General features: G+C 54.7%; 40 protein-coding genes. 21 read left to right on the top strand and 19 right to left on the bottom strand.

The annotated features are described in order from the left end of the window. The first annotated feature begins 323 nt into the window (after positions 1–323). Together FRY97_RS06655 and FRY97_RS06650 are read left to right on the top strand one after the other, a co-directional pair. A complete protein-coding gene (locus tag FRY97_RS06655; protein WP_147166667.1) occupies positions 324–1712 on the top strand; it encodes a dipeptidase in 1389 nt (462 codons plus the stop codon). A gap of 407 nt (positions 1713–2119) precedes the next feature. Beyond that, positions 2120–3007 (top strand): pepsin/retropepsin-like aspartic protease family protein, encoded by an 888-nt coding sequence (locus FRY97_RS06650; RefSeq protein ID WP_147166666.1) that lies wholly within the window; start codon positions 2120–2122, stop codon positions 3005–3007. A 52-nt stretch (positions 3008–3059) separates the two neighbouring features. Here the strand turns inward: FRY97_RS06650 and FRY97_RS06645 are convergent, their stop codons facing one another. Further along, complete coding sequence (locus FRY97_RS06645; RefSeq protein ID WP_246141607.1) at positions 3060–4412, bottom strand: DNA recombination protein RmuC; 1353 nt, start codon at positions 4410–4412, stop codon at positions 3060–3062. Positions 4413–4855: 443 nt separating this feature from the next. Next, complete coding sequence (proC, locus tag FRY97_RS06640; RefSeq protein WP_147166665.1) at positions 4856–5665, bottom strand: pyrroline-5-carboxylate reductase; 810 nt, start codon at positions 5663–5665, stop codon at positions 4856–4858. Positions 5666–5886: 221 nt separating this feature from the next. On the opposite strand from proC, the gene FRY97_RS06635 reads away from it, so the two are divergent. The 5 genes from FRY97_RS06635 to FRY97_RS06615 all read left to right on the top strand — a co-directional run bounded on the left by FRY97_RS06635 (position 5887) and on the right by FRY97_RS06615 (position 10876). Beyond that, positions 5887–6501, top strand: coding sequence for a YceI family protein (locus FRY97_RS06635; protein WP_147166664.1), 615 nt, complete (start codon positions 5887–5889; stop codon positions 6499–6501). Positions 6502–6990: 489 nt separating this feature from the next. Further along, positions 6991–7335 (top strand): hypothetical protein, encoded by a 345-nt coding sequence (locus FRY97_RS06630; protein ID WP_147166663.1) that lies wholly within the window; start codon positions 6991–6993, stop codon positions 7333–7335. A gap of 114 nt (positions 7336–7449) precedes the next feature. Next, a complete protein-coding gene (locus FRY97_RS06625; RefSeq protein WP_170254530.1) occupies positions 7450–7689 on the top strand; it encodes a FeoA family protein in 240 nt (79 codons plus the stop codon). Between the two features lie 130 nt (positions 7690–7819). Further along, on the top strand, positions 7820–9940 hold the full coding sequence (gene feoB, locus FRY97_RS06620) for a ferrous iron transport protein B (protein WP_147166661.1): 2121 nt from the start codon (positions 7820–7822) through the stop codon (positions 9938–9940). A gap of 171 nt (positions 9941–10111) precedes the next feature. Beyond that, positions 10112–10876: a hypothetical protein gene (locus FRY97_RS06615; protein WP_147166660.1), complete on the top strand. Its 765-nt coding sequence runs from the start codon at positions 10112–10114 to the stop codon at positions 10874–10876. A gap of 317 nt (positions 10877–11193) precedes the next feature. Here FRY97_RS06615 and FRY97_RS06610 read toward each other — a convergent pair whose 3' ends face one another. Both FRY97_RS06610 and FRY97_RS06605 read right to left on the bottom strand, forming a co-directional pair. Continuing rightward, positions 11194–11571, bottom strand: a complete 378-nt coding sequence (locus FRY97_RS06610; RefSeq protein ID WP_147166659.1) for a hypothetical protein — start codon at positions 11569–11571, stop codon at positions 11194–11196. A 286-nt stretch (positions 11572–11857) separates the two neighbouring features. After that, on the bottom strand, positions 11858–13315 hold the full coding sequence (locus tag FRY97_RS06605) for a pyridoxal phosphate-dependent decarboxylase family protein (RefSeq protein WP_147166658.1): 1458 nt from the start codon (positions 13313–13315) through the stop codon (positions 11858–11860). A 329-nt stretch (positions 13316–13644) separates the two neighbouring features. Between FRY97_RS06605 and FRY97_RS06600 the strand changes: the two genes are divergently transcribed. From FRY97_RS06600 to FRY97_RS06585, 4 genes are all read left to right on the top strand, one after another. Continuing rightward, positions 13645–15579: a DUF294 nucleotidyltransferase-like domain-containing protein gene (locus tag FRY97_RS06600; RefSeq protein ID WP_147166657.1), complete on the top strand. Its 1935-nt coding sequence runs from the start codon at positions 13645–13647 to the stop codon at positions 15577–15579. A gap of 15 nt (positions 15580–15594) precedes the next feature. Next, positions 15595–16272 carry a 3'-5' exonuclease gene (locus FRY97_RS06595; protein ID WP_147166656.1) on the top strand — a complete coding sequence of 226 codons (678 nt, stop codon included), beginning with the start codon at positions 15595–15597 and terminating at the stop codon, positions 16270–16272. 105 nt (positions 16273–16377) lie between these two features. Beyond that, positions 16378–17208 carry a DUF3298 and DUF4163 domain-containing protein gene (locus tag FRY97_RS06590; RefSeq protein WP_147166655.1) on the top strand — a complete coding sequence of 277 codons (831 nt, stop codon included), beginning with the start codon at positions 16378–16380 and terminating at the stop codon, positions 17206–17208. Between the two features lie 80 nt (positions 17209–17288). After that, positions 17289–17819 carry an META domain-containing protein gene (locus FRY97_RS06585; RefSeq protein WP_170254529.1) on the top strand — a complete coding sequence of 177 codons (531 nt, stop codon included), beginning with the start codon at positions 17289–17291 and terminating at the stop codon, positions 17817–17819. A 93-nt stretch (positions 17820–17912) separates the two neighbouring features. Here the strand turns inward: FRY97_RS06585 and FRY97_RS06580 are convergent, their stop codons facing one another. Then, positions 17913–18725 carry an MOSC domain-containing protein gene (locus tag FRY97_RS06580; protein WP_147166653.1) on the bottom strand — a complete coding sequence of 271 codons (813 nt, stop codon included), beginning with the start codon at positions 18723–18725 and terminating at the stop codon, positions 17913–17915. Between the two features lie 295 nt (positions 18726–19020). Here FRY97_RS06580 and FRY97_RS06575 point away from each other — a divergent pair, with 295 nt between their 5' ends. The 3 genes from FRY97_RS06575 (at position 19021) to FRY97_RS06565 (ending at position 26128) form a co-directional block, all read left to right on the top strand. Then, a complete protein-coding gene (locus FRY97_RS06575; protein ID WP_147166652.1) occupies positions 19021–21306 on the top strand; it encodes an OmpA family protein in 2286 nt (761 codons plus the stop codon). 77 nt (positions 21307–21383) lie between these two features. After that, positions 21384–22631 (top strand): GNAT family N-acetyltransferase, encoded by a 1248-nt coding sequence (locus tag FRY97_RS06570; RefSeq protein ID WP_147166651.1) that lies wholly within the window; start codon positions 21384–21386, stop codon positions 22629–22631. 359 nt (positions 22632–22990) lie between these two features. Beyond that, positions 22991–26128, top strand: coding sequence for a WD40/YVTN/BNR-like repeat-containing protein (locus FRY97_RS06565; protein ID WP_147166650.1), 3138 nt, complete (start codon positions 22991–22993; stop codon positions 26126–26128). Between the two features lie 99 nt (positions 26129–26227). On the opposite strand, the gene FRY97_RS06560 is transcribed toward FRY97_RS06565, so the two are convergent. The 3 genes from FRY97_RS06560 to FRY97_RS06550 form a co-directional block, all read right to left on the bottom strand. Further along, positions 26228–26914: a DUF4332 domain-containing protein gene (locus FRY97_RS06560; protein ID WP_211356823.1), complete on the bottom strand. Its 687-nt coding sequence runs from the start codon at positions 26912–26914 to the stop codon at positions 26228–26230. A 297-nt stretch (positions 26915–27211) separates the two neighbouring features. Beyond that, positions 27212–27847, bottom strand: coding sequence for a CatA-like O-acetyltransferase (locus tag FRY97_RS06555; protein ID WP_147166649.1), 636 nt, complete (start codon positions 27845–27847; stop codon positions 27212–27214). Between the two features lie 64 nt (positions 27848–27911). Then, the gene (locus tag FRY97_RS06550; RefSeq protein WP_147166648.1) at positions 27912–30182 is read right to left on the bottom strand and encodes a choice-of-anchor B family protein; all 2271 of its coding nucleotides are present in this window, start codon (positions 30180–30182) and stop codon (positions 27912–27914) included. Positions 30183–30841: 659 nt separating this feature from the next. Between FRY97_RS06550 and FRY97_RS06545 the strand changes: the two genes are divergently transcribed. Beyond that, positions 30842–32614, top strand: coding sequence for an ABC transporter ATP-binding protein (locus FRY97_RS06545; RefSeq protein WP_147166647.1), 1773 nt, complete (start codon positions 30842–30844; stop codon positions 32612–32614). A 70-nt stretch (positions 32615–32684) separates the two neighbouring features. Here the strand turns inward: FRY97_RS06545 and FRY97_RS06540 are convergent, their stop codons facing one another. From FRY97_RS06540 to FRY97_RS06525, 4 genes are all read right to left on the bottom strand, one after another. Continuing rightward, complete coding sequence (locus tag FRY97_RS06540) at positions 32685–34106, bottom strand: S8 family serine peptidase (RefSeq protein WP_147166646.1); 1422 nt, start codon at positions 34104–34106, stop codon at positions 32685–32687. Continuing rightward, positions 34103–37324: an AAA family ATPase gene (locus tag FRY97_RS06535; protein ID WP_147166645.1), complete on the bottom strand. Its 3222-nt coding sequence runs from the start codon at positions 37322–37324 to the stop codon at positions 34103–34105. The genes FRY97_RS06540 and FRY97_RS06535 overlap by 4 nt, the downstream gene beginning before the upstream one ends. 320 nt (positions 37325–37644) lie before the next feature. Further along, entirely contained in the window at positions 37645–38223 is a 579-nt protein-coding gene (locus tag FRY97_RS06530) for a DUF429 domain-containing protein (protein WP_147166644.1), read from the bottom strand. A gap of 10 nt (positions 38224–38233) precedes the next feature. After that, positions 38234–38758: a shikimate kinase gene (locus FRY97_RS06525; RefSeq protein WP_147166643.1), complete on the bottom strand. Its 525-nt coding sequence runs from the start codon at positions 38756–38758 to the stop codon at positions 38234–38236. An 81-nt stretch (positions 38759–38839) separates the two neighbouring features. Here FRY97_RS06525 and FRY97_RS06520 point away from each other — a divergent pair, with 81 nt between their 5' ends. Further along, positions 38840–39760 (top strand): hydroxypyruvate isomerase family protein, encoded by a 921-nt coding sequence (locus FRY97_RS06520; RefSeq protein ID WP_147166642.1) that lies wholly within the window; start codon positions 38840–38842, stop codon positions 39758–39760. A 2-nt stretch (positions 39761–39762) separates the two neighbouring features. On the opposite strand, the gene FRY97_RS06515 is transcribed toward FRY97_RS06520, so the two are convergent. From FRY97_RS06515 to FRY97_RS06500, 4 genes are all read right to left on the bottom strand, one after another. Next, positions 39763–40446, bottom strand: a complete 684-nt coding sequence (locus FRY97_RS06515; RefSeq protein WP_147166641.1) for a class I SAM-dependent methyltransferase — start codon at positions 40444–40446, stop codon at positions 39763–39765. Continuing rightward, a complete protein-coding gene (locus FRY97_RS06510) occupies positions 40439–41899 on the bottom strand; it encodes a sodium:solute symporter (RefSeq protein WP_147166640.1) in 1461 nt (486 codons plus the stop codon). The genes FRY97_RS06515 and FRY97_RS06510 overlap by 8 nt, the downstream gene beginning before the upstream one ends. 123 nt (positions 41900–42022) lie before the next feature. Further along, the gene (locus FRY97_RS06505; RefSeq protein WP_147166639.1) at positions 42023–43342 is read right to left on the bottom strand and encodes a RagB/SusD family nutrient uptake outer membrane protein; all 1320 of its coding nucleotides are present in this window, start codon (positions 43340–43342) and stop codon (positions 42023–42025) included. A 27-nt stretch (positions 43343–43369) separates the two neighbouring features. Beyond that, positions 43370–46462, bottom strand: a complete 3093-nt coding sequence (locus FRY97_RS06500) for a SusC/RagA family TonB-linked outer membrane protein (RefSeq protein WP_246141604.1) — start codon at positions 46460–46462, stop codon at positions 43370–43372. A 412-nt stretch (positions 46463–46874) separates the two neighbouring features. On the opposite strand from FRY97_RS06500, the gene FRY97_RS06495 reads away from it, so the two are divergent. The 3 genes from FRY97_RS06495 to FRY97_RS06485 all read left to right on the top strand — a co-directional run bounded on the left by FRY97_RS06495 (position 46875) and on the right by FRY97_RS06485 (position 49707). Continuing rightward, positions 46875–47624 (top strand): DeoR/GlpR family DNA-binding transcription regulator, encoded by a 750-nt coding sequence (locus tag FRY97_RS06495; RefSeq protein WP_147166638.1) that lies wholly within the window; start codon positions 46875–46877, stop codon positions 47622–47624. Between the two features lie 65 nt (positions 47625–47689). After that, positions 47690–48523: an N-acetylmuramic acid 6-phosphate etherase gene (gene murQ / locus FRY97_RS06490; RefSeq protein WP_147166637.1), complete on the top strand. Its 834-nt coding sequence runs from the start codon at positions 47690–47692 to the stop codon at positions 48521–48523. Further along, positions 48523–49707: an exo-beta-N-acetylmuramidase NamZ family protein gene (locus FRY97_RS06485; protein ID WP_147166636.1), complete on the top strand. Its 1185-nt coding sequence runs from the start codon at positions 48523–48525 to the stop codon at positions 49705–49707. The genes murQ and FRY97_RS06485 overlap by 1 nt, the downstream gene beginning before the upstream one ends. Before the next feature lie 326 nt (positions 49708–50033). Here FRY97_RS06485 and FRY97_RS06480 read toward each other — a convergent pair whose 3' ends face one another. Further along, complete coding sequence (locus tag FRY97_RS06480) at positions 50034–51896, bottom strand: T9SS type A sorting domain-containing protein (RefSeq protein WP_147166635.1); 1863 nt, start codon at positions 51894–51896, stop codon at positions 50034–50036. Between the two features lie 316 nt (positions 51897–52212). Next, complete coding sequence (locus FRY97_RS06475) at positions 52213–52569, bottom strand: HesB/IscA family protein (RefSeq protein ID WP_147166634.1); 357 nt, start codon at positions 52567–52569, stop codon at positions 52213–52215. A 237-nt stretch (positions 52570–52806) separates the two neighbouring features. Between FRY97_RS06475 and FRY97_RS06470 the strand changes: the two genes are divergently transcribed. After that, complete coding sequence (locus FRY97_RS06470; protein WP_147166633.1) at positions 52807–53328, top strand: DUF7935 family protein; 522 nt, start codon at positions 52807–52809, stop codon at positions 53326–53328. Positions 53329–53889: 561 nt separating this feature from the next. Continuing rightward, positions 53890–54111 carry a hypothetical protein gene (locus tag FRY97_RS06465; RefSeq protein ID WP_147166632.1) on the top strand — a complete coding sequence of 74 codons (222 nt, stop codon included), beginning with the start codon at positions 53890–53892 and terminating at the stop codon, positions 54109–54111. A gap of 16 nt (positions 54112–54127) precedes the next feature. Here the strand turns inward: FRY97_RS06465 and FRY97_RS06460 are convergent, their stop codons facing one another. Continuing rightward, positions 54128–57424, bottom strand: coding sequence for an AAA family ATPase (locus FRY97_RS06460; RefSeq protein ID WP_147166631.1), 3297 nt, complete (start codon positions 57422–57424; stop codon positions 54128–54130). Between the last annotated feature and the right edge of the window lie 247 nt (positions 57425–57671).

Genomic DNA, 57671 nt, shown 5'->3' with positions numbered 1-57671 from the left:
GCAGCCAAATTTTGCCCTGATCGAGGCGTTTTATATTCAAGAATGGGATAAAAGGGCCCCATTCTTGAATCCAATAGCCTAGCTACGTGACCGAAAAACAACGAAGAGCAGGACAAAATTTGGCAAGAGCAGCCCGAAGGGTAAAATCCGAACAGCTCTTAAACCCCTCCGCAGCGCTAGCCCGCTGCCCTGCCCAAACAGCTGCTGGGCTAGCCTCTTGCCGGTGCTCCGGGCAGTATGGGGGCAGCCTACTTTGTCTGCAACGATGCGGCAAAAAGACAGCTTTTCCGTACTTTAGGCGCTTTCAAAACCAAATAAGTACCATGCAAAGCGTACAGCAATATATTGAAGCCCACAAGGATCGGTTCTTGGAAGAGCTGCTCGAGCTACTTCGTATCCCTTCCGTGAGCGCTGACCCTGCCTACAAGGCCGATGTCCTGCGCACGGCAGATTTTGTGGCCGAGCGCCTTAGGGATGCCGGTGCAGATCATGTGGAAATCTGCCCGACTGCGGGTTACCCTATCGTCTATGCGGAGAAAATCGTGGACCCGGCCAAGCCAACAGTGCTCGTCTATGGGCACTATGATGTGCAGCCGCCCGACCCGCTAGAGCTGTGGGAGTCCCCACCGTTTGAGCCTGTAGTGAAGCCAACGGCCAAACACCCTGATGGCGCTATTTTTGCTCGGGGGGCGTGCGACGACAAAGGGCAGTTTTACATGCATGTCAAGGCTTTCGAGGCCATGGCCGCTACCGGCAGCCTGCCCTGCAACGTGAAGTTTATGATAGAAGGGGAGGAAGAGGTCGGCTCGGCCAACCTGGGCATCTTCTGCCGGGAGAACCAGGAAAAACTGTCTTGTGATACCATCCTGATCTCAGATACCTCTATCATCGACAATGAAGTGCCTTCCATCACGGTAGGCCTCAGGGGGATGAGCTACCTGGAGGTAGAAGTCGTAGGCCCCAACCGCGACCTCCACTCCGGGGTATACGGCGGTGGCGTAGCCAACCCTATCAATGTCCTTTGCGATATGATCAGCAGCCTGATGGATGCAGACAAGCACATCACCATCCCAGGCTTCTACGATGAGGTGGTAGAGCTGACGGCGGCAGAGCGCGAGAAGCTCAATGAAGCGCCGTTCAGCCTTGACCAGTACAAGGAAGACCTCGATATCGGCGATGTGCAGGGGGAAAAAGGCTACAGCACGCTTGAGCGGGTCTCTATCCGCCCCACCCTTGATGTCAATGGGATATGGGGCGGTTATATAGGGGAAGGCGCAAAGACGGTACTGCCGAGCAAAGCCAGTGCCAAAATCAGTATGCGCCTGGTGCCCAATCAGCGGCCAGAAGTCATTACCCGGCTTTTCCAGGAACATTTTGAGCGCATTGCCCCGGCTTCCGTTAAGGTGAAGGTGAAGCCCCACCACGGCGGCGAGCCGGCGGTCACCCCTACAGATACCCCCGAGTACATGGCCGCCTCCAAGGCCATGGAAAAGAGCTTCGGCAAAACGCCCATCCCTACCCGGGAAGGGGGCAGCATCCCCATCGTTGCCCTTTTCGAGGAGGTGCTGAATGCCAAGAGCGTGCTGATGGGCTTCGGGCTGAACAGCGATGCGATACATTCGCCCAACGAGCACTATGGGCTGTTCAATTATTACAAAGGGATAGAGACCATCCCTTATTTCCATGATTTCTACGCTGAGCTGAAGGGGTAAGATCCTGCCCACGCTCGCACAAGAAGCCTTGCCAACGGTATCCGCTACCGGGGCAAGGCTTTTGTTTTTTTCAGGCTACTGTGCTGAGAGGGCTGCACCGTACTGCCTTTTGGCATGCGCCACTTTTGCCCTTGAGGCCAGTAAACTTTTCCGCCTCTTATTAGGTTTATGTTAATTGAATGTTAACTTTGTATTAATTCAAAATTAACCGCCTGCGGATTGGGCGATTAAAATGAAGCGATGGAAACGCAAAGTTTAATGCCGGGCGAAACGGAGCCGGTAGGCACGGTAAGGCCCGGGGATGCGGTATTGGGGTAAAGCAGTGTATGCAACGCCCCGCGGCACCCCCGGGCTAATTGCATCACTTTAACAGCACGTAAGTTGCTGTGCCCCAATATAAGAGGAAGATGAAGAATTTGATTTCAGTTGCCCTGCTTTGGGCATTCGGGTGTAGTGTGGTTTTTGGAGCGGATGAGGTCCGCAAGGTCCCTTTTGAGCTAAGGAGCGGGCTGGTGATCGTGCAGGCAGCGATCAATGGGGATTCCGGAAGTTTTGTTTTTGACACGGGCTTCCCGCATACCGTTGTCAACCCCAAGAAAGTGGAAAACCTGAAGCGCCTCCCTCATGTGGCTATGGGGGCTGCCCTGAAAGGCCTTCCCGTGGAGGTTGGGCATTTTACCTGGGCGGGCATAGAACGGCGGAACCTGACCGCCGTGGCCATGGATGTGCGTACGCTGGAGCGCACTTCCGCTACGGAGCTGATGGGCGTCATTGGCTTGGATGTGCTTGAGCAGCACGAAGTGCTTTTCGATATGGCCAACCAAGTACTGATGCTCTACGATGCGGATGAGGATTGGCTACACTTGCAGCGCACACCGGTTCACGAGTTCCGGTTCCGGCTGAAAGCCGGGCTGCCGGTCATCAAGGCCAAGGTGGGCAAAAAACGCCTTTCGATCGGTGTAGATGTTGGGGGCAGCCGCAACTTGATGTCGGAGGAGATGCTCACTGTATTTTCAGCTGCCCATCTTGGGGAGCGGTCAAGGAAATGGATGCGGGGGCTGAATCAGGAAGAAGCCTATATGACTATCGCGCCGGTCTGCGGGCTGCAGTTGGACAGATCTGCCTTTGAAAGGGTAACCTTTGTCTTTGGCGACCTTGGCCGTGCAGACTCATTTGGCATACAAGGTTTGCTGGGGCTCCCTTTCCTGGGTAAGTACCGTTTTTCTATCAACTACAAGACTAAACGGATTTACCTTTGGCCGCATGCCGCAGAAGCGAATTACAGGCGGATATAGGAGGAGTGCAGCGGGCGTTCAGTTTGCTCGCTTTTCCCAGCTTAGGCAAAGGTTAGGGGGCGTCATCTTCTTCAGGCAGCCGCTCCTGCAAGAGCTCTTCCGGGAGCTGTTTGCTGGCTTTCGCCCCCAATATGCGGATGCGCTCTGCCCGGCCGACCAAGGTGTCGCCAAACTTTTTGCTGTCCGAAAGCTTGTTGAGGGCACCGTGGTAAGCGCCCTGTGCTTGATCCAACCGCTGCCCGATTTCTTTAAGGTCTTCGGCAAAGGCACAAAACTTATCGTACAGCAGCCCGCTCTGCCGGGCAATCTCTAGCACGTTGCGCTTCTGTTTTTCCTGCTGCCAGATGTAGCTCACCGTGCGCATAGTAGCGAGCAGGGTAGAATTGCTGACGAGCACGACATTAGCTTCCAATGCTTCGGTGAACAGCTGTGGGGCTTCCTGAAGCGCTAGGGAAAGCGCTGGCTCAATCGGGACATAGAGCAGCAGATAGTCAGGGGTGTGGATTTGGTATAAGCCTGTATAGTTTTTCCCGCTCAGCCCACGGATGTGCTGCCGCAGGCTTTCGATGTGGGCTTTCAGGGCCTGATCCCGTTTATGGCCATCATCGGTATTGTGGTACTTTTCATAGGCTACCAGAGAGACTTTTGAATCGACGATGAGCGTCTTTTTTTCTGGCAGGTGGATGATGAAGTCGGGTTGTTTGAGCCGCCCATCCTCATCACGGAAAGAAGGCTGAGCAGAAAAGTGGTAATTCTTTTGGAGCCCTGCAGCTTCGAGCAGGCGCTGCAGCTGCATCTCTCCCCAGTTGCCTTGGATTTTGTTGTCGCCTTTCAGGGCTGCCACGAGGCTGTTGGCATCTGCGCTCAGCTGCTGATTCAGCTTTTGGAGCTGTTCGATTTCTTTGCGGAGCCCTGCACGGTCACGGGTCTCTTCAATAAAGCGCCGGGCTACGCCTTCCTCAAAGCGCTGTATATGCTCTTGCAAGGGGCTCAGCAGTTGTTGGAGCTGCTGTTGGTTCTGTTGGGTGAACCGGGAAGCCTTTTCTTCCAGTATATCGTTGGCCAGTTTTTCGAACTGCAGCTGCAAGCGCTCCCCCTGTTGCCGGGCCTCCTGCATTTGTTGTTCCATCTGCCCGGACATATTGAGGATCACCTGCTCCTGCTTGGCGATCCGGCTTTCCATCAAGCGGATTTCGGCCTCTTTTTCATGGTTGTCCTCCTTCGCCAGGTCAGCTTGCCGCTCCAATTGGTCATAAACAGGCTTAGGGACGTACTGCTGGGCGATCTCTTCGGGGCTGAGGGCGCGCGCGCGCCGTGCTTTGCCAATCAACCAACCGATAAGCCCTCCTGTCAGCAGCCCAGTCAGTAGGGTAAGGAAGGGGAGCAGTGTCTCTTCGGCCATCATAAACGCATTCGTATTATTGGATAGCTGATAAAGTTACACTTTTTTGGTAATGTTTTGAAGCTAAATCAGCCTGGGCGTAAACTAAAATGTCGCTTGCATTGATGCTTTCCGGGCTCTAGTGCCTCAAGCCATAAATCCTTGCCACCCCAAGTTTCGTTCTTTTCCGCCTACTCTTCGTTAAAGAACCGCTCCTTTAGCTCGGGCTAAAGTCGCGAACCTTCGCCTTGATTAGCCGGCAAATAACTTCAACTTAAGTATCAGAGATTTATGGCTTAAGGCACTAGCCTGGCATTGGCCTAGCGCTGCGAAGGGGTGGCAAGCCCGACAGGGCCGAGCGGACAGCGAGCCCCGTAGCATAGCGGCACCTGCCCGATGGCAGGGGCAGGCCCCCCACATTGTGCAGGGCAGGCGCCTCAGAAAAACGACAATTGGGTTTGTGCCTATCAGCCTTGCCCTTTGCCGAGTTCCACTGCCCGGTCAAAAGCAGCTTGGGCGCCCGAAACGATATCGTCCCCTACTTTGTCTTTGCGGTAAGAAGCGAGCGCAGCTTCCGTAGTCCCGCCTTTAGAACAGACCTTTTCGATCCACTCCTCGCAGGTGAAATCCGTTTTGTTGAACAGCTCTATAGCCCCTCTGAAGGTCTGACTGACGAGCAGCTCGGCCTCCGAGTGGCTGAAGCCCATGCCTCTTGCCGCATCCATCATCGACTTCATGAAATACCATACATAGGCAGGGCCGCTCCCGCTGATGGCCGTGGCAGCGTCTATTGCAGATTCTTCCTCCACGTATACGGTCTTTCCTGTAGTATTCAGCAGGTTTTGCACCATGACGAGCTCGATACGGGTTACGGCATCGGAAGAGGTGAACGCGGTCATGCCCATGCCGATTTGTGCCGGCAGGTTGGGCATAGCCCTAATGACCTTGCCCGCTCCAAGCGCTGATTGGATGGTCTGTATTTTTACGCCGGCCATTATGGACAGGAACACCTGCTGTGGGTCGATCAGGGGCTGCAGGCTGGCAAACAGCGCGCCGCAATCCTGCGGCTTTACGGCCAAAATGACCAAGTCTGAGTCGAGCATGCAGTCTTCTGCTCTGCCATAAACGGTGCCAATATCCCGTTTGGCCAGCTCTGCCGCTTTTTCCGGAGATTTTTCGAGGATCATCATATCCTCTTTGGTGGCGATATGGGAGCGGAGGAAACTTTGGGCGTAGGTCAGGCCCATATTGCCGCCGCCGATGATGAGGATTTTCATGGATACGGTTTAGTGGTTAACCGCGCTTAGGGGGCAGAACGGGCCCGCAGCACGCAGGGTTTTATTGGCAGGGGGGGTAAATCTACGAAAGGGAGGAGAGAAAAAAAATAAATTCGATGTTGCAACTTTGAATTAAGCCCATTACCTTTGCATCGTTGTTTAAACATTATTGGCGCTTTTGGCGTTATTATCCGGAATTCACAAAAAATCAAATTCAACTTATGAAAAAGGTATCAATCTTCACCATGATGCTGGCTGCTATGGCCACGCTGAGCATGAGCTTTACCAACCCATCAAACAACGGGCAGCCCGAGCGCCGCAGCGTTTCTGTTTCGGAAAGTACCATCGTGTGGAACGGGTACAAGGTGACTGGCTCTCATACCGGCAACATTCAGCTGAAATCAGGCGAGCTGGAATACGATGGCAAAGGCATGCTGACTGGCGGCTCTTTTGAAATCGACATGACCACCATCACTTGCAACGACTTGCAGGGCGAGTACAACCAAAAATTGGTAGGCCACCTGAAGTCAGACGATTTCTTCGGCGTTGCCAACCACCCGACAGCTACTTTTGAGATCACACAGGTAGTACACCGTGGCACACCGGGCGATTACAAAATCGTAGGGGACCTCACCATCAAGGGGATCAAGAAAGAGATCAAGTTCATGGCCAACGTGAAAGAAGACGGCAACAATAACGTAGCGACAGCGGAGGTTGTGGTTGACCGCTCTGAGTACAATGTCCGCTACGGCTCTGGCAGCTTTTTCGACAACCTCGGCGACAAGACCATCTACGATGAGTTTGACCTGCAGGTGACCCTCGTGACAGCGAAGTAACCCAGCACCGCCCTGCCTCTAGCTGTGGGGCACAACATATAGTTTTCCAAGGCAGGATTCTGCTCCTCGTCTATTACGTGGTGTGCAAAGTTGGCACAGGTGATTTTTCGCTCGCAAGGCAAAAAGCGCAGTATAGCCTACACAAAGCGTGGGGGAAAGAGCCCCCACGGTGGAGTCGGCTAAGCTTTTCAACTTGCCTGCAGTGCGCAAGCAGGCGCAGCGAGCGGAAAAGAGAGCAAGTCAAAATGCATGAATTTCGCCATGGAGAACGATAAACCACCCAACAACAGGGGGGGCGCTCGATTGTGCTCCCCCTGTTTCATTTACAGCCTGCCGAAAGTCACGGCCCGGTAAAAATTAGCGGGCTAGCCTTCTGATTTTTATCTGGACGAAGTCTAAATAAAACTTTTTAACTTTACTTTTGTCTTCCTTTTCGCTGCCTGCCAAGCAGACGGGCACAACAGCATAATCTAAGCGGAGAAAAGAACTATGGAGAAAGGGGCAGGTTACAGCCGATTGCTGGAAGCCTTTTTAAAGGGGCACTACCACGAAGAACGATTGGACGGGGCTTTGTGCTCTCAAGGTGATGAAGGGCTGTTGCCTCCGCATACCATCGTACAGACAGATGTGGTGCAAAAAGACGGCAACTATGTGGTATATCTCATGCATATTGATGTAGAAGACCCCGCCCAGTTTGTACGCCTGCCTGCACGGGTTTGCCAAGATCAGCGTACGGCCGAGATCATTGCCTCCTACAAGTGCAGGCTGTGTGCCTGCGATTTTTGCGTCCCCTTGACAACAGGAATGGAGGATTTCAATTTTTCGGACAACTGAGCGTCTCAATACCTAAGATTAGGTAAAAAGTAGGGAAAGTGAGTTGGGTTACAAAAATCAGCCCATTGCACAAGTTAACTTTAGGTAAACATTAGAAGTTAAAATCAGGATATAGTGGTAGCCACGACAAATCAAACCAAGCCTCTTGCTGCATTTAAGGAAGGAGAGGCGGGCATCATCGCAGGTTTTTCGAACGATCAGCTCGGCAGCAAATTGATTGCTATGGGCATTCTGCCCGGTGCCCGCCTTCGGTTGGTCCGCAAAGCCCCGTTTGGTGGTGCGTATTACGTAGCGTCTGGCAACTTTCGTGTGGCACTGAGAAAGAGCGAGGCAGCCGGAGTCCTTCTTTCCTGACGGCAGCCGCCCCCGCTTTTTAAGGCGCGGCTTTTATGCTTTAGGGCCAATCAAATTAGCTTAATTTTGCAGCGGGGAGCGCCTTTCGCTCCAGCTCTCTTCTACACTTAAACAGCAGGAAATCATTTCGATGGCGCATACCTATACTGTAGCTCTCCTTGGCAACCCCAATTGTGGCAAATCCTCCCTTTTCAATCAGTTGACCGGCTTGCGCCAAAAAGTCGGCAATTTCCCCGGCGTTACTGTTGACAAAAAAGTGGGCAGCCTGCCAAGAGGAGAGGGGCCGCCAATAAAGGTCATTGATTTTCCAGGCACCTACAGTTTTTACCCAACCTCTATTGATGAGCGCATTGTCGTACAGGCCCTGGCCAACCCGCAGGATGATAACTACCCGGACGCGATCATCTACGTAGCGGACGTCACCAAAATAGATAAGCATTTGCTCCTGCTCACCCAGATCCGGGATTTGGGGCTCCCCGTTGTTTTGGCCCTCAATATGATGGACGTAGCCGAGGAGCAGGGCCTCCAAGTGGATGTTGCAGGCCTTAGCGGGGCGCTAGGCGTGCCGGTTGCCCCGGTCAGCGGCCGCACCGGGGCTGGGCTTGAGCACCTCAAAGCGGCCATAAGGGCTATGGCTAATGGGGAAGCAGGGCAGGCTGCCGCCTCACCTTTTTACCGTATGCCTGAGCCGCACCTAAACCTGGCCCGTGCTGCGGCAGAGATCGTACCGGGAGCCAATACTTACCAGGGGCTGCTGATTGCCCACCACCGCGAATGGCTGCCTTTCCTGTCTGGGGCACAGCAGCAATTGCTGGGCAGCCTGGCAGAAGAAGCAGGCTTTGTGCCGCTCCGTGCACAGGTGGAGGAGACGATGCAGCGCTTCGACCGTTTCGTGCCGCTGGTCAAGAAGCATATTTCCGAGCCCAAGGCAGCGGATAGTGCGCTGACTTCAAGGCTAGACCAAGTGCTTACCCACCGTTTCTGGGGGCCTGTTGTTTTCTTTGGCCTCATGCTTTTGGTTTTCCAGGCCATTTTTGCCTGGGCTAGCTACCCTATGGACCTCATCGATGCCGGCTTTGGCATGGCAGGGGAGTGGGTCAGGGCTACTCTGCCCTCTGGCTGGGTGGCTGACCTCATTACCGACGGGCTGTTGGCGGGCCTTGGGGGCATCCTCATTTTTATCCCTCAGATCGCCATCCTGTTCTTTCTCATTGCTTTGTTGGAGGAGGTCGGCTATATGGCGAGGGCCGCTTATATGTTCGATCAGCTCATGCAGTCTTTTGGGCTGAACGGGCGGTCTATTGTTGCGCTCGTTTCCGGGGGGGCATGTGCAATCCCTGCGGTCATGAGCACCCGCACGATAGGCAATTGGAAGGAGCGGCTCATTACCATTTTGGTCACGCCGTTCATCAGTTGCTCAGCACGGATACCGGTCTACACGGTCCTTATCGGGTTTGTAGTGCCCCCACAGCAGGTTTTGGGCATTTTCAATCTGCAGGGGCTGGCCTTTATGGGCCTTTATCTGCTGGGCATTATTGCCGCCCTGGGCGCAGCCTGGGTTTTTAAGCAGATACTGCAGACTCGGGAGCACAGCTTTCTTATGCTAGAGCTGCCAGAGTACCGCGCTCCGGTCATGCGCAATGTAGGCATTACCGTTTGGGAAAAGGTGAGGGCTTTTGTTTGGGAAGCCGGCCGGATCATCTTGGCTATTTCTATTGTCTTGTGGCTATTAGCGAGCTATGGCATGCCCGGGAAGATGCAGCAGGCAGAAGTGGCAGCGGTTGTAGAGGCAGAAACATCAGGGCTGAGCGAAAAAGATGCCAATGATCTGATCGCCGCCCGCCGCATAGAAGCTTCTTTCGCAGGCCAGCTGGGCAAGTCTATCGAGCCTGTGATCGCCCCTTTAGGGTTTGACTGGAAAATGGGCATTGCCATCATTACTTCTTTCGCAGCCCGCGAAGTCTTTGTCGGCACCATGGCTACCATCTACAGTATAGGCTCTGCCGATGATGAGTTCTCTGTACGTGAGCGTATGGCACAGGAACGCGACCCGGTAACGGGCAGGCCCGTCTATGATTTGCCCACTTCATTGGCGCTGCTGCTGTTTTACGTTTTTGCTATGCAGTGCATGAGCACCGTCGCGGTTGTAAAGCGGGAGACGAAAAGTTGGAAATGGCCGCTCATTCAGTTTACCTTTATGACAGCCTTGGCTTACCTGAGCGCCCTCGGGGCATATCAGTTGCTCTCCTGATCAGTCCAGGGCTGAATTTTAGCGGTCGAGGCTGTAGAAGCCGTCAAAATCCGTAATATTGTAGGGTGCTAAGTTGAAGGTGGGCTGCAAAGCGGCACCCCTTGCTGCACCTGTCTGTGCTTGCAGGCGGAGTAGATCAACCCTTCTGTTAAACCAGGAAAAATAAAACCCATGCGTAAAACCTACCTCGCTATCCTCTTTTTGTCCTTTTCCCTTACTGCTGCACACACGGTCAGGGCACAGGTATCGGACTCTATCACTTACCCCAACATTTACAATACCTCCGGGGGAGAGTTCATTTTCTCCTTTGCCAATATTGATGCTGACGGGGAAAGCGTCAATAATGTCATGCGCTTTAGCGCGTTTTTCCACGCCGGCCAAAAGTGGCATTTCGATTTTAGCAACCACTTCGGCTTAATGACCGGCTACGGGCTGCGCAATATTGGTTTTATCACAGAAGACGACGGCATCCGGATCGCTGCTCACGAAGGGCTCATTAGCTTAGGAGATGATGTGAAGATCAAGCGGCGGACCTATGCGCTAGGGGTGCCTGCAGGCTTCAAAGTCGGAAACTTCAACCGCAATGCCTTTGTCTATGCGGGGATGGAGCTTGAGCTCTTCTTCAACTACAAGGAGAAGCTCTTCATCAACGGTGAAAAAGAGGACAAATTCAATGAATGGTTTAGCGACCGCACGGCCCTGCTTAACCCCTCAGTGTTTGGCGGGGTGCAGTTGCCTGCCGGGGTCAATCTTCAGTTCAAATATTATTTCAACAACTTCCTTCAGCAAACCTATACAGAACGAGTCAGCGGTGTCGATTTCAAGCCCTACGAAGGCTTAGATACCCGTCTGTTCTACTTCTCGCTATCTTTCAACCTCAACCGGAGCAAGGGCAACCCTTTTGGCAGGAAGCCTCCTGTGGAAGAGCGTACCTAATGGGCTAGGGGCGCAAACCAGATTGCCGTTTTTTTCCTGCCCAGCTTGCTTCGCGTGATGGGCCTGCCCCCTCCGCAAGGATAGGGGCCTGCCCCTGCCATTGGGCAGGTGCCGCTATGCTCCGGGGCTCGCTGTCCGCTCGGCCCTGTCGGGCTTAGAGCTGTTCAGATTTTGCTTTTGGAGCGAACGCAGCCCGAAGGGTAAAATCCGAACAGCTCTTAAACCCCTTCGCAGCGCTAGGCCAATGCCAGGCTAGTGCCAGGCTAAAGCCCGGAAAGCAGCGTCAACGCCTGCGGCACTTTGGTTCACCCCCTAGGCTACTCATAGCCCAAAATCTCGATCAGGTAAGCCCCAGAGTAGCCCATTTCGATGAGCTCTTGCTGCAGCTTTTCTGCCTCAGATCTTTTGCGGAAGCTCTCGCGAGACTCTACTACCCACACCTGCTCACAAGGCCGGTAGCGGGCGACAAGGCTGCGGTGGAAAGGGTAATCTTTGGGGTGGCTGAACTTGAGGATGGCTACCTGCACTTTGTATTCGGCCACCGGGGCCGTAGCAAACTTCGGCAGCGCTGGCCGGGCGGCTGATTTGTCATACATGACGGGTATGTCGTCGCAATAAGCAGGCCGGCCTTCTTGCTGTTGGGCAATGCAGGGCAGGGCCGCTAGGCTAAGGATGAGCAGTAGTGCGTTTTTCATGTCAATTTAGTTTCTCCCGGAGCTGGCTTTGTAAGTGCCAGGCCTAAGAACAATGCCAGTGCCCTAAGTGCTGGTCTGCCCGTGATCAGCCTGCGGCCGCAGGCTGATCACGGGCAGATCCTTGGCTAACAAGGGCTTGCACCTTTGGGGCTGGCCCCTCTGATGGCATTTTATTATGCTTAGACTTTATTCAACGCTTCTTGTCACAAAAGGCGGAGGCGCAGGCCTTCATTCCGCTCCCTGAAAGATAATAGGATTTGCCTTTCTTCCCCTATTTACCCTGGGATTATCTTTTTTCTTGGGCAATGGGCAAGCCTAGCTCCTTGCACAGTTGCTGCAGCTTGAGCAGGAGCGCTTCAATCTCTTGCAGGTGGGTCCTGAAGCTCAGCACCGCCAGGCGTATCCAATACTCCCCACCGATTTGGGTGGAGGAAAGGAAAAATTGGCCGTCTTCCCAAATTTTGCGGATTAGCGCGGGGTTGGCTTGCTCAGCAGGCAGTTGCTCGCTGCCGGGGTGCCTGAAAATCATAATGGAAAGTGCGGGTTCCGGCCCGGTCTCAAAGCCCATCTCTTGTGCCCGGTGGAAGAAATATCGGCAAAGCAGGGCTTTCTCCTCTATGGCGGCCTTAAAAGGGCGGGCCCCAAGCAGTTGCAGGGGCAGCCACATGCGCAGCCCGCGGAAGTGCTTGGTGAGCTCCGGGGAAAGGTCGGCAGGGGACGGCTCCCCGCTCTCCAGGGCGGCGTCTTGCATATAATTGGCCTGGTAGTGGTAACTGCGGTATTGTGCCTTGATGTCTTTGATCAGGACTGCGCCGATGCCGTAGCTGAGGAACAGCCCTTTGTGGGGGTCCATGACGATGCTGTCGGCTTGTGCTATGCCTTGCAGCAGCGGGCGCAGTTTTTCGGAAAGCAGGAAAAAGCCCCCGTAGGCTGCATCCACATGGTACCACATCCCCTCAGCCCGAGCTATAGCGGCTAAATCCTGAAGGGGGTCGATTGCTCCAGTATCGGTTGTGCCTGCCGAGGCAACGAGCAAGAAGGGGGTGAGCCCGGCCGCTCGGTCTGTACGGATCTGCTGCTCAAGGGCATCCGGCCGTATCCTGAACTGCCTGTCCATGTCTATGTACCGTATCGGTGCTTCAGCCAGGCCTGCTATGCGCAGCGCTTTTTGTACACAATGGTGCACTTGGCGGGTCAGGTAGATCACACTTTTGCTTACTCGTTCAGCCCTTACCCCAAGGGCGTCGCGTGCGGTCGTTATGGCGATCAGGTTGGCAATTGAGCCTCCGGAAGTCAGGTTGCCCAAGCTGTTGGGCGGGAACCCGGCAAGCCTGCACATCCAGCGGATGAGCTCATTTTCCATTTTCACCGCCCCGGGGCTGGCAAAGTTGATGCCGGCATAGCGGTTTGTGGCCGCAGCTAGGTAATCCCCTAGGGCAGTAGCGTATACCCCGCCCCCGGGCACGTAGCCCAAATGCCTGCCCGAAGCCGGGTTGATACCTTGCCGGTCCACCCATTGCTCAAGCTGTGCCAACAGCTCTTCCATGGGGCGCCCTTCTTCCGGGTATACCGCAAAAAGCCCGTCTTCCACAGCAGGGGCGTCATAGGCATTTCTTTCCTGCAAGCTGTCGAGGAAGGCGTGGGAATAGGCATGCACAGCCCGGTTCCAGCCTTCCCGCTGATTAGGGGAGGGCTCGAGCTGCCTGGCAGCCTTTTCCAATGCTTTCAGTTCGTCCAAATTCATTGTATCCTATATTTTTAATGCATTAGTCCCCCCATGCCACTTGCCGCCCCGTTTGGTAATATCTTTTAATTTGGTGATCTTACAAAGGTTCAAAACCATTAGAGCGCTTGTTTGGAGCTCGTGCCTATTGCCGATCAACGCTTTATAAGCCTGGCTTCCTAACTGGATTTTCATTTAGCGGCTTCGCCAGAGCCCTGCCGCCCCTGCTGGAATAGCAGATGGGTATAAGTTGTTGATTATCAAAATGCAACTGCTCAAAGCACGCTCTTGGGCGGGAAGGTCCAGGCCATGGCCAAACGCCTGCTCTTTAAACTAGGCCCCAATAACATATGGATAACCTTATCCCCCGGCGGGTTTATGACTTTTTAAAGCAGTACCCGCCTTTCAGCCTGCTTTCAGAAGATGTCTTGCTCCCGATTGCCGAACAGGCAGCCGTGCGCTATGTCCGTCCTGGAGAAGAGCTGTTCCGGCAGGGCGAGCAGCCCGGCCAATCGGTTTTTATCGTCAGGGAAGGTGCTATACAGCTCTTTCGGGAATCCCCTTCTGGCCCTTTGCTTGTAGAACAATGCGACGAAGGCGATGTCTTCGGCATCAGGCCCCTCCTGGCATCAGAGCCGTACGCGCTCACCGCAAGGGCAGGGGAGGAGTCTCTGGTTTATGCAGTCAAAGTAGATGGGGTGCGCCAAATCTTGGATGCCCATCCGGGGGTCGCTTTATATCTGGCTCAGACTTATGCTGCAGGTGTAGGGCGAAGGTATAGCGTAGACCTCAAGCCTCAGCTTTTTTTGGGAGGGCAGCCGGCATGGGGCACAGCAGATGCCCTGCTCGAGGTGCAGCCGCTCGAGAAAAGCAAAGCCCCGGTGACTTGTGCGCCTGGGACTACCATACAGCAGGCCGCTGAGGTGATGTCGGCAGAAGAGGTCGGGTCTATCATTGTCGTTAGCCCGGAGCGCCACCCGCTTGGTATCGTTACAGACAAAGACCTGCGCAAAAAGATAGCAACTGGCCAGGTGCCCCTGGCACGGCCGGTTGAGGAGATCATGTCCTCGCCGGTCGTGACGGTACCTGCTGAGGTAACTATGGCAGATGCGCAAATTGCTATGGTCAGGCACCGGATACACCACCTTTGCCTGACGGAAGACGGCACTACGGGTAGCCCCGTCGTGGGGGTTTTGTCGGAGCATGATTTAATGGTGATGCAGGGCAATAACCCGGCCATACTCATCCGGGAGACGCGGCGCTGCAAGACGAGCGGCGAATTGAGGGAGATCAGGGAGCGGGCAGAGCAATTGCTGGAGAAGTATATTTATCAGGAAGTAGCGATCTCTTTTATCTCAACGGTGATGACGGAAATCAACGATGCCATCATTGCCCGTTGCCTTGAGCTAGCCGAAGCAGCCCTTGAGGAAGGCGGGCAAGAAGCGCCAGCTGCCGGCTACTGCTGGCTCGCCCTGGGCAGCGAGGGCAGGGGGGAGCAATTGTTGCGGACAGATCAGGACAATGCCCTGGTATTCGAAAATGTGCCGGAAGAGGATCACGAAAAAGTGAAGGCGTACTATCTGGAGCTGGCCCGGCTTACGACAACGGCTCTGAACGAGGTGGGCTTCGATTATTGCCCGGGCGAGATGATGGCCAGCAATCCCAAGTGGTGTTTGTCCCTTGCAGAGTGGGAACAGCAGTTCTCACATTGGATTTTTAAGCCGGAGCCTAAAGCGGTAATGTATTGTACTATCTTTTTTGATTTCAGGCCGGTGTACGGCATGCGCCATTTGGGGGAAGCCCTGACCGCCCATATCTTCGAGGCCCTGGACAATCAGGAGATTTTTATGGCTTTCCTAGCCAAAAATGCCTTGCAGAACCCGCCGCCCCTGACCTTTTTCAGGAATTTTGTCGTAGAGGGCAGTGGGGAGCACAAGAATGAATTCGATATCAAAGCCCGGGCTATGATGCCCTTAGCTGATGCCGCAAGGGTGTTGGCTTTGCACGCCCGTGTGCCCCATATCAATAATACTTTCCGGCGGTTTGACCATATCGCCAGCTTGGAGCAGAACAACCGGGAGCTTTACGAGCAGGCCGCCGATGCCTACGAGATCCTAATGCGATACCGGGCTTTACAGGGGCTCAGGCAGCGCAGCTCAGGCCGCTTTTTTAACCCCGCCGACTTATCCAAGATGGAGCGGATCAACTTGCGCAATGCCTTCCGCCCGATCAAGGAGCTTCAGTCATTGCTGACGACTCGGTTCCAGCTCAACCTCATGGGGTAATGAAAACTTTTGCTTATGTGGGATTGGTTGAACAAATGGAGAGCTCCCGTGCCAGAAGGCCCGCCTTTCTGGGAAGCTTATTTGAGGTCTTTAACAGCGCGCCCGGCCGCTAAGCGGCAGCCTTTATCTGAGGTGGAGTTCGTGGTGTTTGATACCGAAACGACTGGGCTGGACCCCCAAAAGGACCAGATCTTGTCCATAGGCGCTGTGCGGGCCTGCCAGTGGCAGATCGAGGTATCAGACCGGTTTGAGTATGCGCTGCAACAAGAGTATACCCCTGTGCCCGGCACCGTGGCCGTCCATGGGATTTTGCCAGGGAGGAAAATAGGCAATTTGCCGGAAGAAGCAGCACTACAGGAGTTCTTAGCATACTGTGAAGGCCGGGTCTTAGTAGCCCATCATGCAGCGTTCGACTTGGCCATGCTCGAGGCTGGGCTGAAAAAAATGGGCGGTGGCAAGCTGCAAAATCATGTCCTGGATACCGGAGTGTTAGCCCAAAGGGTCAGCCCGGGCCATAAGCCTTATGGCCTGGACGAACTGCTTAAGGTTTATGGGATTACCCCCAGCGACCGGCACACTGCCGCAGGTGATGCCTATATGACCGCCCTTTTGTTGTTTAAGCTGCTTTTCCGGCTCGAGCAGCGGGGTGTGAAAACCTTGGGCGACCTACTAAAAAAGCCACGGAAATTATAACGGCAGTGCAACTTGAGAGGAATAGCATATTCCTTTTTTGTAATTTCGCGCCCCAATGGGCAGACCGTCAATTGAGCGCCCTATGAACCCAAAAATATAATCAGCATGATTAAAATATTTGCTCGTACGATATACGTTTCCGGGCTGCTGTTGCCCTTAATTTGGGCTTGCAGCAATGAGCCTGCGGGCGATGTGCAGCAGGGCGCACTCCCCGTTGGCCAGGGCGCCGCTTTCCGCGTCGTTGCCGATTCCGTGTCTATGTCGTCTCCTTCCTGTAGTGAAGGTGGCAACCGGTGTGCCCTTTTTTCGGCAGTCTACCCCGTTGTGGAGCCGGATTCCGTCTCTGCCCACCGGCAGATCAATGATACGCTCAGCCTTTACGTCCGAAATGCCCTGTCTGGTATTTCACCAAGTGCTGCCCCATCGCAGCAAAGCTTGGAGGAAATGGGGAAGGCCTTCCTGGCAGAGTACGATACAGCAATGGCTGATATGACAGATTTCCCGCAGCAGTGGGCAGCTGAGCTGAGCTATGAGGTGATGCTGGAAGACAGTGCAGTCATTACTTTTGCACTGCAGACGTATATGTTTACAGGAGGAGCTCACCCCAACAGTTTCGCCACACTCGCTTCTTTCGATAAATTGACAGGGGAGCGGCTGAGGCTGGAGGATTTTGTCAAAGACCTTATCGCATTTACAGATATTGCTGAATCTGGGTTTAGGGAAGCCAGAGAGCTGCCCGCAGGGGCCGACTTGAATGCGGAAGGCTTCTTTTGGGGGGAAGGCTATTTCTTGCCCGAAAATATTGTACTGGTAGAAGAGGGGGTCCACCTGCACTACAATGCTTACGAGGCGGCACCCTATGCTGCCGGCCCCACAGCCTATACCATCCCTTTCGCCCAATTGTCTGGGCTGCTCAAGAAAAGGGCAAAACAATAACCAACGGGAAGGCGGTTGTCCGTCCCAAACCATAGTCAAATTTAATTCATTGGGCATCAAGCCCCACAAACGGAATGACCATGAGGATTTTACTAAGCTGTTTACTCATTGCTGGATTGCTGAGCTGCACACCGGAAACGAATGCCGATGGCGCTGCCCAAGAGGGCACAGCTGCAACAGAGGCTAGTGCTGTAGCAAACGGCAAGCAGCAACCGGCCAGTGGACCGGCCAGCAAGCCTGAAGAAAAACAGGAGGTTTACAAGCCTGCTTTCCCTGCTCTGGAGCTAAAAACCTGGGTCCTTTCCGACCTAGAGTATGATGGCCGCACCTACGAGCCAGAAAACGATCAGCGGCTGACAATGGTCATCCGTAAAAATCAGGTTAGCGGGAACAGCGGCTGTAATGATTATTCCGGCAGCATTGCACTGAAAGAGGATGGGACATTCAGCGTTTCTGGCCTGGCTTCTACCAAAAAGTTGTGCCAGCGCCGAATGACGTTCGAAATGCGCTTCCAAGAGTTGTTGAAAAATGCCGAATCCTTCAGTGTCAACCAGGCATTCCTAGAGGTCAATTGCAGCAACGGGAAGTTGTCTTTCAGTGCGCCGAATTAAGTGATGGGCTGACTGCTATCGCCAAGGAGACAGGGAGCACACGGAGGTACACAGAGAGTCTTGTCTCAGTGGCCTCCCTGTCTGCTATCGCCACTAAAGAAGGCTGATTTCATCTCCCACCCGTAGGGTGAAATCGCCCTGCTGCCCGGGAAGCAGGGTAGCGTGCAGCCCAAAATAGACAGCGTTCCCTTCTTGCCGGTATTGGCTCAGGGTTGCCAGGGGCTCCTTGTATTTGTAAGCCGTATCCTGATCGATATTGACGACTTGGCAGCGGGCACATTTGCGGATGCCCCGTAAGCTGGCATTGCGGATATGGAACTCCCCCCAATGGTCCTCTTCAAAAGCTGTACCCCCGGTAAACACAATATTTGGGCGGAAGCGGCTCATGGGGACAGGCTCAGGAAGGTGGCTGTTCAGGTCGAGCAGGGATGCTTCGCCAGCGATTAGGAGCGGGCAGCTGTCGGCAAATCCGACTTGTTCGCCGGCTTTCCCATAACGGTCCGGCAAAGGCCGTACGCTGAAATCGGGGAGGTAGGCGAGGCGGCAGAATGTGCCCAGCATATCACTGAACCAACTGTTGATGTGATCTGGGTAGGTCAGTGCACCACATACATCTTCCCATATCTTAACCGGGGCGAGCCCTTTTTCCTCCATTGCCGGCAGGGGTACGGTAAGCGGTTCGCCCTGAAATTTCCGGTGCGAGACCATTAGCCCATCCTTCGAAAAAGCCACTTGTATCAGCGCCATTCCGGGCAGTTTACGTTGGGAAAGGAAATTGCCTTTCATATCGGTAAGCATCCACCTGCGGTCATGCAGTAGCCCGCGTGGGCCCAGGGGGGCTTCCTCCAAAGAAATGCCGGCAAGGCCCTTGATGGGATAGGAATAAAGCGCTGAGATGGTTTTCATGCCAGAAAGTTAAGGTATTTTACGGGCAGTTCGGGGCCGCCTTAGCAGCTTTCAAGGCCCTTTTAGGTGGACAACATACGAAACTGATTTTTCTTTTTAGCGTAAAAATAAACCAGAAACAGCTGCTCATGCTACCGAAGCGCCCAACCGGATAAACCCATAGAAAACTAGGCCGCCTAAGCTTAAGGTGTGCTAGATCATTGGGGCTAGCCGCAACCGCTGGTTTTGGAAAAACAAATGTGCACAGCTACCTTTATGGCAAGCCGGCCGCCCAAACCGATTTAACCCTGGAACTATGAGAAATTTGACCGTAATCTTGCTATTGCTTTACAGCTGCTGCTCGCAGTCTTTCGGTCAGGCTACGAAGCTGGATAAAGCAAACGAATACTTTTCGGCGGGTAACTACCCGGCTAGCATCCCGCTATACCATGATATCCTCAAACGGGAAGACGTGCCCGCAGCCAAGATAAGATTGGCGGAAGCCTATTTCTATCAAGGGGATTACGCCAAAGCGGCCAATTGGTTTGCCCTCGTAGTAGGGCTGGAGGAAAGTACGCCTGAGCATCGCCTACAGCTTGGGCTGTCCTTGCTGCGCACGGAGCGCTGTGCTGCGGCCCAGCATTGGTTCGATGAGTTCCTTAAGCTGCGCCCATACGATCCCCGAAAGATAGATCTGGCTGATGCTTGTGCGACACAAGAACGCTTGGAGCGTGGCCGGAAAGGGGAAGTGTCCATTACCATGCTGCCGCTGAATACGGCTTACAATGATTTTGCGCCAGTTTGCCATCCGGAAGGCTTGGTCTTTTCTAGCGACCGCCAGCCTACAGAAGAGGGCCGGCCTGCAGTTAAGCTGTACCTGTCCCGGAGTGGGCAGGAAGGGGGGCTGAAGGAGGCCGCTCTTTTTTCGATAGTGCCCGGTAGCCCAGGCGATGAGGGCACGGCTGCGTTCAACGCAGCAGGGGATGAAGTTTTTTATACCCGTACCCGTTTTGTGAAAGCCAAAAGGGGGCAGGAGGCTGCCCGGGGGCTGGAAATCGCAAGCGGAAGGCTGTTGCCCCAAGGGGATTGGAGCTCTGTGGAGACGCTGCCGTTCAGCAGCGATGAGTACTCCGTCGCGCACCCGGCTGTTTCTGCCGACGGCAGCCGGCTGTATTTTTCCTCAGACAGGCCCGGCGGTTTTGGCGGCAAAGACATTTACTTGAGCGTAAGGGCTGGCGCAAAGTGGGCCGAGCCTGTCAACCTTGGGCCACAGGTCAATACGGCAGGCGATGAGCTTTACCCTTGCTTGGCTGAAGACGGGGCGCTGTTTTTTGCTTCAGACGGGCACATCGGCCTTGGCGGCCTCGATCTGTTTGAGGTGAACGAAGGGGATAATGGGCTTTGGGAACGCCCTGCAAATTTGGGGGCGCCTTTCAATTCATCTGCGGATGATTTTGGCCTCACTTGGATGCCATCTGCACAAGAAGGCTATTTTTCTTCCAACCGGGACGGCGGGGCAGGAGGCGATGATATCTATCATTTCCGGATGAGCGGGAAGTTGGCGGTTATCGATGTCCTGGACCTGAGCACTGGCTTGCCCCTTCAGGACGCAGTGGTCGTCAATGAGTCTAGCCAAGACTCCCTGTTCACTAACGCTGCGGGCAAAGTGACGGTCCGGCTGCAGGAGTGCCTTACCCTTAGAGGGGTACACCCTGGCTTTTTTGATAAAGCCCTAGAGCTTTGCCCCGAAGAGATTGAGGTAAGCGCAGATACTTTGTTTCTGGCTATGGCCCTTAAGCCTGATATCCCTCACCGCTTGAAAGGCGTTGTCTTTGACCGCTCAACCGGCCGCCCTCTTGAATCTGTTATGGTGAGGGCCAGCAGTGCAGAGTGCCGTACGCCTGCTATAGCACATACCGACCGCCGAGGGCTGTTCAGCATTGACCTGTCCTCTAATTGCTGTTATGATATTATGGCCTCTCTGGAAGGGTTTTATGAAAACCGGGCAGAAGAGCCGGTCTGTACAGGGCAGAACCCCAATGACCATTTTCTGAACCTTTTCTTACAGCCCGAAGCGGGCACGGCGGTATCTATACCGGATAAGAAAGCACCGCCTGCCCGTGCTGATCAGCCTGCACCACCTGTTTACGAGCCTCAAGCACCTGCAGAAGAAGATGTCTTCGCAGGTTTCGAGCGGAGCAAGCCCGGCAAATCAACTCCCGGAGGGGCTAATGCTTACAGGCTGAATGTTTACTACGATGTTGGCCGCTCCAGCGTCCAAAAAGCCTCTGTGCCAGAGCTGTTTAAACTGAGAGACCTGATGCTCCGCAACCCCGATATCATCATTGAGATCAGCTCCCATACCGACGCTAATGGAGAGGCTGAGGACAACCGCCGGCTCAGTCAGCGCAGGGCAGATGCCATTGTAAGGTATTTGGCAGGTGAAGGCATAGACCGGGGGCGCCTCGTGGCCACCGGTTACGGAGAGTCTCAGCTCACCAACGACTGCGAGGATGGGGTAGACTGCCCAGAGTGGATGCACCAACAAAACCGCAGGACGGAGATCCGGCTGATAGGCCGGGTAGGCGATAATGGCCAATGAGGCGGAGCGGAGGACGGCACTTCTGCCCACTCAGCATCGGGGCTCTGCAAGCGCTATAAGAGGGGTAAAAATAAAATATGATAGCAAATGAACAGATCCGCACTCTGGCTTTTGATGCGGATGACACCCTCTGGGTCAACGAGCCTATTTTCCGGCACACCGAGCAGCGCCTGAAAGACCTGCTCCTGGACTATGTAGGCGATATCGATTTCGATCAGCGCATTTATGAAGTCGAGCGCAGGAATCTATCTCTATTTGGGTATGGTGTAAAGGGGTTTACGCTATCGATGATGGAGACGGCCCTGGAGCTGGCCGGGAAAGCGCTGCCTGCCGCTGCGGTAGCATCTATCTTACAGATGGGCAAGGATATGATCAGCTACCCCATTGAAGTTTTGGATGGTGTGGAGGAGGTGCTGAAAGCGCTGCAGCCGCACTATAATCTCATCATCATTACCAAGGGCGATCTGTTCGATCAGGAGTCTAAAGTAGCCCGTTCTGGGCTAGCGGGGTACTTCACCCATGTTGAAGTGGTTTCGGAGAAAAACCGTACGGCTTATAAGGAGGTGTTTCAACGCTTGGGGATTGCTCCTGCTGAAGTGCTGATGATCGGCAACTCCGTCAAATCAGATGTCCTGCCAGTCATAGATGCCGGCGGGCAAGCGGTGCACATCCCGTTCCACACCACCTGGCAGCACGAAGAGGTCAACACGGACATCCTCATGGAGTATGCTTTTCCTGTTTTAGAGGACATCAGGCGGCTGCCCCGGTTATTGAACCCCACCGAGCGCCCCGCCTATGCGGCAGGGGCCACTATCTTATATGGCTCAAGGTTTAGGCTGCGCCCGCTCCGGCCAGGGGATGAAGAAAGCCTTAGCCGGTTGGCGAACAACCCTAAGATCGCCCGCAACCTGATGGACCGCTTTCCCCAGCCTTATACTCGGGCAGATGCAGCCCGTTTTATCACATTTGCCAGGCAGTCGGGGGAGGAAGCCGTGTTCGGGATAGAAGTAGAAGGGCAGGTCAGTGGGGTAATCAGCTTATTGTTTAAAGAAGATGTGTACCGGGCTAGCGTAGAATTGGGCTACTGGCTGGGCGAGCCCTTTTGGGGGCAAGGCATCAGTACAGAGGCTGTCAAATTGGTGACGGCCTATGCACTCGAAAAAGCAGAGGTCTCCCGTGTTTTTGCCAACGTATTCGAGTACAACCCAGCCTCCCGCAGGGTATTGGAAAAAGCCGGTTTTGAAAAAGAGGGGGTGAGCCGGCGGGCAGCCCGGAAAAATGGGCAGCTGCTTGATGTACACGTTTACGCCCGTTACAGCACTTGATGTGCCTGCTAGAGGGGGCTGAAAATGCTAAATCACTTTTTTTTACAGGGCTGCCCCAAATTCAAAGGCTTCGCATACAGCACAGGCAGGTTATATGGTTTATTTTAGGGCATAGTTAACATTAGGCGCAAGCCAGATTGTCGTTTTTTTTTGATGGGGCCTGCCCCTGCCAGCCGGCAGGTGCCGCTATGCTACGGGGCTCGCTGTCCGCTCGGCCCCTCGCCCTACAGGCCTCGGGTCTGGCCTTCGGCCACCCCTGCGCAGCGCTAGGCCAATGCCAGCCTAAAGCCTGAAAAGTACAAGTGCCCGCGACCTTTTGGTTCACGGCCGTTAGTATTGGAAAAACAAAATTGTAAACTATGCTTAAGAAAATTGGGTGGGCGGTAGCCGCTTTTGTCCTGTCGCTGTGTTCCGCCAATGCACAGCAAATCGATTTAGAACACTTCAAGGGCATGTCGCCCCGTAGCATTGGGCCAGCTGGGATGAGCGGGAGGGTGACTACAATAGATGTCATCAACAGCCAGCCTAATGTGATTTATATCGGGACCGCTTCCGGCGGGGTATGGCGGTCCAAAAGCGGCGGTATATCTTGGGAGCCCATATTCGATACCCAACCTGTACAGTCGATTGGCGCACTAGCCATCAACCAAAACAACCCTGACGAAATCTGGGTGGGCACGGGCGAAGGCAACCCTCGAAATTCGCACAATAGCGGGGAGGGGATATTCAAATCAATTGACGGTGGCAAAACCTGGTCCCGTATGGGCCTTGAAGCGACCCGTACCATCCACCGGATCATCATCCATAAAGACGACCCCAACACCGTTTATGTAGCGGCATTGGGCTCTGCATGGGGCGAAAACGAGGAGCGCGGCGTATTCCGTACGCAGGATGGAGGAGCAACCTGGGAGAAAGTCCTGTATGTTGGGCCGGGAACAGGCTGCGCTGACCTGGTGGTTGACCCTTCCAACCCGAATAAACTGATAGCTGCGATGTGGGAGTACGGCCGCCAACCTTGGTTTTTCAACTCTGGGGGCAGTAGCTCCGGCATCTATGTATCCTACGATGGCGGCGATAATTGGGAAGCACGTACAGCGGAAGATGGGCTGCCCAAGGGCGACTTGGGGCGTATTGGCCTGGCCATTGCCCCTTCCAAGACTAATATCGTTTATGCCCTCGTAGAGGCCAAAGAGAACGGGCTATATAAATCTACAGATGGGGGTTTCACCTGGAAACTGGCTGCCGATAAAAACATTGGGAACCGCCCTTTTTACTATGCTGACATCTTCGTGGACCCCCTGAACGAAAACCGCGTGTTCAACCTTTGGTCCTATATGTCCAAAAGCGAAGATGGCGGAAAAACCTTCGAGCCGTTCGGGCGCGGCACCCACCCCGACCACCATGCTTTCTGGGTACACCCTGCCAATCCAGACTATATGATCGAAGGCAATGACGGCGGGCTCAACATCAGCCACGATGGGGGCGAGAGCTGGCGGTTTGTGCAAAACCTCCCGCTGGCCCAGTTTTATCACATCAGCTACGATATGGATTACCCTTATAACGTAGCCGGCGGCATGCAGGACAATGGGTCTTGGGTAGGGCCAAGCTCCGTATGGGAACGTGGCGGCATTCAGAACACAGACTGGCAGGAGGTTTACTTTGGCGATGGGTTTGACGTGGTGTTCAAGCCAGACGACAACCGCTACGTTTATGCCATGTCGCAAGGCGGCAACGTTTCATTTATCGATAGGGAAACGGGCAAAAGCCGTTTTGTGAAGCCGGTCCACCCAGATGGGCTGCAATTGCGTTTCAATTGGAACGCTGCCATTGCACAGGACCCCTTCAGCAGTTGTGGCGTCTATTTCGGCAGCCAGTTTGTACATAAGAGCAACGACTGCGGCTTGTCCTGGGAAATCATCTCCCCTGACCTGACTACCAATGACACCACTAAACAGCGGCAGTTTGAGAGCGGTGGGCTGACCATAGATGATACCCGGGCGGAGAATTATACCACCATCCTCGCTATTGCCCCTAGCCCGGTAGATGAACAAGTCATCTGGGTAGGTACAGATGATGGCAACCTGCAGTTGACAAGGGATGGGGGCAAAACTTGGTCCAACTTGGCTGGCAAGCTCAAAGGGGCCAGGCCAGGCAGTTGGATACCACAGATTGAAGTATCTGCCGCAAACGCGGGGGAAGCCTTCGTGGTCGTCAATGATTACCGCCGCAACGATTGGCGGCCCATGGTTTTCCATACGGAGGATTTTGGGGCATCCTTTACCCGCATCGTGAGCGAGGAGCAGGTAAACGGGCATGTGTGGTCAATTGTACAAGACCCCGATGCCCCATCGCTGCTTTGGCTGGGCACGGATTACGGTTTGTATTTTAGCTTAGATAAGGGGCAGCAATGGCAAAAATGGGAGGAGGGCTTCCCGAGCACTCCTGTGGCAGACTTGAAAATCCACCCTCGGGAGAAAGACCTCATCATTGGGACTTTTGGGCGTTCAGCCTATATCCTCGATGATACCCGCCCTTTACAGGCTATAGCCCGTTCAGCGGGCAAGGTATTGGAGGACACCCTGCATGTATTTCCTGCACCGGATGCTTATCTGGCGAATTTCAAGTCTTATCAGGGCTCCCATTTCCCCGCTGATGCAGAGTTCATTGGCCAAAACCGAAGCCCAGAAGCCATGGTCTCGCTTTGGCTGAAGCCTGCAGAGGGGGAAGAGGAGACGGAAGCCAATGCAGATGAGCAGCAGCAGCCTGCCCTGTCCGATAAAATAAAGGTGGTGGTGCGCAATGAGCAGGGGGATAGTATAAGGGCCTTTACAGAAAAAGCAGAGCGCGGGCTGCAGCGCATCTCTTGGGATCTGCGCGCTAATGGTGTGGCTTATCCGAGCAGGAGGGATGCTAAAGCAGATGATGACCCGCCCCGTGGCGCGCGGGTCCCACCGGGCATTTATACCCTTTACATAACTTGTGGGGATTATTCAGGCCAGGCGGAAGTTGCGGTCAGAGCAGACCCACGGGTGGAGACCGCAGTGCAAGACCTGCAAGCAGAGGCCGCGGCCTACGAGGCTTATTACCGCATCGTAGAAGAGGCTGCAGCCGGGTTTGGAAAGCTGCGGGAAGCCCGGAAAGGGATCGGCCGGGTAAACACCCTGCTGGAAACCGCTCCGGACAGTACGCAGAAGGAGGTCAAAAAGATGGGCAAGGAGCTGATGAAATCCTTGGACCAGCTCGAAGAGCTTTATATGCTGCCGGACGATTTCAAGGGCATTCGCCGTTCTACCGATCAGCTGAACAATGCGCTCTACGGAGTACGGGGGTATTTGTACGCAGAGGATGGCCAGCTCAGCAGTATGGGGCAACTGATGCTCAATCAGGCCCGTGCTCAGACGGATAAAGTGCTGGAACAGGTGGACGCCTTCCTGCAGGGGCCCTACAAAGCCTATCAGGAACGAGTTGCGAAGCTGCCTTTGTCGTTGTTTGACTGATAAGCGCCCTTTTTTATCGCTCAAGACAAAGAAGCCCCCCTCCCAAGCTAGAGCCGGCAGGGGGGCTTCTTTATGATATGCGCATCCGTTGTGCGCTGTTTACTTCTTGCGCTTACCGCCTTTAAGCTCTTTCTGGAGAGCGGACAGCTCATCCCAAGCCCCTTTGGCAGCCAGTTTGGCCTGCTCTGTCCAGGTGGCGGAATCATGCATTTTATAGCGAGGGCCTGCAGCTTCAAGCACGGCTTTCAAGGCTGCCGGCTTAGCTTTGGCGAGGTCGGTGAAAGTCGCAAAACCTGCATCGGTGAGCAGCCCGGCAATTTTAGGGCCAATGCCTTCCAGCTTTTTCAAGTCGTCTTTGGCAGCTTTAGGCTGTGCCTTAGCTGTGGCAGCCGTGGTGCTTTTTGCTGCTGCTTTTTTAGGGGCTGCTTTTTTTGCAGGAGCCGCTTTTTGCTCGGTTGCAGGAGCCGCTACTTCGATGGGGTCGAGCACAAGAAGAGAATTATCGGTGCCACCGTAAGGAGATGGGACGTAGGCGTCAGCTTGGTAATCGTTTTTCCAGTACGCCTTGTCAATCATGTAGCGGAATTGGTACTGCTGCCCGGCTTCGAGCTCGGCAACGGCTTTGTACTCAGCTTTGGACGCCTTCATCGTCAGGCCTTCCTCCCAGCTCCAATTGTTGAAATCTCCAAGGACTTTTACTTCTTTTGCGCCTTCGGCAGCTTCTACAGGCAGGGTGAAGGTCACTTTACAAGCTGGTTTGCTTTTCAGGTACTGTTTCTTAAGCATGGTTGATTAGTTTTTAATGGGCTAGTGTACCTTTTGTTTTAGCGGTACAGTTGCACTTTGTTAGTGTTTTCCTCACACTAAGGTGCAAAGCTACAACAAAGAAAAAACATAGTCAATTGATTATCAAAGGAAAGAACATCAGATTGTAAGGCGGGCAGGAAGGCAAGAATGGGGATTTGACTTTGATTTAGAACAAATTAGCACCTTGAGCACAATTTCCGGTAGACTTAACGGCGTGGGGAGGGGATCCCGAATTTTTGACGGCTCCGCATTGTGTACATTTTTTTTCAAAAGGTGTTAAAAACTAGCTTCTTGTGCAAAGCTGGCGGCTAAAATTTCAAAAAACTGCCCCATATCCTGCCCATCTACCACCGCATGATGAGCTTGTACGGATACCGGCATGATGACTTTCCCGCTATCCTGTGCCAAGTATTTCCCCCAGGCGATGCGGGGCACAGAATCGGCAGGGCTTTGCATTGCATGCTGTATTTGAGTGAAAGCCACCCAGGGTATAGAAGAGAGGAACAGGAAGTCATCCCTGCCGGGCTCGTCTTCAAAGGAGGGGTTTTCCTGCACAGCTGCCATTTGTTGTTGTGCCCTGCGCAGGAAAGCCCGTGGGGAAGGGTGGTACTCGACTGTGCAAAAGCTGAATACAGAGGAGGCTGCTGTCTGCACCGTAAAGGATGGGCTGACCTGCTCATGTTCAACGACCGACTGCCCGCGGATCCGCCACCTGAAGGCGGGGATCTCGTTGGCAGCGCTAGCCAAGAGATAGGCCATTGCCGGGGTAAACGGCAGCCCTTGGGCCTTCAGGCTGTGCAGCCATTTTGTAATATCTAAGGGTGCGGTCAGGCTGAAGTGGGGGGAGGACATGCGGTTGAAAAAGTCGAAATGCTTCTGCCGGTGCGGATCGTCAAAACGGATGTATTTCATTTTTTTAAAAATGCGGTAGCCTGGTTTGTACTTGCTGCGTTGCGCTGTCCCCAATCGATACTCCCTAATGTTTATGCCACAGTTTCCTGACCTCCTCTCCTGACTGCAGCTTCACCCGGACGATGTAAGCCCCTTGGGCAAGCTGGGCAAGCTGCAGGGGCAGTGCAGGGCGGTCATACTGCCTGAGCAGCTGGCCGGAAAGGCTGTAAAGCGATATCTGGCCGACATGGCTCTCTGGCTGCACATACAGCAGCCCATTTGAAGGGTTGGGGTAAAGCATGAGGGCTTCCGTATTGGGCGATTCGCTAGAGGCAGCGTTGACCATTACTTCCAACGGGGCAGAAAAGCCGAGGCAGGAGAACTCGTTAAATACCCCTACCTGGTAAACCCCATTTTCGACAACAGGATAGGTAGCCTCTGCTGTTGTATCCACCCGTTCGCCATTGAAGACCCAAATGTAGTTGACCGAGCTCACGAAGGTGCAGGCCAGTACGCCATCCTGCAGCAGCAGCTCTGGAACGGGAAGAGGGGCAGGCGTTTCGCCCAGCATGAACTCGGTTTCGCACTGTCCGTTGGAAGCGCTTATCCAATACTCATCAGCGGGCAGGGCTAACAGGCCGGTGTCCAGGGCAACCGTGTCTTGCCCAAGGAAATAGCTGTAGCTCCCGCTGCCCGGGATATGGATAAGGAGGTCATCCCCTTCGCACAGGGGAGGGGTAAACGGCTGGGCTTCTGGGGCTACTGCCTCTGCTGCTACGGTGACAACGATGCTGTCCAGGTTTTGGCGGCAAGCGCCAAGGAAGGCGGTTGGGAAATAAACGCCTGGGGCAGGGAAAAGCAACGGGCTCCCTTGTAGCAGGCTGTCTGTAAAGCCAGTGGCCCCATGGGAGAGCAGCAGCAAGTCGTAGTTGCCGGAAGCGGGTGCCGTGAGGGTGTCGCCAGGGCAAAAAGCGGGTGCTGTGGGCACTACTGCTGTAGGGGCCGCTGCCAGGCTTACGTTGAGGGTGTCAGAATACACGGGGAATGTCCCTGAATTATTGGCGTAGCGGTAGCTGCCGGCAGTCGATATCCAAAGCGTATCTCCGGCGCCTTCGACCTCTTGCCCATCTTTTTCCCAGGCCCAGCCTTCTCCAGTGGAGGCCGCAAAAAGCTGAAGGCTGTCGCCAGGGCAGAGCAGGGTGTCGCCAGCAACCGAAAGCGTGGCCTGCACAACGGGGGCAGGAGGGTCAAAGCTCCAGCCCTGCGGCTCCAGAATGAAAAAACCATTAGAGATGTCGGTCGCGATAATCCGGCCTGAGGGCAGAAAGGGGTAAACGCCCCAGCAGCCGCGGAACCCCTGGTAATCGGTATTTTGCGGGTAGGTGTCGTACCATGCAAACCGCTGCACGTCATTGGGGTCAGACAAGTCAAAGACTTGTACGCCTTCGTGGTAATAAGATACCACCGCATACTGCCCCCGGATAAAAGGGTTGTGAGCAATAGAATTGGTGTGCTCCGGGGCCAGCATCTCGGACTTGAACAGATCGGTCACTTCCATCTCTTGCACATTGGCCATATCCACAGCTTTCAGGCTGCGGCCAAAGGTCTCATCGGCAAATACCAGCAGTTGATCATCTTCCGAAAGCCAGCTGGAGTGGTTGTAGCCTTGTTCGGGATAGCTGGTCAGGGTGCCAAGGGTAACCGGCTGGGCGGCATCGGACAAGTCGTATACGGCTAGCCCGGAAGTGCCATGGGAACAGTAGGCGGTATGGTTTTTGACGAAGATGTCGTGTATGTAGCCACCTGCTGGCAATACAGGGTCACCGAGGAGCACCGGGTTGGCGGGGTCTGCGTTCAAGTCGTAAATAATGACGCCGTTGGCCCGGGTGTTGGAGCCGGCGACATAGAGCCTGCCCTGGGCCTCATCCACAAAAAGGTTGTGGGCTCTGCTGAACACCTCATTGGAGGAATAGACTTGGGTTACGGTGTCTGGGAGGGCGGAAAGGTCGTAAATGATCAGCCCGGCGTTGCCCTGATCGGCTGTGCCGTAAGCATAATGCCCGAAAGTCTTGTAGTCTCTCCAGATACTGTTGAAGCCTTCATCAAAGCGGGCGACTTCCCTTATGCCTGTGGGCCCGTCGAGCTGAAGGAACAAGGTGAACCCGGCAGAGCCGACGATGCCATATTCCTGGCCTAAGCTATCGGTATAGCCCCATACGTCATTGTAGCGGATGCCGCTTGCAGCAGGCAGGGTGGGGTCTTCCCAACGGCCGGTAGCGCTTAAGTTTAGGCTGTCCTGAGCGGAGGCGGCTGGCAACAAGTAGCCTATCATCAATAGAAGGAGGAAAAGGCGCATATCTGTTTTATTTTTAGGGGATGGTACACTAGCCTTGATGTGCCGGGGGCATTGCAGGGTTGAAATGGCTCTTTGCTTGCTCCGCTACACTTTCTTCCAGGCACTCAGCTTGGGCAAAGCTCCTGAAAGATGCCGGCGCGTGGTTGAAAACAGCTTATTTTTTCCACTATATTGGCCCGATGCATCAAGGCTAGTGCAAAAGTACAAATTCAATGCAGGGAATGGTAGCGATGTGCTCTACAGCCTGCAATTCCTTGAGATGTCTTGCAGCTTGATAGGGGAAATCAGGGCAGCATGGTGCAGGGCTTTGATGGCTCTGCTCATCCGGGCGGGATCAGGGTTGGAGGAGGTGAAAATGGCAGGGAGGCATCGCCTGCCGGGGGGGCAAAAGGAGGCGAAGGAAGCACAAGCCTTTCGGCAACCGGCTAGAAGGTTTTTCCTGCTTTTTTGCTGTTGCCCGGCTTAGCGATGCGGCGGGGTGGCAAGCCCGATAGGGCCGAGCGGATAGCGAGCCCCAAAGCGTAGCGCCCCCTGCCGTGCGGCAGGGGGAAGCCCCAAAAAAAGGGCAGGGAGCTGCTGCCCTTGCCGCAAGGCTTTCCGGGGATTATGGTGTATCTTAGCCGGTATACCGAAACAGGAAAATCAACAGCACCCGTACAATGGAGGAACGATTACTTACCGTAAACCAACTGGAAACTACATTTCTGTCTGAACAGGCTGCGGTGAATGCTGTAAGAGGAGTGAGTTTTTTCCTGAACAGGGGAGAGACACTCGGCATTGTTGGGGAGTCAGGTTCTGGCAAGTCCGTTACTGCCCTTTCGCTCATGCGCCTGATCCCTCAGCCTGGGCAGATCACGGGAGGGGAGGTCCTTTACCATAAGGCAGGCCAGGAGCATCCTGTGGACTTGCTGCAGCTGCCCCGTAAGGAGATGAGGTCATACCGGGGCAAGGAGCTGGCTATGATCTTTCAGGAGCCAATGTCTTCCCTCAACCCGGTATATCGTTGTGGCGATCAGGTGATAGAGGGGATGGTGCACCACTTGGGGCTCAGCAAAGCAGAAGCGAAAACGAGGGCGATGGAGCTGTTGGAGGAAGTGCAGCTGCCTGACCCCAAACGTATTTTCAAAGCTTATCCGCACCAGCTGTCGGGCGGGCAGAAGCAGCGCGTGATGATTGCGATGGCGATGAGCTGCGGCCCCGGTGTCCTTATTGCCGATGAGCCCACCACGGCACTTGACGTGACGGTGCAAAAAGCCATCTTGGAGTTGATGCAGCGCCTGAAAGTAGCGAAAAAGGCTTCTGTGATTTTTATTTCTCACGATCTGGGGGTTGTCGCTGAAATCGCAGACCGTGTCATGGTCATGTACAAAGGGGAGATTGTGGAGCAGGGGCCTGTTGACGAGCTGTTCCGTGCCCCTAAGCACCCATATACCAAGAGTTTGCTGGCTTGCCGCCCCCCTCTGAATTACCGGGTGCGCCGCTTGCCAGTGGTTGCCGATTTCATTGGGGCACAAACCACAGCAGACGGGACGGTAGCGGTAGTCGCAAAGGATACTGATATGGGGCAGTTGCTCAAGGGGGCCCGCATCACGGCAGCGGAACAGCGCCGGCGGGAGAAGGGGCTGTCTTCCCGCCCTCCTATTTTGGAAGTGGAAGGGCTGAAGACTTGGTTCCCGGCGGGCCGTACCTTTTGGGGGCAGCCCAAATCATACATCAAAGCTGTGGATGGGGTTTCCTTTCAAGTGCGCCCAGGAGAAACCTTAGGCTTGGTGGGGGAATCGGGCTGTGGGAAGACCACGCTTGGCCGCAGCTTGCTAGGGCTGGCGCCGGTCAGGGAAGGGAGCATCAGGTACAAAGGACAGGAGCTGGTGGGCCGCCACCCCGACGACTGGAAAGCACTGCGGCAGGAAATGCAGATTATCTTTCAGGACCCCTATGCTTCCTTAAACCCGAGAATGACCATAGGGCGGGCTATAATGGAGCCCATGGAGGTGCATGGGCTTTACGGCAACAACGTGGAGCGCCGAGACCGGGCCCTGCACCTTTTGGAGACCGTCAGCCTGGAGCCATCCCATTTTCAGCGTTACCCGCATGAGTTTTCTGGAGGGCAGCGGCAGCGGATAGCCATAGCACGGGCCCTTGCTTTGAGCCCCCGGTTCATCATTTGTGATGAATCAGTTTCAGCTTTGGATGTCTCTGTACAGGCACAGGTGCTCAATTTGCTGATGGACCTGAGGGAGCGTTACAAGTTCACCTATATTTTTATCTCGCACGACCTTTCCGTTGTAAAGTTCATGAGCGACCGCATGATTGTCATGAACCAGGGGAAGATTGTAGAGGAAGGGCTGAGCGATGAGCTGTACAATGCTCCGAAAGCCGATTATACGCGGATGTTGATCAATGCCATCCCTCAGGGTATTTTGCAGGCATAGGGCAGGCAGGCTGCGCTAAAAACCCAAAACCTGCTGCCTGCTAAGGCAGCAGGTTTTGGGTCAAGTCGCATCAGGGGCGTGGCTTATCAGCTTCCTTTAGGAGGTGGTAGGCCTTTACGAAGTCAGGTATGCCATATCCGATAGAAGCGTCTGGCACATCCGCTTGGCTGCTGCTGTTCCGGACGGCATCGTAGATCTCCTCCACAGAGGCCGTAGGGAATGCCTGCCGCAGGCAGGCCACCATGCCGGCCGTAATTGGCGATGCGAAAGAGGTGCCAGAGCCCATGGTCACCTGGTAATTCCTAGCGTCTGCTAGGGTCACCCAAGCGCCAGGTGCGGAGACATCAGGCTTGATGCGGCGGTCGGCGGTGGGCCCGTAAGAGCTGAAGGAAGCCCTGCGCCCATCAAGGGTGGTTGCCCCAATAGACAGTGCGCCGGCAGCATCTGCAGGGACGCCGAGCCCACGCCAGGCGCTGCTGCCTTCGTTGCCGGCACTAGTTACGACCAGCATCCCTTTGCTGGCCGCTATATCAGCCGCTTGGCTCGCAACCGACTTCCGGCCGTTCAGGTCAGTAAGGGTATAGTTCATTTCATTTTCATCAAACTGGGTATAACCAAGGGAAGAGTTGACCACATCAGCGCCCAGGCTGTCAGCATATTCTATCCCGGCCACCCAATGGCATTCTTCTGTAAGCGTTTCGCTGCGGGTCTCTTCGGTCTTGATGCAGATATAAGTAGCCCCGGGCGCAGTGCCTACAAGCAGCCCCGGACGGTTAGCGCCCATGCAAGAGAGGACTTTGGTGCCGTGGCTGCTCGATTCCCAGGCCACATCGTCCATGTCTACAATATCTACTGCGGGCAAGAGCTGCTCGTTGGCCCTGAGGGAATCGAAGAACGGGCTTTGGTCTACTCCCGTAAAACCGCCATCGAGGACCGCCACGAGCACCCCGCTGCCGTCAAAGCCCATTTGGTGCAGGCTGTCGCCATTGATCAGCTTAATTTGCTGGGCACCGTAGCCGTAGTATTCGTCGGGTTTGATTTCGCTGCCCAGCTTGGCCATCCCTTTCAGCGGCTTGACGCCGGGGCCTTTTTGGCCGCTGTATTTCCCGACGTAGTTTACGGTTTGTACATAGTCTAGGGCCAATAGCGCCGCAGCAGTGGCAGAGTCGCAGGCCACGGTGGCAGCATTCAGCCAGCGGGAGCGGTGGTGTACCCGGGCTCCCTGAGCTTTCAGCCCTTCCAGGTAAGCGGGGTTTGGGGGGAAGTCGGCAGCGGTCACCTCAATATTAAGCCGCTCGCGTTTTTGGATGGCCCGGGGGGACAAAAACGCTTCAGGGGCATCAATGGAGTAGGGGGTGCCGGTTTTGTCTGTAAAAGAGACCCAGTAATAGTTCAGGGACGATGAGGCATTGGGCCCCTGTGCCTGAGCATAGGCAGAGCAGAAGAGGGCCAGGGTGCTGGCCAGCAAAAGTTTAGTCATCAACTTTGTCATAATAAAAAGGCTTGTATTTCCGAGGCGAAACGGGAGTCGAGCTCATCTGCGACAAGCGCTAGGAGCTGCTGCAGGTCTTGATATTCCCGGTTGATGCCAAGGTAGTTATCTTTGAATTGATTTGAGGTGGTTATGCGCTGTGGGTGGAAAGCGGTAAATAAATTGCGGCGCCCGAGCCCTTCGGGCAGCTCTGCAAAAACGGAATCTGCTGTTATGATACAGTCTTCAGGGGCATCCGGGTTGAGGCTCCAACGCTGTTTGCCGCTTTCATGGCTGAAGTAAGAGAGCACGCCATGCCCTGTAATGTGAGCCCTAAGGCCGAGGAGGCTGTCCCCTTTTTCTTCAGGCAGGATATGGGCAAAAGAGATGTCACTGGGGAGAGGCGTAGCGATGATGTCGAGCTGCCGGGCTTCCCACCTTGCCCATAGGGCCGAAAGCGTGAACGAGTACCCTTTGTACTGGAACAACGCGCGGTAAAATTCAAGTGCCTGGCTGGGGGCTTGCCCATAGATGGACATCAGGCATTGGTTTTGCTCTGGCTTGAGGGTAGCGAAAAGCCTGATTTTTTGCTGGTAGAGCTCTTGCTCCAATTCGTCAAGGTGGTCGTTCCAAGTGGGGTCGTACGGTAAAATCCCCAGGCAAGAGCGTGCAAACTTCAGCTCCACCTGTTCTAGCGCTTCCCAGAGTACTTGCACCTGAGCTTGCATATCGGTAAGCTGCCCATAGCGGTTGGCTTTTTCCGTATCCTTCCAAAAGGCTTTCCCTTTGCGCTTGCGGCCCTGTTTCATCAGGTCTATTTCGCTGAGGAGCCGGACAAAAGCATTGCCCTCCCGCAATTGGTCAACCTGCCGCCGAAGGCTGCCAGCATGGTCGGTACATGCAATTTTGGTATACTCTTCCAGCAAGAGGTCGAGCCCGAGCGGGTCTGCTTTGGCGGTGACTTTTACTTGGCCCTCTTCGAGTGAGGCACAGACTTCGAGCTGGTCGTCGGGGTCTTCTGCATTGAGCGCCCGGGCCAAGGGGATAAGCAGCTCTTGACGGAGCGTTCGCTGCAGGTGCCTTGCCCCGTATTGCCGGTGATAGCCTTTTACCGCAAGGTGTTCATAGACTTCCGGGCTGATCAGGAGGTTCATGCGCCGGTACCGGATGCCTTCTCTTTTCCGCAAGGCTTCGATCTCTCGTTCTACGACATAGCGTATGGTGAGGGGGTCGAGGGGGGCAAAGGGGACGACCTGGTCTATGCGGTTGAACAATTCTGGCCGGAAATATTTTTGCACCTCGTTGATAAAATGCGCCTTCACACTGTTGTCGTCTAGTTGTTGTTGCCAGCCGATGGGGTTGAGGTTGAGGTTACTGGCCCCAACATTGGAAGTCATGATGATGATGGTGCTACAGAAGTTGACGAGCTTGCTCTGACTGTCCGTTAGCCGGCCTTCGCTCAAGACTTGCAGCAGCAGGTCAAAGAAGGAGGCATCTGCTTTTTCGATTTCGTCAAACAGCAATAGGCCAAACGGGTTTTTGCGGACGGCAGAGGTCAGCAGCCCCTCCTGTGCAGCGCTGATGCCTGTAAGCCGTTGTACGGCATAGGGGGTCGAAAATTCGCTCATGTCGAAGCGGGTCATCCGCTCGGTATCCCCGAACATGAAGGAGGCCAGCTGTTTGGCGAGTTCGGTTTTGCCTACTCCTGTAGGCCCCACAAATAGGAGAGAGGCAATCGGCTTCCCTGTCCGGGAGAGCGCGGTCTTGACGGTGGCCAGCACGCCCGTTATCCGGTTTACGGCTTCCTCCTGCCCGAACACCTGATTGTTGAAGCGCTGCATGACCTCTTTGGGGGCCATCGGCAAAGCAGGGTCTACCATAAATTGCGGCATGCCCGTTTCTTCTACAAACTGACGGATGACAGCGGTTCGGTCTATGGCCGATGCCCCGGCTGCGGCCTTCCGCTCTGTATGCTGTGGCTGATGTAGCAAAAGCAGGTTTTCCAAGAAGCGGATAGGGCGGCCCGGGAGCCCATCGTAGGGGCTGAACCGTTGGTTGAGGCGTATAGATTCCTGTATGGCATCGGGCGCAATCTGTATAGGCTTGCCCCTGACCATCTCCTCTGCCCTTTGGCTGATGATGCGGTTGAGCGCATTGCCGGATGGTTCCTGTAGTTGTATCTGCTGAAAATGAGACAGGTAGCCCGGGCTGCGCATTTCTATGCGGGCGAGCTCCTCTGTGGTGCATTCGCCTATAATGGTGATTTCGCCTGCGCTCAGATAGGGCGTCAGGTAATCTCCAATACTGATGCTGTTCCCTTCGTATTTGCCGACCTCGAATAGATCTAGCAGGTTGCGGACAAACAGTACGTGATGTGTCCCTTTCAGCTCCTGGCACAAGAGGGAGAGGTTGTCCTGCCAGCCGGTATCGCGCATGAGCTCTTTGATCAGGCCAGAGGCAGTGGCCTCCCAGATTTCAATCTTCAGTTTGAGGGCAGCTTTGCGCCGGGCGAGCTCCCAAACCAAGGCCGTTTTGCCAGTGCCAGAAGGGCCTACGACAATCGCATTGCGCTGGAAACTGCTTTTTAAGGCACGTGCCAGTTCGCCCAGCTCTTTCTCCCGCTCATAGCAAGCGGGCAGGTTTTCGGACAGGAGGCGGGCGGCCTTTGGCAGCAGCTGATCTTCCTGCTCTTTGCTGAGTTTTTCAAGGTCTTTGGGGGCAGGGGCTTTTAGGGATACTTCCTGCCGTTGTAGCTCAGCGGAGTCGTACCAGATGGCACTGACTATTTCTTGTACGGATTGCAGGCGCCTTTTTCTGGCAAAGTCCAGTGTGATGGCTTCTCTGAGCTGTTGTTCCAGCAGTTCTGTTTTCTGGATGTACACCTGTAGGCCTATTGTTGGGACAATAGCCCAAACGGCAGCGCCCTCCTCGTTGAGGTTGTAGTAGTAGTCGAAGTCGAGGCTGAAAGCCGGGAAGCTCATTTGGTCAGCTGCTTGTGGGAAAGCAACGCTGATCTGTGCTTTAAGGAAATCCCCTTTGGGCAATGCGCTCAGCAGATCCTGCAATTGCCCTTTGTTGAGGACTTGCTTTTGGAAAGCCTCCGCATACTCCTCGGCGATCGCTGCGGCCTGCTGTTGGATGCGCGCTATGCGATGGTCTTGTAGGGGGGTCATGAGCGCCCCTCCGGTGGCGAGCCGCAGCCGGAAGGTGTAAAACGGGATGGTGATGTCTATTGCCATTCGGTATGGTTGAAGCAGTTGCCTGCTGTCAAAGCTAACGGATTTGCGCAGGACTGCAAAACGGCGGCCGCTTGCTCAGGAGGGCCAGGCCTGCAGGGCGCAAACCAGATTGTCGTTTTTTTTTTGGGATAGGGCCTGCCCCTTCCGAAAGGATGGGGGCCTGCCCCTGCCAGCGGGCAGGTGCCGCTATGCTACGGGGCTCGCTGTCCGCTCGGCCCTATCGGGCTTCGCACCCCTTCGCAGCGCTAGGCCAATGCCAGCCTAAAGCTCGGAAAGCATAAACGCCTGCGACAATTTGGTTCACGCCCGGCCAGCAGCGGTCAAACCCAAATGAACCCTTCTGCTTCCTGTCCAAATGGCTCAGCTGTGCCGTTTAATCGGCGTTGCCCAATGAGAAAAGCCAGGCCGGCGTCGAACTGATGCCAGTTTTTCGGGGGCTCCGGCATTTCAAGGCCTGTGAGCTCAGCAAGCACAAGGCTTGCGGCGGGCAGGTAGGCGTTGTCTTTTTTATAGCGCCCGGCGTCGAGGGGCAGCTGCCGGGCGAGCCCGCCAGGATAAGCTTCCCATACCTCAATACCGTTGTCCTGCAGCTGCTGTTTCATCCGCATCGCCCTTGCGGTAAGCCCGCCCAAGAACATGGGCGACATGGCATTCAGGGCTTTATCGGCTGCGCGGTAAAAATAATCGCTACATCCGGCTATGGAGGTGTAGACCCCGGGAAGGCTCAATGGCGCATCGATATAAATGTGCTTAGGGCTGTGGCCGGCTGCCCAGTCTTGAATGAACTGGTCTGCATCTTTCTTCTTCTGGCTCTGCCCGAAACGGATCTTGTGGTTTTCCGCCCAGCAAATGGCTGTAGTGCCGGCAAGTTTGCTACCGTAATCGATCCCTGCATGCATAACGTTCAATTTAATGCCCAATGATGTTCTGAAGATGGGCTGCCAGAAAAGCCGCAGGATCAGGCAAGCCTTCCTGGGCTATGACCAAGCTGGCCTTTTCATAGTCTGCCGAACGCTCGGCCAGCTTCTGAGCGATAAATGGCTCAAGCTCCCCTTCGCTGAGCCCGCTGAGCAAAGGCCGGTGGGCGGCCTCTGATTTGAGGCGGCTGGTCAGGAGCTCCGGGCTGGCTTTCAGGTAGACCGTTAGCCCGTGTTCGTTCATCCAGTCCATATTGCCATGATAACAGGGGGTGCCGCCGCCACAGGCGACAACCTGCGGGCGATGGCCGAGCGTGCGCAACGCGGCAGCTTCTATTTCGCGGAAGCGGCTTTCCCCAGCCAAGCGGAATATTTCAGCTATGGGCTGTTGTTCCTGTGCTTCCACATAATCGTCCAAATCGGTAAAGGGGAGCCCGGTCAGCTCAGACAATTGCCGGCCGGTATACGATTTGCCCGTGCCCATAAACCCTATGAGGAATATTGGTTGAGATATCATTGCTGCTGTATTGCCGGGAAAGATAAACAAGGTCTGTTAAAACTCGGGGGAATTCTTATCTTTTCGGCGAAAATCGAGAACATGGACAGGCGAAACTTCCTCTACAGTGCTGGTTTGGGCACGAGTGCTTTCCTGGCAGCCCCATTTGCTGAGCGCCCGCTATCTCCCAATGCCGCTTTCAACTTGAATTATGCCCCCCACCTCGGGATGTTCGAGTCTCTGGCCGGTGGGGACCCTATCGCTCAGATCCACTTTATGGCCGATCAGGGCTTCCGTGGGTTTGAAGACAATGAAATGAAAAAACGCCCGCTTGCCCTGCAGGAGGCCATAGCCAAAGCGCTGCTTGACCGGGGCATGCAGATGGGGGTTTTTGTAGCTCATACGATATTTTGGGATGAGCCTTGCCTGGCCAGCGCTGACAGCGCCAGGCACGAGCAGTTCCTCGCTGAGGTCAAAGAAAGCGTGGAGGTCGCTAAACGGGTCAATGCAACTTGGATGACCGTAGTGCCTGGCCACCTTGATCTTCGGCAGGACATGGGCTATCAGACTTCTAGAGTGGTTGAAACCCTGAAGCGGGCCGCTGATATCTTAGCGCCGCATGGGCTGGTGATGGTACTGGAGCCTTTAAATTTTAGGGACCACCCGGGGCAATTCCTCACCAAGGCCGCCCAAGCTTTCCAGATTTGCCAGGCCGTGGGCAGCCCTGCCTGCAAAATCCTTTTTGATGTCTATCACCAACAGATACAGGAGGGCAATATTTTGCCGAACCTGGAAGCCTGTTGGGGGGAGGTCGCGTACATACAGGTGGGCGATAACCCTGGCAGGAAAGAGCCGACGACTGGGGAAGTCAACTTCCTGAATGTCTTCAAATATCTGCATGAAAAAGGCTACGGCGGTATTATCGGCATGGAGCACGGCAGCTCTGGGGAAGGGGAAGAAGGTGAGCGGGCCGTAATTGCCGCTTATCAGCAGGTGGATGGCTTTTTGCCGAAAGAGGATTGACATTATGGGCGCTCGCCAACGTAAGCTGAAAGGATAGCAGAAATTGGCTGGGCCTGCCCTGGCAGCGCTACCGGCTGGGCATTGAAGCGGTGGAAGCCAGCTTTCAGGATCAGGGCCTGCCAGCTCTCTAAGCTCCGGAAATACCATCGGTAGCTCCCTTCAAAGGTTTCCTTCATGCCCGACCAATTTTCGGTGATCCATCGGTCAGCCCCGCTCTCCCCGTCGACAGGGTACCCGGGGTGGATAGTCTGTATAAACAGCTGCCCGCCTGGGGGCAGTACGGTTCGGACGGCTTGCAACAACTGCAGGGTAGGGTTGTCCCCGTCGAACAAGGAAAAGTTGAACACGGCTACATCGGCCTGTACACCCACGTCTAGTTTGAGGTATTGGGGGAAGGCATCAAAAGAGGTACATACGTACCGGGCTCCGCCTTTTGCCTTAGCGCGTTCAATGAGCCCGGGCGCTCCATCCACCCCGAGTACCTGATAGCCTTTGGCTGCCAATGCCCTGCAAAGCCAACCCTCCCCACATCCCATATCGAGCACAGCCTTGGGCGCAGCATTTTCAATGGCCGAACAGATGGCCTGATCGGTCCCTAGTTGCCGGGAAGGCAGGTCGCCATTTTCTACCGTCTTGGCCCAAGGCAGGGCATTCTTTTTCCAAGTGTTCAAGATAGGGTCATACATGGGGGGCGCTTGGGTTAGGAGAGGGGCTGAGGCTGATGAGCCCCAGCCCGGCTAATGTTAGTGAGCCGTTTAAAATCAAAATTTCAAAACCAAAATTATAGCCCAGCCATGCCCCGGCCAGCCAACTGATGGAGTAGGCCATTAGGGGCGAAGCCAGGCATACAAGGGGGATCCATTTGTCTTTGGGCTTCCATTGGGTAAACAGGCCACAGGCGAAAAGCCCTAGCAGGGGGCCGTAAGTATAGCCGGCAGCGGTAAATACCCCGCTGATCACACTGTCATCGTTGATGAAATGAAAAAGCAGGATGATGAGGAACAAGGCTACAGAAAAGCCTGCGTGTACTTTAAGCCGGATGGCTTTTTCATTTTCTTTTTCCCCAGGCTTTATGCCCAGGAAGTCTACGCAGAAGGTAGTCGTTAGGGAAGTAAGGGCGGAGTCTGCGCTGGAATACGCGGCGGCGGTAATGCCCAGCAGGAAGAAAATGGCTGCCGCCATAGGGAAGTGTTCCAATGCGAGGATAGGGAACAGGTCGTCTGTCCTTTCTGGCATAGGGATGCCTTCGGCCTCAGCGTACAGGTAGAGCAGGGCGCCAAGGCCAAGGAACAGGAGGTTTACGAGGACGAGGGCCCCGGTGAACCAGAGCATGTTTTTTTGAGCTTCTGCGAGGTTGCGGCAGGTCAGGTTTTTTTGCATCATATCCTGGTCCAGCCCTGTCATGACGATGGCAATGAACATGCCTGCAAAGAACTGCTTGAAGAAGTGGTTGCCGGTGTCGTCCCAAAACCAAGTTTGCGAATAAGCGCTTTCCCGCACTGCACCTGGTATTTCCCACCAAGACAGCTCTAATGCCTGAGCGGCAGCCATGACCGAGGTGCCGACCGCAGCCAAAATGAAAAAGGTCTGTAAGGTATCGGTAATGACAATGGTTTTTATGCCGCCCCGGAAGGTGTACAGCCAGATCAGCCCAATGGCTACGACCACCGTCAGTGCGAAGGGGATGCCAAGGGCATCAAAGACGGCAATCTGCAAGACGCCAGCTACCAGAAATAAGCGGAAGGCAGCACCTATGGTGCGGGAAAGGATAAAATAAAAGGACCCCATTTTGTACGCCCAGTATCCGAAGCGTTCTTCCAGATAGGTATATATGGTGATCAACTGTAGTTTGTAGTAAAGCGGGAGCAGTATAAAGATGACGGTAAGGTAGCCTGGGATATACCCCAGCACCAGCTGGAAATAAGAGAATTGGCTGTTGCCCACTTCGCCCGGGAGGGAGATAAATGTGACGCCCGATAAGGTTGCCCCTATCATCCCAAAAGCGACCAAGTACCAGGGCGATTGCCGGTTGGCAGTGTAAAAGCTTGCTGCGTCGGCTTGCCTTGATGTCAGCCAGGAGATGCCGATCAGCATGAGGAAGTACCCAAAAATTACGGCAACGATGATTGATACAGGCATAGTTCAGGTTGAGGGTAGGCGGGGATGAAAAACGGGCCTGCCGGCTTTTCCCAAGCGGGGCAGGCAGGCCCAGTAACACTCACTAGTACAGATTCAGGTCAGGTCAAGCCTTTATCATTTGCCTCAAATGGCAGGGTCTGGAGGTGTGTTTGGGTTGTTTGCCCGCTCGCTGTCCGGATAAGGGTAAAAGTTGCGGTTGCGCTCTTCCCCATCTGCATCGGGCGCTGGCCGGCCGAACCGGCGGCTGTCCTCAAGGCGGAGGCCAGACATCATCAGCTCTATGCAGCGGTTTGCGTAGATGGCTTCCAGTACAGCCTCTTGTGTCATTGGGCCACTGTAAGGCGCAAGCCCAGCGCCCACCCCAAAGGCATCTTCAGATGGCAGTTTGGTCAGAACAGCATTCAGGGCGGCTACAGCTTCGTCAATGCGGTTGGACCGGGCATGGGCCTCCGCCCTGATCAGGTCCATTTCTCCAGGCAAGTAAACCGGGATGGCTTTCGTTGCGCCGTCCCAAAAGGCTGCAGCGCGGAAGTCATTGGCCTCTGGCATCAGGTCTTGGAAGTAAAACGGCAGCCGCTGGTCGGAAGCATCTGGCGCAAGCCCGGAAGGCAGCCCCAGGCCCAGGTCTACCGGCTGGTATACGTTGTTGGTCAGGATAGACACAAAAGCGATCGGGTTGGTATTGACGGCGTCGTAGGCAAAGGTCGAAGCAGACGAAGGGTCTACCCGGTTGGCGGCAGTGATGGCCTCTTCGTGGTTCCCGAGCATGTTATGGTAACGGGCAAGGAGGGCATCAATCGTATTGGCAGCATCTATACTGGCTGGTGTTTTGTCCAGAAAAGCAGCAGATACCGGCGTACTGTTGATGGTGGCGCGTGCAGATTCCAGCGTGGCGATGGCTTCTTCTAGCACAGCTGCCCTAGAGCTGAAAGTGGCGTTCTCCCCATTTTCCAGAGGCGCTTGTTCAAAAAACTGCGCGATGGTCCCGTTGGCGAGGGCTTTGAAAATACTGGCATAGGCAATGAGGCCGGCGCGGATACCGGCATCGGGCACTTTCTCCGCGTTGGCTAGGACTTGGCCCGCTTCCTGCCTCACGAGAAGGGATTCTTCCCACAGGCGAGATACTACGCCATTCGTGCCTGTCAGCTCGGCTTTGCCCAAGGATAGTTCATTCTCTTCGCTGTTGCCGGGGTTGATGAGCCTAAGCTCAAAAGTAGAAAACCCGGCTGCTGTTACGGTAGTGTAGACCGGGCTCTGCCGCCCTACGCTCCAGCGTTTTTGAATGCCTACGGTAAGGCCTATGAGCCCATCGGGGCTGTTGAGCACCTGAGCCTCGGTTGCTGCTCCGGGGTTGGTGAAGTCTTTTTCGCAGGATGTGAGCGCTAAAGCGCCTGCAATGAGCACGAAACTGTACTTCCGTATTGATTTTATATGGTGTAACATGGTTGTTTGCTTTTGTCGGGGTAAGGTTTAGAAATTAGTACGGATGTTGAGGGTATAAACCCGTGGGATGGGCACGTTGCCGAAGTTCACATTGCGCATCAGGTTGCTCTGCCCTCCGGCGTTGGTCTCTGGGTCGTAGCTTGGGAAGTTGTCAATAGAGAACAGGTTGCGCCCGCCCACTGAAATCGTCGTATTTTCTAATACTCCGCCAATTTTAGGGATGGTATAGCTCACCGACAGCTCCCGCAGTTTGGTGAAAGAGCCATCCTGTACCCGCCATTCCAAGATGGGGTACATGGCCCATATCCATCCGCGGGGCAGCTCGCCGGTCAGTTCTTGCTCTGCGAATTCTCCAATGCCGACGCCCTGACGGGTGCGGTGGTCAGCGTCGAATACGTCTTGGCCTTGTACGCTTTCGATTACGGCTGTCACGCCAAAACGCTTGTAGCGGAAAGTGGTGCTGCCGCCCAAGATATAGTCAGGGTTGGGGTCGCCAATTACGCGCTGCAGGGGTGTGCCAGTGGGCTGGCCATTGGCATCGCGCTGCGGCAGGTTGGCCGTGGCATCACCGCGCTCCTGCTGCAAAAAGCCTTCAGGGGTGAGCAGCGGCTGCCCGTTTTCATCCCGTGCAATGTAGGTGCCGAAGAAAACGCCCAGCGGCTGGCCGTCGACCAGGAAAATAGGGGCGCCGGTCACGTTGCCCACTGCGGTGCGGGCTTGCCCGAGGTTGGTCACTTTATTGCGGTTGCGGGAGAAGTTGAGGGAAAGGTCCCAGCTGAAGTCGCGCCGGCGTACGGGTGTGCCATAGATGAGCACTTCCACACCTTTGTTCTCCAGGGAGCCTACATTGGTCGTGATGGCCCGCCCGCCCTGTGATGCAGCAAGGGAGCGGCTGACCAGCAGGTCGTCTATATCTTGGTTGTACCAAGTGAAGGACATGCCGAGCCGGTCTTTCAAGAAGGAAAGGTCTGCCCCCAGCTCGGTTTCGGTATTGACTTCCGGGCGTACGTTGGGGTCAGCCAGGGTGTTGCTTTGGTTGATGGCAACACTGCCGCCGAGGTTCCCGGTATTGTAGGTAGAAAAGCGGGCGTATGGCCCAATAGCAGTCAGGTTGCCGGCCTGCCCCCAGGATGCGCGCAGCTTGAAGAGGCTGACGGCCTGCCCAAGGGCGCTGTTTTTCCAGAAGGGCTCACTGGAGACCACATAGCTGGCGCTCACTTTAGGGTAAAGGATGTTGCGGTTGTCTTCATTGAACGAGCTGGCTGCGTCAATGCGCGCGGCTGCCGTCAGGAAGAGGCGGTCTTTGAACCCAAAGGTCTGCTGCAGGTAATAGCCCCAAATCCTCAGCTGATTGGTATTGGAGGAGGGGTTCAGGATGATACTAGCGCCATTGACCGTCTCCACAAAAGGGGCCAGCCCCCGGCCTTGGGCAACGGTATAGGTGTTGCGCGAGAACTGATCGCTATAGCCTGCCTTGGTGATGGAAGTGATGCCCCCGAATTCTGTCTCGTAGGCCACGTTGATATCGTTATTGATGAGGAAGACGTTGTTGTTCGCGGTGGAAGCATAGCCGTCGTTGAAGTAGGTCGGGTTGACCGGGCTGTAGGGGTAAGGGGGGATGAAAATATTGCCCTCCTGCCCATAGGTGTCCAAGCCTAGGATGTAGTCGATGGTGAACCCTTTGAAGGGGAACAGCTTGAGCTGAAAATCGGATATAGCACGGTTGACCTCTTGGTTGATATCAAAATCTTCGATAACGCTCAGCGGGTTCACGCGGGTAGGCTCAACGGCTTGCAAGTTGCCCAGCTCATCGCGCTGCGTGATGTCCCAGATATTGTTGGTGATATTGAAAGCATTGACGGGGCTCCAGAAAACGTTGCCATCGGGCTTCTCATTGGAGAAAGAGTTGTTGTAGTTCAGACCGATAGAGAAGCTCGCCCAATCGTTGACCGATTGGTTGAACCGGAACCGGGCGCCATAGCGTTGGAAGTCCGTATTGGTGACAATCCCTTCGTTGTAGGTGTAAGAAAGGGAAGCATAATAGTTGGACTGCTCGTTGCCGCCCCTTACAGAAAGGTGCTGATCGGTCCCATAGCCCGTCTGGAAAATTTCATCTTGGTAGTCATAACGGGTTACAGGCACCGTTTCGGAAGAAAAGTTGGCCCCAACGGTGAGGTTGCCGGTCGCAGGGTCTGTCCCTGCTATCGGGTAGAGCCGTTGGTCGGCGCTTCCGAACTGCTGCCCCAGGAGGTTGACATAGACTTTTTTGCGCAGCTCGTTCACATTAAAGCCCGAGGAGTAGCTAAAGGAGGGCTTGCCAGATTTGCCCCTTTTGGTAGTGATGAGGACAACCCCGTTGGATGCCCGCGAGCCGTACTGAGCTGCTGCCGCTGCACCGTTGATGACCGTGATGTCGGAGATGTCGTTGGGGTTGATGTCCGAAAGCCGGTTGGTACCGGGCACGGAGGCCCCGCCTTCCGCATTGATGTTGGTCACATTGGTGGTGCTGTTGCTGATGATGACCCCATCAATGACATAGAGCGGCTCGGAGGAGCCCAAAAGCGTGCTCGCCCCCCTGAGCTGTACGCTGAAACCTCCGGCCGGGTCCCCTGAGTTTTGGGTGATCCGTGCGCCTGGCAGCTTGCCTTGCAGTGCACCGGTCACCCCCTGTGGGTTGGCCACCGTCAGTTTGTCCGATTTGAGGACATTAATGGAGTTGCCAAGCTGCTTGCGCTTGGTCGTGACGGAAGAGCCCACTACTACGACTTCCTCCATATCCAGCACATCTTCTGCCAGGTTGAAGTCTATGCTGAGCGTATTCTGCCCTGCTGACAAGGTGATCTCCTTTTCCGTAGGGCTGTAGCCTACATAAGTCACCTGCAGGGTATAGGCTCCCGCATCGGCTTCTCCGCTGAGAAGGTATTGCCCGTCTACATCGGTAACGGTGCCTGAGTTGGGGCCTGTCAATACAACGGAAGCGCCGATAAGCGGCAGGCCGGAGTAGTCGGTGACAGCCCCGCTGATGCTGTACTGCGCTTTTTGCGCTAAGCCGGCTAGGGGCAGTGCCAGAGCCAGCAACATAGCAAAACGTTTAGAGCTTGTTGGAGAGATTGACTTCATAATCTGGTGTTTATAGAGATGATGGACTATGTGCAAAGGCCAGTGGTTTTGTTCTTGCTGGCACAAGCTTTGCGGCTGTATTTTTGGCTTTGGGGCGTGGCCAGGTGTGAAACCTTTGCCAATTATAACTGCATGATAAGGTGATTTTTACAATTTAATGCAATAATGTGTGCAAAATTTTGCAATTTTGTTTCAGCAATGAGGCAGTATCCGGACAAAAGTGTCCCGCTTGCTGTCAGTTGAAAATACGGATTTCTTCCTGGTTTTCAGGGGGAGGCTATAGGCGCTCCCCTTTGAAACCAGGCTTTTGCAAGAAATTGCGGTATTTTGCCTTTGTTCTTAGTATTGCAAGAATTTGCTATATTGAAGGGGGAATTGTCCGTTTGCAAAGCGAAGAATCCAACTCGAAAATATGTTAAAAACAGAGCGACAAGCATTGATCCTCCGGGAGGTCAATGTTCATAATAAGGTGCTGCAGGCCGACCTGAGCGATATGCTCGAGGTCTCGGAAGATACGGTAAGGCGCGACCTACAGGAGCTGGCAGAAGCTGGGAAGCTGGTGAAAGTCAGAGGGGGAGCGGTATCGAAGTCTTTCCAAGCGTACTCTTACGAAGAGCATCAGATTTATGCCTACCGGGAAAAAACGGAAATTGCGCGGAAGGCAGTGGGGCTTATCCGCGAAGGCATGCATGTGCTGATCAGCGGGGGCACCACCAACCTTGAGGTCGCCCGCATCCTTCCGCCCGACTTGAGGGCTACCTTTTTCACGGTGAGTCTCCCGACTGCCATGCAGCTGGCACGCCACCCTTCGAGCGAGACCATCTTCTTGGGGGGGCGTATTTCAGGGCAGGCGCAGATCAGTACAGGTGGGGAGGTGGTACGCAAACTGCAAGGGCTGCGCCCAGACCTCTGCCTGATGGGGGCCAACAGTATCGACCCTGTGGCGGGCCTTACCGATAGCGATTGGGATGTGGTAGAGGTGAAGCAGTCAATGGTGGAGGTATCTGTAAAGGTGGCGGCTTTGGCCATTTCGGAAAAGCTGAATACCGCCCAAAAGATGAGGGTCTGCCCATTGTCAGACCTACAGTACCTGATCACGGAGCTTCCGCCAGACGATCCCTACCTGCATGCTTACTCCTCCGGCACGCTGAGGTTGTTGTGATTTAGGAGCCTATTTACCGGGCGCGCTACTGCTCCCGTTCATCAAACTATAACAATACAAAGGGAATGCAAAAGATAACAGAAGAGCCTTCGCTCTACCGCCATCTGGAGAAAATGTCGGTAGGGGAGATGCTGCAGAATATCAACCGAGAAGATGCTAAAGTTGCTCAGGCTGTAGCCCAGGCGATACCGGAAATCACGGCCCTCGTTGAGAAGATTATTGTGAGGATGAAGGAAGGGGGGCGCCTGTTCTATATAGGAGCTGGCACGAGCGGCCGCCTCGGCATACTCGATGCTTCTGAGTGCCCGCCCACTTATGGGGTGCCTGCCGACTGGGTCATCGGCATTATTGCAGGCGGGGATACTGCCATCCGGAAAGCAGTCGAGTTTGCGGAGGACAGCACCACTCAGGCCTGGGAAGACCTCAACAAGTATTTCGTCAACACACAGGATGTGGTCATTGGCATCGCAGCTTCAGGTACCACCCCTTACGTAGTGCATGGCTTGAAGTGCTGCCAGGAGAAGGGGATACTTACCGGCGGTATTACTTGCAACCCGGGCGCCCCTGTGAGCGAATACGCAGACCACCCCATTGAAGTGGTTGTTGGGCCTGAGTTCGTTACAGGCTCTACCCGGATGAAGGCAGGCACTGCTCAAAAGCTGGTCCTCAACATGATCTCAACGAGTGTCATGATCGGGCTCGGCCGTGTATTGGACAACAAAATGGTAGATATGCAGCTCAGTAATAAAAAGCTGGTCGACCGGGGCACCAAAATCATTAAGAATGCAGTAGGAGGGACCTACGAGGAGGCCCGCTCTCTGCTTGAAAACCACGGCAGCGTGCGCAAAGCCATCGCTGCGGCGCAGCGTTCGGGCACAGGTGAGAAACACCCCTCCTGATGAGCGTTCAGACCGGGCTCGGCCGGCTGCTGCAAAGCCCTGCCTTGCAGGGTAAAGCCGGCGGCCGTATTGGGTACCTTTGCCATAGTGCTTCTGTCACCGCAGGCTGCAAGGATGGGGTGCTGGCCATGCATCAGGTTTTTGGCGCTCGGCTAGCGGCTATTTTCTCCCCTCAGCATGGCCTCTTTGCCGATGCACAAGACAATATGATAGAAACGCCTCATAGTAGGCACCCACATTTGGGGCTGCCCGTCTACAGCCTCTATGCTGAGGCCCGCACGCCTTCGCCTCAGATGCTACAGGATATAGACCTGCTCGTCGTCGACCTGCAGGATATTGGCGCAAGGCCTTATACCTTTTCAGTCACTATGCTGCTGGCCATGGAAGCTTGCGGCCAGGCCGGCATCCCGGTTTGGGTGCTCGACCGGCCGAACCCGCTTGGCGGCACTAGAGTAAGGGGGAATGTGCTGTTGCCCAGGTTCAGGTCTTTTATCGGCTTGTACCCTTTGCCTATGCAGCACGGCCTTACCATGGGCGAACTGGCCCTCCTGGGCGTACGGCACTTGGGTGTCCAATGTGATCTGGAAGTAGTCGCTATGGAGGGCTGGGGGAGGAATATGGCTTGGCGCGATTGCCGGCTGCCATGGGTCAACCCCTCTCCCAATATACCTTCGCTAGAGACAGCCCATGTTTTTCCAGGGCAGGTGCTCTGGGAAGGGACCAATTTTTCTGAAGGGCGGGGCACTACCCGGCCTTTCGAGCTCTTTGGCCACCCGGGTTTTGATCCGTTCAGGCACTTGGATAGTTTGCAAGAGCGCCTGAAGGCAGGTGGGGCTGAAGATTGCAGGCTGCGCCCAGTGTTTTTTGAGCCGACTTTCGAAAAATGGCAGGGGCAGTCCTGTGGGGGCTATCAGCTGCACATTACAGGCCCGCGCTTCAACCCCTGGCTGACATCACTGCTGGCCCTGCAAGGGGTTTATCAAGAGTCTGGGTGCCTAGAGTGGAGGCAGCCCCCTTTCGAGTACGAAGAAAAGCTGTTGCCCATCGACATCCTGAATGGCGACGATGCAGTCCGCCGCTGGGTGGAGGAGGATGAAGCAGCCGATACGCTTTTGAGCATAGCGCAAGCCCCAGAATTCGAGCGTTACCTAGAGCAGCGGGGATCGGTATTAATGTATGCCTGATCTCGCGCTATGGCCATTTAGGGTATTTGATTTGGGCGCAAACCAGCTCGTTGTCTGCCAATGCTTAGAGAGTGGGGCCTGCCCCTGCCGCAAGGGCAGGTGCCGCTATGCTACGGGGCTCGCTATCCGCTCGGCCCTATCGGGCTTGCACCCCTTCGCAGCGCTAGGCCAATGCCAGGCTAAAGCCCGGAAAACCAAAACGCCTGCGACATTTGGGTTCACGCCCTTTGATTTCGGAGCGGCTCCCCGTATAGCCGGAAAGTGGAATGGCTGGCTCACACTAGGTGGGCCAGCCATTTCTATACCACTAAAAGCGGCGCTACGAATTACTTCGCTACTGTGAATTTCATGGTCTTGGTGCCGTTGTCCGTGCTCAGGCGCACAAGGTACATGCCAGCAGCAAGGCCAGCAGTGCTCACTTTCAGCGTTTCCTGCTGTACACCGTTAGGGTACTCTTGTACTTTGAGGACCTTGCCGTCGATGCCTGCAACGATGAGCATAGCCGGTGAAGCCTCTTCGAGGTCGACTTGTACGTTCAGCTCATTGCCCGCAGCCACAGGGTTAGGGAAGATGCTCATAGCAGCTTCAGGGAGCGCCACTTCGTCTGCTGTATTCGCCAGTTCAATACCTAAGCGCATGACAGAGGTCGTTTCAGGGCCAAAGCCGCCAAGGAACCACTGTGAGGTGCGCACTACAGTAGAAATCTGGAAGTAGTTGATGTTGTCGTTGGTGCCGGCAAATACATCTGCAGAATCGCCCGCCCATTCGCCAACAAGGAAGTAACGTACACCTGGCTCCAGGTTGATCTTGTTGCCGTCCAGGTCGGTCAGTTCGATAGTGATCAGCTCACCGCCGTCGCCATCTTCGAAGGTGTAAATGGCAAACCCGATGGCTTCCAGGGAAGTGCTCTCGAGGTCGGTGTCGAAGTTGTTGAAATCTGGGGCAACGTCATCCGCAACGCGGTAGAGGATGAGCGTAACCTGCTCCCCTGCGATCGGGCCGTCGGAGGCGTTTTTGACACCACTGAAAGAAGCAGTGCTCACGACGAAGTTGTCGCCAGAGAGCGGGCTCATCTGATAGTAGTTGCCAAACTGGTAGTCTGAGCCGTCGCCGGTACGGGTACCGCTTTCAGGGCCGTTTTCTTTGCTGAAGAGGAATTCTGATACTTCGAAGGTCTCTTGCCCGGAATTGTCGCCAGGGTTGAAGTCTGTGCCGTCCTGTGAGTACAGTTCATACAGCAGGCGGTACTGCCCTTGTGGCAGCTCAGGCGCGAAAGTGTTCTCCAATTGTACCGTGGAGTCGCGGGTGAATGGAGGGAACTCAGCGATCACAAGGCTGTCGCTGTAGATCAGGTTGGTCTGATTGTTGCCCAGCAGCTCAAGGATGGAGGCTTTGAGGACCACATTGGTGGCCACAGCAGAACCGATGTTGCTGATGTCCGCTTCGAAACCGAAGGTGTCGGTTGCGATCTGCGACTCAGGCGTAGCGTAGCTGGCCGGAGAGTAGAAAAAGTCGCCAAGCGCGAGCTCCTGTGCAGGAGGGGTGATGATCTGCACGTCATCAATCAGCCAGAAATAGTAGCGGCCGTTCCAAGTAAAGCGGATTTGTACGTTGGGCTCTCCGCCAGCCACATCAGAGATGTCTACAATCTCCAGGTCTGTGCTAGGGGTGGAGCCGTTGCCAACCACTTCGGGGTTGATCGGGAAACCGGTCCAAGTCATGCCACTGTCGACAGACACTTCCAAGATAGTGGAAACAGCGTTGGCGTTGGCCCGCGCATACTGATGGAAAGTAAGGTAAAGGGTTTCGAAGCCGCTACAGTCAATAGAAGGCGAAGTGAGCGTGCCGGAATGCGTACCGGGGAAAGGCCCCTGGCCTACACCTACGCCGCCTCCGTCATATACATCAGAGTTGTACATGGCTGCACCGTTGGCCGCACTAGCGCTGCCGATGGCTGGGTTTTGGCCCCAAAACAGCGCGTTGACGACTTCTCCGTCTACAAGCGCATCATTGGCTTGTGCATCATCAGCCCACTGCCATACCGCACCTTCGGGAGTGCCCGGCCCGATGGTCCAAGTAGAAGGGATGCCACCATCAAAGCCTTCGTAAAATACAGTGTCGATTTGCTGGGCTTGAGCTGAAAAGCTGAGCAGCGCAGCAGGAAGAAGTGTAAAGATTAATTTCTTCATGAATGGTTGGTTAGTGAATAATTATAGATAGTCGAATGTTGAATCCAAAAGGGCATTGAGCACTACTTGCCGCTAAGGCGGGAAAGTGCATAGGTCCGTAAGGTGTTGTTCAGATGAGCTCAAAAGCTGACGGCTCTTGGCTTTGACGGGGCTGGGGATAATTGCGAAGAAAACGCAAAATAGAGGATATCTACAAAAGCGGACAGTTGTCGGCAGGAATTTCAAACCTTATTGTTATCAGCTGACAATTGGCGCAAAAAAACATGCCCCTCCGTAGGGGTGGGGCATCTCTTTCTTTGCAGGCAAGCCGGGAAGGTCAGGCGGAAAAGGAAGTGCCACAGCCGCAGGTGTCGGTCGCATTGGGGTTGTTGAAGGTGAACCCCCGGTTGTTGAGCCCTTCTTCCCAGTCAATTTCCATGCCCAGCAGGTAAATGCCGTGCGATTTTTGCATAAAGACTTTGATGCCTTCAATCTCGAACACTTGGTCATCCGCTTTGGGCAGGTCGAAGCCCAGCATATAGGAAAAGCCGGAACAGCCGCCACCTTTTACCCCAATGCGGAGCCCATGCTCATCACTGATATTCTGGCTGGATTTGATTTCATTCAGTGCTTGTATGGCACCTGCGGTAAGGGATACAGGCGCCTGAATGGCGGATTTATTTGCTGTACTCATCAGTCGATAGAAGTTTCTGGTCAAAGAGTGGCAGGCCAATACCTGCGCTTCACATGGCAAAACAGCACATGCCCTGCTTTGGTTTGAACCATAGCCGGAAAACTATGGCGGGGTTGTACGTACCGGGCGAGGCATGCTCTCGGGGCAGTGCATTTTAGCGCGTGATTTGGATTTCCGGGCCCTAGAGTTTTTACCTTTGCTTTTTTCTCGTCTATTTGCAGCACAAAATATATAAACATGGAGATCCTGCTGGAAATTTTGAAGCTGACCATTCCTGGGCTGTTGACCTTTGTGGCGGCATGGCTGGTCTTAAAAACCTATATGGAGAATCAGCAGCAGCTCGAGCAGCTGAAAATAAGCCGAGACCTGCAGCAGGCCAGCTTGCCAATGAAGATGCAGGCTTACGAGCGCCTTTCTCTGTTCTGTGAGCGCATTGCCCTCCCCGGGCTATTGCTGCGCACCCGCCGCGAGGGGATGTCTGCCAAAGCCCTGCGCGCTGCCTTGATGCTTTCCGTTCAGCAGGAGTATGAGCACAACATTACCCAACAAGTATATGTCTCGGCTCAGCTTTGGGAAATCATCAAAATTGCAAGGGACGAATCGGTGAACATCATTTCGTTGGTAGCAGAAAAAGCAGGCCCGGAAGCTACAGGGCAACAGCTGGCAGCGATGATTTTCAAAGTCTTGGAACAGCAGGAATCGCTTGCTGTGGATAAGGCTCTGCTTGCGATCAAAAAAGAAGCGGCTTCGAAGTTTTAACCCTTATTGAATTGGGCATAGCGCGCTAAACCAGCGCCAAGCCAACATGTGGCTGGCCTTGGCTTTTCTGCCTTGATGCCCGGCACATCAAGGCCCATGACGGGGCCGGCCTAGCGCTGCGCAGGGGTGGCAAGCCCGTCAGGGCCGAGCGGGCAGCGAGCCCCGGAGCATAGCGGCACCTGCTGTCAGGCTCCCTCCTAAGCGGCAGGGGCAGGCCCCTATCCTTACGGCAGGGGCGAGCCTAAATGAGGCGATAATCTGTTTGGCCCCACTTGAGTTTTTTGTACTAATAGAGTATCTTACGATGCATTCAGCCCATCTACAGCCGTTCTGCAGAACATGGCCTAAGTGGGCTGTCCGATAGCCTTGATGCGCCGGCATCGTTTTAGAGCTTCAAATACGCTCTAGGTTGCCTTTCTCTTTTTTGCGCAAAACCTTTTTCATTGCTGAGGCGGCGGAAAAGCGCCAAGCGTGGGCGAGATAGCCCTTTTAAAGCACAATGCCGTCCCGGTAATCAAAGCTGAAATAAACTATTGCCTGTTCGTAAAAGCTCCTACACTTATGCAAGCTTCCAACCCACGAGAGCTGCTGCTTTGTGCATTGCGCCATTTCAACCTCCAAGCAGAGCAGCGTGCGCCTGATCAATTTCAGGTCCATTCCCGTTACACCATCAGTATCACCCCCGAGGGCGCTTTCCAATTGTTGGAAGGGCAGCAGGTAGTAGGCACTTTCAGCAACGTTGTATTGCTTTGCGCCAAGCTTCAGCAGACATTATCCGCATAAGCGCTCCAAACAGGCACTAAACAGGGGCGATGGCCTGCCGCACTTTTTGGGGGATGCCTGCATAGACCATCAGGAAGAGCTCGGCTGAGGTGAAATTGAAGTCATTGGAAAAACCGCTGCGGATATCGGTCACGGTATGATTGCCATGATAGACCCTGACCACATCAAGGGGCCCGTCTGCTGTAGGTTTATCCCCAAAAGCGACCTGAATGGGGATGGGGCTCTGATGCGCATAGTAAAACAGGTGGACGCCTGTCTCCCCGGCTAGCAGTTCCTTTATGCCATAAGCTTCGAGGGTAAAGTATGGGCTGTCTTCCGGCCATTGGTGGGACAGGTCCAGCATCTGGAAAAAGGCTTCGTACCGGCGCAAGAGGTATAGGGCTTGCTCTTGCCCTCTGTCATTGATGAGGGAGCGTACGCGGAGCGTTGTTTTGGCGGGGCGCTGTCCGAGCAGTGCCTGTTGTTGAAGGTTGAACAGGGCGACCTTCAGGTAATTGTTAAGGAATTCAGATTTCAGGCTATCAAACTGCACTTTGGCATACTGATAAGCGTCGCTGATTTCCTGTATGCCTTCCTTTTGGAACAACCGGTCTTTTACGTTTTCCCGCAGCCCTTTGGTCGACCAATCGCTTTTGGGCACGATATTGACTGCTTTAAGGCGCAAGGGGATGGCCGGCCCGATTTTATAGTACTTATCGCGGAACCCCAGGCTGATATTCCTGATGGCTTCCCGAGCTTCCTCTACTTTAGCCTTAAAGTGATAGTACTGCCAGTTCAGCCCGCCTGCAGGCTGGCCATCTTCAAATACGAGCGGAGTATGCTGCTCTTTGTTCTCTTCATACCGGGAGAGGTTTTCCCGCAGTTTTTCCAAAGACCGGAGCAGCTGATTGTAGAAAGCTTTGCCCCGCGTCTCTTCCGGAAGGTGGGGCAGCCACCCCTCGCTGAGCTCTTCCACAAAAGACAAGGGGGTGACCTTAGGGGAAAGCCGCTGCCCCTGCAGCCCGATTTCAAAAATAATTGGCGCTTCTGATTGTGGGTTGACCAGCAACTGTTCTGCAGAGAGGACGGTGAGGTCCCGCTCAATCTGACGCTTCAGTGCCCGCCCCCCCATTCTGGGGTCAAAGCCACGGTGAGATACCCATTGCAGGGCTTCTTGCGAGATATTCAGGATGGTAGCTCTGCGGACGAACCCGTCCCGGCTTAGCAGCTCTTGAATCTGTAGGCGCGCAATGCCGAGGATATGCTCCGGCTGCAAAGGGTTGAACACGACCGTGTGGTCAATGCGGTTGATGAACTCAGGGCGGAAGGTCTGCTCCATGGCCCTGCGGTAGGCATGGGCCTGGGCTTGCTCATCGGTCTGAAAGCCCAGTTGGGAGCCTGCTTCCCGCGCCCCGGCATTCGAGGTCAAAATGATGATGGTATTTGAGAAGTCCACTGTGCGGCCGAGGCTGTCGGTGAGCCTGCCGTCGTCGAGCACCTGCAGCAGCAGGTCATGGACAAGCGGGTGCGCTTTTTCGATTTCATCCAGCAGCAAGATGCTAAAGGGGCGGTACCTCACCGCCCCGGTCAGTTGCCCTTCCGGGTTGTAATAGTCCCCGATCAGCCGTTGGACGCCTGAGCTGTCGATGTATTCGTTCATATCAAAACGGACCAGCTGCTGTGCGTCTCCTGTGAGGTGTTCGCAAAGGACTTTAGCCGCCTGTGTTTTGCCGACTCCCGTAGGCCCGACGAACAAGAAGGAAGAGATGGGCTTGTTGGGGTTGGTCAGCTTGGCCTGTACAAGGTGGGCCACGTCGGCTAGTGCTTGGACAGCCTGCGGCTGCCCTACCAGCTTCTGGCCAATCTGCCTGGCCGTCTCTTCTGCCCCGGCGGGGGAAGTGTTGGCGAAAGCCTGTTCTTTCATCCCTGAGATCGCCTGGAACTCTGCCCGGACTTCGGGGCTATCGACATAGCCTAGCCGGTGCTTCACGGCCAGCTGCTGCATGAGCCGGATGACACTGCCTGGCAGTGGTTTGCGCCTCAAGAAATTCCGCTGTATGCTCAAGAGCTCTTCAATCGCCTTAATACTGATACTGGTATCTTGTTCGCGCTCCAGCTGCCGGCGTTTTTCCAGGATGATATCGATGACCTTGGACAAAGGCGGCTCTTGAATGCGCAGCAACCGGAACAAACTGCTGAAGCGCCGGCCCTGTTCTTGCAGCGCTTTCCACTCTTCCGGGGTCGCGATCAGGATGAGCTGGAACTGCCGTTGTTCGAGGTAAGGCTGCAGCACATCGCTTAGGTTCATGTCATTTTGAGCAGACTTGCCAATCCTAAGCAGGGCAATTGGGTTGTCGATGAGGATTTTATCGCAGCCCCTGCTGTTCTCAGTGGGGTTGATGGCAAATCGGATGATGGCTTCTGTCCTTTTTTGCCACATGCCCACCACACTCATGCCAGCAATGATCCGGGTAGGGTCTACACGCCAAATGCGCTGTTGGCGGCCTTTGGCCTTGCCATAGGTTTCAGAACGGTATCTCCATATGGCTTCCTGTACCATCGTATGCTTGCCCACCCCTTCGGGCCCTACCAATGCAATAGGTGTTTCTTGGGAGTGGTAAATGAGCTGGTAGAGCTGTTCTACAAGCTCGTCTTGCTGATATGCCCGGCTGAGCTCGGTAGGGTACAAGCCGTTCCAGTCTTGCCCTACCTTCTCCATTTCTTGTACCCCGTCAAACTCTGTGCCCTCTAAGAGGCTGCTCAGGAAGGCCATCGGGCTTTTTTCCTCAAACTCAAAAGGCTGGTAGGCTATGTTGACCGTGACTTCCACTTCATGGATGAACTCTTGCGGGCGGGCCAGGTAGTCTTGGGTGTTAAAATTGTCAGGATCGTCTGCCTGGAAATCGGACATGAGCTTGCGGATGTGCTTGCGGCACTCCGACCGAAGGTCACTGCTTGTAGCCGCACTGGAAAGGAACATGAAATTGTTCAGTCCTGGAAGGCAAACAAAGGTATGGCCCTGCAGCCCGAAGCTCACTGCCGCAAATGCCCCTTTGACCAGCTGCCGGTTGAGGTTGAACTCGAGCTCGAATTGCTGGTAGTGCAGCTCTGGGTTGAATAAGTACCACAACAGTTGATCGGCTTTCGGGCGGCTGAGGCGGTAACCCCGGAAAATTTTTTTTACCTCTTTCTGGTATTGGAGGATGGCGTTGTCGTAACGCCTGCGCAAAACGACCGGGTACTCAAGGAAAAGCGGGCGCAGCACAAACTGTTTCTGCTCGTCTATCACCTGATCGCTGACTAATGTGGGTATGTTAAGCTTTACTAGGGGCATGGTTCATTGGGAAGGTACCAGGAATTGGGTGCGGGCAGAAAGATAAACGTTTTTGTTAAAATGACAGATACTTGGCAGAATAGCTTCATTGGGGCTTTTTCCGGCAACAACGCATAGTGTCCTATGTTATCCCTCTCGAATTACAAAACAATTAACTCCTTCTCCTAAAAAACAATCCATGAAAAAGTTGTACATGGCTTGGGTGGCAATGCTATGCGCTTGTTTCACCTTCGCCCAGTCTGCTCAA

Origin of the sequence: Phaeodactylibacter luteus (genome assembly GCF_007993045.1) — a bacterium.
In the GTDB taxonomy this organism is placed as follows: domain Bacteria; phylum Bacteroidota; class Bacteroidia; order Chitinophagales; family Saprospiraceae; genus Phaeodactylibacter; species Phaeodactylibacter luteus.
The sequence above is the reverse complement of the archived record's forward strand: the minus strand, read 5'-3'. Positions and strand labels throughout refer to the sequence as shown.

Bases quoted from the DNA above. Each gene is read 5' to 3' on its own strand.
- FRY97_RS06655 (WP_147166667.1), top strand. From the start codon at position 324: ATGCAAAGCGTACAGCAATATATTGAAGCCCACAAGGATCGGTTCTTG.
- FRY97_RS06650 (WP_147166666.1), top strand. From the start codon at position 2,120: ATGAAGAATTTGATTTCAGTTGCCCTGCTTTGGGCATTCGGGTGTAGT.
- FRY97_RS06645 (WP_246141607.1), bottom strand. From the start codon at position 4,412: ATGATGGCCGAAGAGACACTGCTCCCCTTCCTTACCCTACTGACTGGG.
- proC (WP_147166665.1), bottom strand. From the start codon at position 5,665: ATGAAAATCCTCATCATCGGCGGCGGCAATATGGGCCTGACCTACGCC.
- FRY97_RS06635 (WP_147166664.1), top strand. From the start codon at position 5,887: ATGAAAAAGGTATCAATCTTCACCATGATGCTGGCTGCTATGGCCACG.
- FRY97_RS06630 (WP_147166663.1), top strand. From the start codon at position 6,991: ATGGAGAAAGGGGCAGGTTACAGCCGATTGCTGGAAGCCTTTTTAAAG.
- feoB (WP_147166661.1), top strand. From the start codon at position 7,820: ATGGCGCATACCTATACTGTAGCTCTCCTTGGCAACCCCAATTGTGGC.
- FRY97_RS06615 (WP_147166660.1), top strand. From the start codon at position 10,112: ATGCGTAAAACCTACCTCGCTATCCTCTTTTTGTCCTTTTCCCTTACT.
- FRY97_RS06610 (WP_147166659.1), bottom strand. From the start codon at position 11,571: ATGAAAAACGCACTACTGCTCATCCTTAGCCTAGCGGCCCTGCCCTGC.
- FRY97_RS06605 (WP_147166658.1), bottom strand. From the start codon at position 13,315: ATGAATTTGGACGAACTGAAAGCATTGGAAAAGGCTGCCAGGCAGCTC.
- FRY97_RS06600 (WP_147166657.1), top strand. From the start codon at position 13,645: ATGGATAACCTTATCCCCCGGCGGGTTTATGACTTTTTAAAGCAGTAC.
- FRY97_RS06595 (WP_147166656.1), top strand. From the start codon at position 15,595: ATGTGGGATTGGTTGAACAAATGGAGAGCTCCCGTGCCAGAAGGCCCG.
- FRY97_RS06590 (WP_147166655.1), top strand. From the start codon at position 16,378: ATGATTAAAATATTTGCTCGTACGATATACGTTTCCGGGCTGCTGTTG.
- FRY97_RS06585 (WP_170254529.1), top strand. From the start codon at position 17,289: ATGAGGATTTTACTAAGCTGTTTACTCATTGCTGGATTGCTGAGCTGC.
- FRY97_RS06580 (WP_147166653.1), bottom strand. From the start codon at position 18,725: ATGAAAACCATCTCAGCGCTTTATTCCTATCCCATCAAGGGCCTTGCC.
- FRY97_RS06575 (WP_147166652.1), top strand. From the start codon at position 19,021: ATGAGAAATTTGACCGTAATCTTGCTATTGCTTTACAGCTGCTGCTCG.
- FRY97_RS06570 (WP_147166651.1), top strand. From the start codon at position 21,384: ATGATAGCAAATGAACAGATCCGCACTCTGGCTTTTGATGCGGATGAC.
- FRY97_RS06565 (WP_147166650.1), top strand. From the start codon at position 22,991: ATGCTTAAGAAAATTGGGTGGGCGGTAGCCGCTTTTGTCCTGTCGCTG.
- FRY97_RS06560 (WP_211356823.1), bottom strand. From the start codon at position 26,914: ATGCTTAAGAAACAGTACCTGAAAAGCAAACCAGCTTGTAAAGTGACC.
- FRY97_RS06555 (WP_147166649.1), bottom strand. From the start codon at position 27,847: ATGAAATACATCCGTTTTGACGATCCGCACCGGCAGAAGCATTTCGAC.
- FRY97_RS06550 (WP_147166648.1), bottom strand. From the start codon at position 30,182: ATGCGCCTTTTCCTCCTTCTATTGATGATAGGCTACTTGTTGCCAGCC.
- FRY97_RS06545 (WP_147166647.1), top strand. From the start codon at position 30,842: ATGGAGGAACGATTACTTACCGTAAACCAACTGGAAACTACATTTCTG.
- FRY97_RS06540 (WP_147166646.1), bottom strand. From the start codon at position 34,106: ATGACAAAGTTGATGACTAAACTTTTGCTGGCCAGCACCCTGGCCCTC.
- FRY97_RS06535 (WP_147166645.1), bottom strand. From the start codon at position 37,324: ATGGCAATAGACATCACCATCCCGTTTTACACCTTCCGGCTGCGGCTC.
- FRY97_RS06530 (WP_147166644.1), bottom strand. From the start codon at position 38,223: ATGCATGCAGGGATCGATTACGGTAGCAAACTTGCCGGCACTACAGCC.
- FRY97_RS06525 (WP_147166643.1), bottom strand. From the start codon at position 38,758: ATGATATCTCAACCAATATTCCTCATAGGGTTTATGGGCACGGGCAAA.
- FRY97_RS06520 (WP_147166642.1), top strand. From the start codon at position 38,840: ATGGACAGGCGAAACTTCCTCTACAGTGCTGGTTTGGGCACGAGTGCT.
- FRY97_RS06515 (WP_147166641.1), bottom strand. From the start codon at position 40,446: ATGTATGACCCTATCTTGAACACTTGGAAAAAGAATGCCCTGCCTTGG.
- FRY97_RS06510 (WP_147166640.1), bottom strand. From the start codon at position 41,899: ATGCCTGTATCAATCATCGTTGCCGTAATTTTTGGGTACTTCCTCATG.
- FRY97_RS06505 (WP_147166639.1), bottom strand. From the start codon at position 43,342: ATGTTACACCATATAAAATCAATACGGAAGTACAGTTTCGTGCTCATT.
- FRY97_RS06500 (WP_246141604.1), bottom strand. From the start codon at position 46,462: ATGAAGTCAATCTCTCCAACAAGCTCTAAACGTTTTGCTATGTTGCTG.
- FRY97_RS06495 (WP_147166638.1), top strand. From the start codon at position 46,875: ATGTTAAAAACAGAGCGACAAGCATTGATCCTCCGGGAGGTCAATGTT.
- murQ (WP_147166637.1), top strand. From the start codon at position 47,690: ATGCAAAAGATAACAGAAGAGCCTTCGCTCTACCGCCATCTGGAGAAA.
- FRY97_RS06485 (WP_147166636.1), top strand. From the start codon at position 48,523: ATGAGCGTTCAGACCGGGCTCGGCCGGCTGCTGCAAAGCCCTGCCTTG.
- FRY97_RS06480 (WP_147166635.1), bottom strand. From the start codon at position 51,896: ATGAAGAAATTAATCTTTACACTTCTTCCTGCTGCGCTGCTCAGCTTT.
- FRY97_RS06475 (WP_147166634.1), bottom strand. From the start codon at position 52,569: ATGAGTACAGCAAATAAATCCGCCATTCAGGCGCCTGTATCCCTTACC.
- FRY97_RS06470 (WP_147166633.1), top strand. From the start codon at position 52,807: ATGGAGATCCTGCTGGAAATTTTGAAGCTGACCATTCCTGGGCTGTTG.
- FRY97_RS06465 (WP_147166632.1), top strand. From the start codon at position 53,890: ATGCAAGCTTCCAACCCACGAGAGCTGCTGCTTTGTGCATTGCGCCAT.
- FRY97_RS06460 (WP_147166631.1), bottom strand. From the start codon at position 57,424: ATGCCCCTAGTAAAGCTTAACATACCCACATTAGTCAGCGATCAGGTG.